General features: G+C 44.4%; 44 protein-coding genes (2 of these 44 cut by a window edge). 12 read left to right on the top strand and 32 right to left on the bottom strand.

From position 1 onward, the window contains the following. The 19 genes from G6053_RS08230 to G6053_RS08140 form a co-directional block, all read right to left on the bottom strand. Positions 1-22, bottom strand: the beginning of a protein-coding gene (locus tag G6053_RS08230) for a redoxin domain-containing protein (RefSeq protein WP_165306136.1). It extends 1,181 nt beyond the left edge of the window; 22 of the gene's 1,203 nt are visible here — the first part of the coding sequence; the start codon lies at positions 20-22; the stop codon falls past the left edge of the window. A gap of 95 nt (positions 23-117) precedes the next feature. Beyond that, on the bottom strand, positions 118-1,614 hold the full coding sequence (locus G6053_RS08225) for a RagB/SusD family nutrient uptake outer membrane protein (protein WP_121126816.1): 1,497 nt from the start codon (positions 1,612-1,614) through the stop codon (positions 118-120). A gap of 7 nt (positions 1,615-1,621) precedes the next feature. Beyond that, positions 1,622-5,077, bottom strand: coding sequence for a SusC/RagA family TonB-linked outer membrane protein (locus G6053_RS08220; protein WP_165306135.1), 3,456 nt, complete (start codon positions 5,075-5,077; stop codon positions 1,622-1,624). Between the two features lie 230 nt (positions 5,078-5,307). Next, complete coding sequence (locus G6053_RS08215) at positions 5,308-6,477, bottom strand: FecR family protein (RefSeq protein WP_165306134.1); 1,170 nt, start codon at positions 6,475-6,477, stop codon at positions 5,308-5,310. A 94-nt stretch (positions 6,478-6,571) separates the two neighbouring features. Further along, on the bottom strand, positions 6,572-7,177 hold the full coding sequence (locus G6053_RS08210) for a sigma-70 family RNA polymerase sigma factor (protein WP_165306133.1): 606 nt from the start codon (positions 7,175-7,177) through the stop codon (positions 6,572-6,574). 175 nt (positions 7,178-7,352) lie between these two features. Continuing rightward, positions 7,353-9,827: a DUF4982 domain-containing protein gene (locus tag G6053_RS08205; protein ID WP_165306132.1), complete on the bottom strand. Its 2,475-nt coding sequence runs from the start codon at positions 9,825-9,827 to the stop codon at positions 7,353-7,355. A gap of 63 nt (positions 9,828-9,890) precedes the next feature. Further along, positions 9,891-10,919, bottom strand: coding sequence for a glycosyl hydrolase 53 family protein (locus tag G6053_RS08200; RefSeq protein WP_165306131.1), 1,029 nt, complete (start codon positions 10,917-10,919; stop codon positions 9,891-9,893). A 37-nt stretch (positions 10,920-10,956) separates the two neighbouring features. After that, a complete protein-coding gene (locus tag G6053_RS08195) occupies positions 10,957-12,009 on the bottom strand; it encodes a DUF5111 domain-containing protein (protein ID WP_165306130.1) in 1,053 nt (350 codons plus the stop codon). Between the two features lie 79 nt (positions 12,010-12,088). Beyond that, on the bottom strand, positions 12,089-13,654 hold the full coding sequence (locus G6053_RS08190; protein ID WP_165306129.1) for a RagB/SusD family nutrient uptake outer membrane protein: 1,566 nt from the start codon (positions 13,652-13,654) through the stop codon (positions 12,089-12,091). Positions 13,655-13,700: 46 nt separating this feature from the next. Then, on the bottom strand, positions 13,701-16,685 hold the full coding sequence (locus G6053_RS08185; protein ID WP_165306128.1) for a SusC/RagA family TonB-linked outer membrane protein: 2,985 nt from the start codon (positions 16,683-16,685) through the stop codon (positions 13,701-13,703). Positions 16,686-16,839: 154 nt separating this feature from the next. Next, a complete protein-coding gene (locus G6053_RS08180) occupies positions 16,840-19,413 on the bottom strand; it encodes a hypothetical protein (RefSeq protein WP_206531893.1) in 2,574 nt (857 codons plus the stop codon). Positions 19,414-19,572: 159 nt separating this feature from the next. Further along, positions 19,573-23,496, bottom strand: coding sequence for an ATP-binding protein (locus G6053_RS08175; RefSeq protein WP_165306127.1), 3,924 nt, complete (start codon positions 23,494-23,496; stop codon positions 19,573-19,575). A gap of 98 nt (positions 23,497-23,594) precedes the next feature. Next, positions 23,595-25,067 carry a tetratricopeptide repeat protein gene (locus G6053_RS08170; protein ID WP_165306126.1) on the bottom strand — a complete coding sequence of 491 codons (1,473 nt, stop codon included), beginning with the start codon at positions 25,065-25,067 and terminating at the stop codon, positions 23,595-23,597. A 571-nt stretch (positions 25,068-25,638) separates the two neighbouring features. Further along, positions 25,639-26,670 carry an ACR3 family arsenite efflux transporter gene (gene arsB, locus G6053_RS08165; protein WP_165306125.1) on the bottom strand — a complete coding sequence of 344 codons (1,032 nt, stop codon included), beginning with the start codon at positions 26,668-26,670 and terminating at the stop codon, positions 25,639-25,641. 3 nt (positions 26,671-26,673) lie between these two features. Beyond that, positions 26,674-27,285: a protein-tyrosine-phosphatase gene (locus G6053_RS08160; protein ID WP_108632554.1), complete on the bottom strand. Its 612-nt coding sequence runs from the start codon at positions 27,283-27,285 to the stop codon at positions 26,674-26,676. A gap of 38 nt (positions 27,286-27,323) precedes the next feature. Continuing rightward, a complete protein-coding gene (locus G6053_RS08155) occupies positions 27,324-27,797 on the bottom strand; it encodes a DUF6428 family protein (RefSeq protein WP_165306124.1) in 474 nt (157 codons plus the stop codon). Between the two features lie 57 nt (positions 27,798-27,854). Continuing rightward, the gene (locus G6053_RS08150; RefSeq protein WP_121126860.1) at positions 27,855-28,184 is read right to left on the bottom strand and encodes a metalloregulator ArsR/SmtB family transcription factor; all 330 of its coding nucleotides are present in this window, start codon (positions 28,182-28,184) and stop codon (positions 27,855-27,857) included. A 284-nt stretch (positions 28,185-28,468) separates the two neighbouring features. Beyond that, positions 28,469-30,475: a BCCT family transporter gene (locus G6053_RS08145; protein ID WP_165306123.1), complete on the bottom strand. Its 2,007-nt coding sequence runs from the start codon at positions 30,473-30,475 to the stop codon at positions 28,469-28,471. A gap of 46 nt (positions 30,476-30,521) precedes the next feature. Then, positions 30,522-30,686, bottom strand: a complete 165-nt coding sequence (locus tag G6053_RS08140; protein WP_181390454.1) for a hypothetical protein — start codon at positions 30,684-30,686, stop codon at positions 30,522-30,524. Between the two features lie 454 nt (positions 30,687-31,140). On the opposite strand from G6053_RS08140, the gene G6053_RS08135 reads away from it, so the two are divergent. The 6 genes from G6053_RS08135 (at position 31,141) to G6053_RS08110 (ending at position 43,470) form a co-directional block, all read left to right on the top strand. Beyond that, positions 31,141-35,247: a two-component regulator propeller domain-containing protein gene (locus G6053_RS08135; protein WP_165306122.1), complete on the top strand. Its 4,107-nt coding sequence runs from the start codon at positions 31,141-31,143 to the stop codon at positions 35,245-35,247. 214 nt (positions 35,248-35,461) lie between these two features. Continuing rightward, positions 35,462-38,608, top strand: coding sequence for a TonB-dependent receptor (locus G6053_RS08130; RefSeq protein ID WP_165306121.1), 3,147 nt, complete (start codon positions 35,462-35,464; stop codon positions 38,606-38,608). An 18-nt stretch (positions 38,609-38,626) separates the two neighbouring features. Further along, on the top strand, positions 38,627-40,204 hold the full coding sequence (locus G6053_RS08125; RefSeq protein WP_165306120.1) for a RagB/SusD family nutrient uptake outer membrane protein: 1,578 nt from the start codon (positions 38,627-38,629) through the stop codon (positions 40,202-40,204). Between the two features lie 7 nt (positions 40,205-40,211). Next, on the top strand, positions 40,212-41,279 hold the full coding sequence (locus G6053_RS08120; RefSeq protein WP_165306119.1) for a cell shape determination protein CcmA: 1,068 nt from the start codon (positions 40,212-40,214) through the stop codon (positions 41,277-41,279). A gap of 94 nt (positions 41,280-41,373) precedes the next feature. Continuing rightward, a complete protein-coding gene (locus tag G6053_RS08115; RefSeq protein ID WP_241254949.1) occupies positions 41,374-42,354 on the top strand; it encodes a glycoside hydrolase family 5 protein in 981 nt (326 codons plus the stop codon). 3 nt (positions 42,355-42,357) lie between these two features. Beyond that, entirely contained in the window at positions 42,358-43,470 is a 1,113-nt protein-coding gene (locus G6053_RS08110) for a glycosyl hydrolase (protein WP_165306118.1), read from the top strand. A 102-nt stretch (positions 43,471-43,572) separates the two neighbouring features. Here G6053_RS08110 and G6053_RS08105 read toward each other — a convergent pair whose 3' ends face one another. From G6053_RS08105 to G6053_RS08095, 3 genes are all read right to left on the bottom strand, one after another. After that, a complete protein-coding gene (locus tag G6053_RS08105; RefSeq protein ID WP_165306117.1) occupies positions 43,573-43,719 on the bottom strand; it encodes a hypothetical protein in 147 nt (48 codons plus the stop codon). A gap of 105 nt (positions 43,720-43,824) precedes the next feature. Beyond that, positions 43,825-43,986 (bottom strand): hypothetical protein, encoded by a 162-nt coding sequence (locus G6053_RS08100; RefSeq protein ID WP_165306116.1) that lies wholly within the window; start codon positions 43,984-43,986, stop codon positions 43,825-43,827. A gap of 52 nt (positions 43,987-44,038) precedes the next feature. Beyond that, complete coding sequence (locus tag G6053_RS08095; protein ID WP_165306115.1) at positions 44,039-45,595, bottom strand: fimbrillin family protein; 1,557 nt, start codon at positions 45,593-45,595, stop codon at positions 44,039-44,041. A gap of 266 nt (positions 45,596-45,861) precedes the next feature. Here G6053_RS08095 and G6053_RS08090 point away from each other — a divergent pair, with 266 nt between their 5' ends. Then, positions 45,862-46,494, top strand: a complete 633-nt coding sequence (locus G6053_RS08090; RefSeq protein ID WP_165306114.1) for a response regulator transcription factor — start codon at positions 45,862-45,864, stop codon at positions 46,492-46,494. On the opposite strand, the gene G6053_RS08085 is transcribed toward G6053_RS08090, so the two are convergent. Then, positions 46,463-48,484 (bottom strand): tetratricopeptide repeat-containing sensor histidine kinase, encoded by a 2,022-nt coding sequence (locus G6053_RS08085; protein ID WP_165306113.1) that lies wholly within the window; start codon positions 48,482-48,484, stop codon positions 46,463-46,465. The two genes, G6053_RS08090 and G6053_RS08085, sit on opposite strands and share 32 nt — an antisense overlap. A 467-nt stretch (positions 48,485-48,951) precedes the next feature. Between G6053_RS08085 and G6053_RS08075 the strand changes: the two genes are divergently transcribed. Next, on the top strand, positions 48,952-49,296 hold the full coding sequence (locus tag G6053_RS08075; protein ID WP_165306111.1) for an immunity protein YezG family protein: 345 nt from the start codon (positions 48,952-48,954) through the stop codon (positions 49,294-49,296). Between the two features lie 76 nt (positions 49,297-49,372). Here the strand turns inward: G6053_RS08075 and G6053_RS08070 are convergent, their stop codons facing one another. From G6053_RS08070 to G6053_RS08035, 8 genes are all read right to left on the bottom strand, one after another. Further along, on the bottom strand, positions 49,373-49,831 hold the full coding sequence (locus tag G6053_RS08070; protein ID WP_165306110.1) for a hypothetical protein: 459 nt from the start codon (positions 49,829-49,831) through the stop codon (positions 49,373-49,375). A gap of 13 nt (positions 49,832-49,844) precedes the next feature. Continuing rightward, the gene (locus G6053_RS08065; RefSeq protein ID WP_165306109.1) at positions 49,845-50,435 is read right to left on the bottom strand and encodes a CHAP domain-containing protein; all 591 of its coding nucleotides are present in this window, start codon (positions 50,433-50,435) and stop codon (positions 49,845-49,847) included. Then, complete coding sequence (locus G6053_RS08060; protein WP_165306108.1) at positions 50,354-50,740, bottom strand: hypothetical protein; 387 nt, start codon at positions 50,738-50,740, stop codon at positions 50,354-50,356. The genes G6053_RS08065 and G6053_RS08060 overlap by 82 nt, the downstream gene beginning before the upstream one ends. Before the next feature lie 42 nt (positions 50,741-50,782). Then, the gene (locus G6053_RS08055; RefSeq protein ID WP_108632571.1) at positions 50,783-51,343 is read right to left on the bottom strand and encodes a DUF6266 family protein; all 561 of its coding nucleotides are present in this window, start codon (positions 51,341-51,343) and stop codon (positions 50,783-50,785) included. Positions 51,344-51,438: 95 nt separating this feature from the next. Beyond that, entirely contained in the window at positions 51,439-52,083 is a 645-nt protein-coding gene (locus tag G6053_RS08050; protein ID WP_108632572.1) for a DUF6266 family protein, read from the bottom strand. 494 nt (positions 52,084-52,577) lie between these two features. Further along, positions 52,578-53,036, bottom strand: a complete 459-nt coding sequence (locus G6053_RS08045; protein WP_108632573.1) for a hypothetical protein — start codon at positions 53,034-53,036, stop codon at positions 52,578-52,580. Further along, positions 53,029-54,081 carry a hypothetical protein gene (locus G6053_RS08040; protein WP_165306107.1) on the bottom strand — a complete coding sequence of 351 codons (1,053 nt, stop codon included), beginning with the start codon at positions 54,079-54,081 and terminating at the stop codon, positions 53,029-53,031. The genes G6053_RS08045 and G6053_RS08040 overlap by 8 nt, the downstream gene beginning before the upstream one ends. A gap of 165 nt (positions 54,082-54,246) precedes the next feature. Beyond that, the gene (locus G6053_RS08035) at positions 54,247-55,248 is read right to left on the bottom strand and encodes a hypothetical protein (RefSeq protein ID WP_165306106.1); all 1,002 of its coding nucleotides are present in this window, start codon (positions 55,246-55,248) and stop codon (positions 54,247-54,249) included. A 238-nt stretch (positions 55,249-55,486) separates the two neighbouring features. Between G6053_RS08035 and G6053_RS08030 the strand changes: the two genes are divergently transcribed. The 4 genes from G6053_RS08030 (at position 55,487) to G6053_RS08015 (ending at position 57,125) form a co-directional block, all read left to right on the top strand. Further along, a complete protein-coding gene (locus G6053_RS08030; RefSeq protein ID WP_165306105.1) occupies positions 55,487-56,101 on the top strand; it encodes a hypothetical protein in 615 nt (204 codons plus the stop codon). Between the two features lie 214 nt (positions 56,102-56,315). Continuing rightward, positions 56,316-56,453 carry a hypothetical protein gene (locus G6053_RS08025; protein ID WP_165306104.1) on the top strand — a complete coding sequence of 46 codons (138 nt, stop codon included), beginning with the start codon at positions 56,316-56,318 and terminating at the stop codon, positions 56,451-56,453. Positions 56,454-56,591: 138 nt separating this feature from the next. Next, positions 56,592-56,816 (top strand): hypothetical protein, encoded by a 225-nt coding sequence (locus G6053_RS08020; protein ID WP_147430542.1) that lies wholly within the window; start codon positions 56,592-56,594, stop codon positions 56,814-56,816. Positions 56,817-56,900: 84 nt separating this feature from the next. After that, positions 56,901-57,125 (top strand): hypothetical protein, encoded by a 225-nt coding sequence (locus tag G6053_RS08015; RefSeq protein WP_165306103.1) that lies wholly within the window; start codon positions 56,901-56,903, stop codon positions 57,123-57,125. Between the two features lie 39 nt (positions 57,126-57,164). Here G6053_RS08015 and G6053_RS08010 read toward each other — a convergent pair whose 3' ends face one another. Beyond that, positions 57,165-57,671: the end of a TlpA disulfide reductase family protein gene (locus tag G6053_RS08010; protein WP_165306102.1), read on the bottom strand. It continues 747 nt past the right edge of the window; 507 of the gene's 1,254 nt are visible here — the last part of the coding sequence; the start codon falls outside the window, past its right edge — the gene reads right to left on this strand; it ends in the stop codon at positions 57,165-57,167.

Genomic DNA, 57,671 nt, shown 5'->3' with positions numbered 1-57,671 from the left:
TAAATTTATTGCTAGTATTCATGTTTTATCTCTTTAATTTTTAGTTTTTGTTTATTCCTGTCAATACTTTTTAAGCCAGGCATATCTTATCTGCTATTCTGTTGGTGTCAATTATAGTTATGGGTTCTGCACGAGGTTTGGATTGCTCGCAATTTCTTCATCAGGGATCTTCATCAGTATTTTTCCTTCGGTAGGTTGTACCGTCATAGACGAAGATTTGCCCGATGCATAATCGCGTACCATTGAAAGACCGTTTCTAAATTCATCATAACTCGCATGGCCTTCAAAGGCAAGTTCGATTTTACGCTGTTTTAAAATCTCTTTGAACAGTGCCTCACCCGCTAAGTTCTCAAGTGCAGTCAATCCGGCACGTTTCCTGATGATATTTACATCAGCAAGAGCCGCAGCATTTTTTCCCAATTTGACCGATGCTTCGGCTCTATTTAAATACATCTCTGCTAATCTTAGGTAACGGTAGGGAGAACGGCTGTATAAAGAAGCATAGCCAATATTGTATTTATTGCATGCCAAGTGATCCTCTGGAAAGCCCGGTGTTATATTTTCGACATAGAATGCTTTTCTAAGGTCCTTTTCATCAAACAGGGATAGAAGATAAGGTGAAGGTCGATAGAGCCCACCTGTATAATTTATTTGAGAAGGCATCTTAAAGAGGTTGGCAATCAAACCATTCATAAATTCACCATTAATAGCAAATATGTCTTCTTTGTTGTTCAGGTTGTCCGTATCGTAATATTTTTTAAAGGCATCTCCTTGTATAAGTTCATAGCCCCCTTGACGAATGACCTTATCAGCGTATTCAAAGGCTTTTTGATTCGCTTCGTTATTTGGTGACGAAAAAGTACCGCCCCTGTAGAGTTCTACCCGGGACAATAGTGCTTCTGCCGCCGAACTACTCGCGTAACTATTGGATTTCTGCTGTTTAAATAATGGGACCGAAGTCTTCAGATCGGATACGACCTGCTCATATATTTCAGCGACGGTTGCCCGTTTGGGTGCGAGGCCCGGTGCAAATTCATCATTGACCACCAACATCACGCCGAGCGAATTTCCATTACCTTGGTAGAATGGCATTCCATACAAACGGACCAGATTAAAGTAAATATAACCACGAAGAAATAATGCTTCCGCCTTTGCCTGCAGAATTACTGGATTAGTTTCGTCGTCTTTCACGTTGGCAAGCACTTTATTAATGTGCAACATAACGTTGTAGCTATTACGCCAAAAAGCATATGTATAGGAGAGATCTCTATTTGAAGAATTAATATAGTCAAATAGGTCAGTATTCCGGTTTACTTGCGCATCAAGGGCACGTATGGTATTTCCCCTGGCTTCTGAAAGAAAAATTTGCAAGTCCGTAAAGCCAACCCCTATTGCGCTTTCTGACCCAACAGCAATTAGGTTATAAATACCCGACACTGCTTTTGAATAGCCAGACGGCGTATCAAATTGTCTTTCTTCAAAAATGACATTATGCGGCCTGAGCTCATCAAGTTGTTTGTTACAGGATGTAAGACCTAACCAAGTCAGTGCGATTAGAACAACATATCGTAATGTATATAATTGTCTATTGTTATATTGAATATTTTTCATCATTTACAAATTAAAATGTCAGCTGCATCCCGAGTAAAAACCTTCTTGGATTGGCAAAACCGGTACCCGCCCCACCATAGCTTGTGTTTACCCCTCCTAAGACGGCTCCTTCCGGATCTACGCCTACAAAATCCTTATGCTTGATCACATATAAATTATCGCCGCTAACAAAAACATCTGCGCGAGCTAGCTTCAAGGCTTTTAACACGCCGTTAGGCAAGCTATAGGTGAACCTGACATTGCGCAAACGGGCATGACTTGCATTCCCCCACATTTTGGATGAACGATAGGTGAGTGCAGTCCATGCATTCGGATCGGTGCTGAATACATCAGGATAATTCGCTTGCATATCCCCGGGCCCCTGCCAGACATGCTGATTATCGGCAAAAACAACATTATTACGGCCGAGCCTAGGCGCAGTTGGAGCCTGGAAATTATTCACTAAAGACATTTGGGTATAGTTGCCCACCTGAAACCACCACTCGACATTTAAGCTGTAATTTTTGTATTGAAAGCTGTTGGTAAATCCACCGAAAAAGCGTGGCGTAGCCTGCCCTACCCGTTTCCAGTTGGCCAAGTTGCTCACTTGCCCAATACCTTCCACAATTATTTGATTACCCTTTTCATCAAAATTATAGTGCTGCATATTACCGTTCTCAGGATTGATGCCTGCAAATTGGATCGCTTTGATCACATTGATATCTTCGCCAATTTTTCGATAATATGATCTGGAGTAAGAATCCAAAAGCGAATCCTGATACAGTCTGGTAAGCTTATTTTTATTGTAACTAAAATTAAAACTGGTATGCCAGTTGAAATGAGCAGACTTTACATTATGCGTGCTCAACGATACTTCGATACCCCGGTTAACGATCTGTCCAACATTCTGATATTGTGTTAATGCACCCTGTGCAGAAGGCAAACTGACCTGTTGTAAAAGACCATCACTACGTTTGTGGTAGATATCCGCAGACAAATTTATCCTATTATTTAAAACAGCGATATCGAGACCAACATTGCTGTTGTGAAGTGTCTCCCAAGATATCATCGGATTAGCCAATTGCGTGATCACCGCGCCGATATTATCGACCTGCTCATATCGACCTGTTTCCGAATAAAATGTCGTATTTAGGTATCCGTCGCCCAGGTCTCTACCCGATGTACCATAAGAAGCGCGAAGGCGCAAATTATCAATCGCCTTAATATTTTTAAAAAAGTTTTCTTTGGATATATTCCATCCGCCACTAAACGAATAAAAAGTGCCATATCGTTTGTCGCGTCCAAAATTGGTCGTCGCATCCGTACGCACGGAAAATGAAGCCATATAGCGGCCTGCATAGCTGTAGTCAGCCTGTCCGAATACCGAAAAGGTGGCACGTTCCTGATAATTTCCCGTCGGTCTATAAGGAAATCCATATGCCACATTGATCGCACTGCCGAAATTTTGTGCGCCCCCCATATTCCGCTCATTGGGCAATAGATTATACATATCTATGTCCATGATTTCTGTCGTTCTTTTGCCCCATTCTTGCCCTACCAATGCACTGATAACGTGATTACCGCCGACTGTCTTGTTGAAATTCAATGTATTGGACGTGAGATAGTCAACGAATTTAGTATCGTCAATTTCCAGGGTGCCATTGGGTAAAACCGTACTTGCCGAAGAGAATAAATAAGGGTATCCACCATACTTTCCGGAAAATGAACGTGGGTCTAAATAAGAATTGACATTGGTGCCTACAAAATTGAGCGAGTTGGAAGTCTGAACGCTTAAAAAAGGAAGTATATTATACCGCAGACTTATGCTGGCTAAATGATTTTGTACCTTTGTCAGCCTCGTATTATCATATCCCGTTTCCGCAAGAAAATTCTGCGTCCATGTTGTGTAAGCAGGTCCATAATTACTCGACTGTCGCACAGGCAGACTGTCCAACAGATTGCCGGCATTATCATACGGATACATAAATGGCTGAATCATATATAATTCAGGCACCCCGTTGCGTCTGGTGATCCGGTCGATAATAGAGCTTACATTGATACGCGCAAGTAATTTACTTGAAATAGCATGATCAATATTAAATCTTATATTTTTTCGGTCAAACCCATTATCATATAATGCTCCATTTTCCTTAAACCAACCGACTCCCATATAAAATTTAGTTTTATCGGTACCATGACGTACCCCTAATTCCGTATTGGTAAAATTTCCATTGCTATAAATTTTATCTTCCCAATTGAAATTGCGCGTACGATCTTCATCCGTATAGACGCGGCGTTCGCGAATAAAATCAGCGACGTTCGGAAATGTCGTCCGTATGGAAGGAGTTTGCTCCCAATAGCGTTTCATCTGCGTATCCATAAAATCAATAAGTTCGGTCGTGTTCATAAACCGGATGTCCCTTACTGGCTGTATTACCCCAGCCTGCACGCGCGCTTCCACTGTGCTTTTACCAGCCTGTCCACGTTTTGTAGTCACGACAATGACCCCTTGGGCAGCCCGGGATCCATAAATAGCTGTAGATGCAGCATCTTTTAGCACGCTGATATCTTCAATATCAGCCGGATTGACAGCATCCTGTAAGGACTGATAATTGGTGATCACACCATCGACAACAATCAGTGGACCGAGATAATTGTTTGTAGGGGTGGTCATTGACGATTGTCCCCTAGCAATCACCTGCCCTTTTGCTCCCGACTCTCCGGTACTCTCCGTAATATATAGACCTGTAGTTTTCCCTTTAAGCATCGATAGCACATTGGGGGTACTGACGCTGTTACGAAGTTCTTCACCCTTGACAGATTGTACCGCGCCGGTCACTTCAGAAGCCCGTTTGGTCATGTATCCCACCACGACAAGCTCTTCGAGGCTTTCAGCAAGAACATCCATCCTGATGGTACCTATATTTTCAGTCGCAGCCAGATTAAGGCGCCGATAGCCAAGCAGCGATATTTCCAAAAAACTTTGTTTTGGTACGCTTTCGATATTGATTTCCCCATGGCTATCTGATTTAGACTCCTTTATAACACGTTTATTTGCCGAAATGACCCTGATGGTCACACCAATTAGGGGCCTACCCAGCGAATCAACCACCCGCCCCCTAACTGTTATTGTCTCTTGTTGTCCATTATCGTCTATTTGCGCAAGATTAGCTACTGTTGAGGTCTTCTCTCTTTCTCTGATGGTGATGAGCTTGCCCTGTATCTTATAGCTTAGCTGTAAACCATGAATAATCTGTCTGATGGCTTGGTCCAACTCCATGTTTTTAATATCAATGGCAATTCGGGTATTGCTATTGACCCGTTTTGCAGACCACAGATAATGGTAACCAGATTGTTTATTGACTTCGCGGAAAGCCTCTTTGAGTGTGATGCTCTTATTTTTCAGTGTCACCTTTTGCGCGAGAGCCGTAGCACTTATCTGTAGACAGACCAAAAAGCAGCTGATGGTTGTCAGTGAAATTTTCATAATGTAGGGTTTCGTTCGACTAAAAAGCCGATGCACATCTTTTTTAATTATTTTATACATTTGTTTGGTTAGTTAGGTATTAAATGAGTTTTCAAGATGGTTTGATAACGGCTAACTTCATGATCGGGAGCGCTCCAACGCTCCTGATTATTTTTACTGTCCATACGTTATCTTTTTTGTCGCTTTTTTTACTTCATAGGCTATCAGGTATTTTAGCTGGTTTATAAAATCTATTTTCTTTTCACGTATACGGTATTCGAATGAACAGTAAATTGGACTTCACCGGTACTCGCTAAGGCTTCCAATACAAAACTTAAATTCTGGTTACGGGGTAATACCCCTTCAAATTTCAGTTTTCGTAGGCTTTCATCCTCATATTCAACCTTTACATTATACCAGCGGCCTATTTGATTCAAAATATGATTTAGGTCTTCATCAGAAAAGGTAAATGTGCCATCTTTCCACGACACATAATTTGCTGGGTCAACCGGAATAAAAGAAATGCTGTTATTCTGGACAATTGCTTGCTGATTGGGTTGCAGTTGATGTAATTTTTTATTTCCTTTTATATTAATAGCCACTTTGCCTTCGACCAAAGTAGTCCGCGTAGCCTCGCCGGGATAGGCCGAAATATTAAATGCTGTACCCAATACCTGCACCGTCTGGGCGGGTGTCTTAACAAGAAAAGGTACTTTGATCCGCTTGTTATTCTGAAGCATGTATCGTGTAGCCACCTCAAAAAATGCCTCACCTTCCATTTCTAATTCTCTAGGTTGGCCTTTACTTCTGATTTTATATGTTAATCTGGAGTCCGAATTTAACCAGATCTTAGATCCATCTGCCAATATGATGTGGTAAGTACCACCTTTCGGCACCGTGATTACCATGTCCTGATGTATCGGTTCATGACTTTCCAAACCTTCGATGGAAGCTCCGTCTGCGTACATGAGTTCATCGCCAAAAACGATACTTTCGTGTTTATTACTGAGCGCAATTTCTCTTCCGTCGGCAAGCCGTAATGAGGCAATACTTGTACCCGGCTTTATCGTATTTCGTTCATCGTTATCCAAACGCGACAGCATCCACAGAGACGCTCCGATACTGACGACCAGGAGTGCCGCCGCGGCTACCGTTTTCTTCCAATTCCAGTTTAAATAGCGCGTTTTAGATCGAGTGCTTCTTATATTTGCCAACACATTAGTTTCCAATTCTGCAAACCAATTCAGTTTAACATGTGGATACTCTTCCACATTGGCAGTTATTTCATTATCGATCAACGAACGTAAACCTTGCTCCTGATCATCCGATGCCAACAAAAGTTGAAGTTCTAACATTTCATCCTTGGTTAGTGTATCGTTCAGATATTTATTGAACAGCTCTTCAAATCTAGGGTTTTGCATACGTTCTTTTCTTACATATACGTTTGGAAATGAAAAACCAATGAAGTGAATTCAAAAAAAATAAAGAAAATATAAAATTAGGCTTAAGAAATTGTTAATTGTGCAACATTTTGGCTGAAAGCAATGCCAGCACTATAAGGAAAGACAGATCAGGCCGCTGCTGAAAATAATTTCTAAGTGTCGTATTCGCGTTTGTAATATGGGTATTTACTGTTGCCACCGAAATTGACAATAAGCGGCTTACTTCTTCATAGCTTCGGCCTTCAATCTTACAGAGTATAAAAACACGCCGGCGCTGCTCTGGCAACTGTTCAATTGCCTGATTTAAAATATCTTTGGTTTCCTGATTAAAAACCCCCTCCTCGATATGGGAATAAACTTCAGTAAGGTGAGTAAAATAGTCTGCAACAAGACGTTTTTCATGCGCTAATTTACGCAATCGATCGTATACCAAATTACCGGCGATCCGATATATAAAAGCATGAAAAGACAGCTCAGTATTGATATCCTGCCTACGTGTCCAAATACGGATAAATAGCTCCTGCAGCAGATCCTCTACCTCTTCCTGCGACTTAAGGATACGCATCATCGACTGCGCTAACGTGCTTTTATATGTCGTGATCAATTCCTTCATGGCTAATTCATCTCCATCCTTGAGGCGATTAATTATTGAAGTATCTACGAGACCATTGCTTTTCAAATCGATGCTTTTTATTAGGTCTCTAAAGGTAGTTAATCACATGTAAAACTCCAAATTTACAGCTTATCAAGTTTCTACCCCCCATCTCCGGATACACACGATACCAGGCCAACAGCAATTGCCATTGTCCGCCACCTTTAGCCTAATAATCCTAAGCAAGTATAAAGTCCAGCCTTTAAGGCGCAGAAACGGCATTAACAAACAATACATCTTTTTTTAGGCCTCTGCTTTGCGCCTGTACCTGAATCTTGCCGGCATCTTCGGCGGCCTGCACGATCAGAGTAAGCTGCCCGTTAAACAAGTGCATCTGTGGCTTATGAAAAGCCTCGAGGTTGGTCGGATCGCCATTGGCCAAGGCCTTGAATGTACCGGCTCCTTTTACCTCAAACTGTACCAGCCCGTCTGCATGGGGGCACAAATTCCCATCTTTATCTACCGCTTTGACGCGAATATAAGCCAATGCGCGTCCATCTGCAGCAAGAGTACCGTGCACAGTCTCCATTTTTATCTGATACGGTTTTCCAGCTGTCCGTACAATCTTCTCATCTGCGGCTTTTCCATTTTCATCGTAGGCCACCACTTTGATTTCTCCGGGCTCGTAAACCGTATTCATCCACATCAAGCGGTAACGTTCTTCGCGTGATGCTTTGCTTTTGCGTTGTACCCCCTGGCTCTTACCGTTGATAAATAGTTCGGCACTTGGATAATCCGTATAAACGAATACCGGAGTTTGTTGCCCCACACGATCAGGCCATGTCCAATGTGGCAGTATGTGCAAGGTATGTTCATTTTTATTCCAAAGGCTCCGGTAGAGGTAGTAGCGGTCCTTGGGTATGCTCGCCAGATCAATAATACCAAACATTGAGCTGTGGTTGGGCCAGGCATCCGTATCGTAAGGCGATGGTTCGCCGAGGTAATCAAAACCGGTCCAGACAAATTGCCCCATGGTCCAATGATGGTCTTCGGCCAATGCAAAATCCTCATCCGGCAAGTTTGACCAGGAACAATGTTCCATATCATAGGAAGAAGACTGATGATCGGGATACAGCATGTCTCCCTTTTTCACGACCGGAAATTTATATACACCACGGGAACTCACCGTTGAGGCCGTTTCCGAACCCAGCACAAGGTTTTGTGGCAATTTGGCATAAGCTTCTTCATAACGATGGGTACGGTAGTTGAGGCCCGGGACGTCCAGCAGACTGGCAAAACCATTTTCCAGTACACAGGTCACTTGGTCCATCCCGCAGGTAACAGGCCGCGTAGGATCTTCACGATGGCAGATATCCTGCAAAAATGAAGCAACCTTATACCCTTCGGCACTACACTGCGTCGGCACTTCATTTCCGATGCTCCACATCACCACCGAAGGATTGTTTCTAAAATGATGGATCATATTGACCATGTCGCGTTCTGCCCATTCCCCAAAAAAGCGATGGTAACCATTCTTGCATTTGGCAATATCCCACTCGTCAAAAGGCTCGATCATCATCATCAGGCCCAATTCATCGCAGAGCGCCACTAACTCCGGAGCGGGCATATTGTGCGCCGTACGAATGGCATCACAGCCCATATCTTTGAGCAACTCCAACTGGTAGCGCAAGGCCGAGACATTGATTGCAGCTCCCAAGGGACCAAGGTCATGATGATTGCATACCCCCTGAAATTTTCGAATTTTACCGTTTAGCATAAATCCCTTATCCGCAATGATACGGACTTCCCGAATACCAAAGCGGGTTTCAAAATTATCCGTCAATTTGCCATCGACATATACTTGCGTTGATGCCTGATACAGATTGGGATGTTCTGGGCTCCATAGCGCAGGGTTCGTCACCTCAAAATTTTGTACGAAAGGCTTGCCATAGTTTATTTTCTGTTGATTTTCCTTCTGCGCCACCACACGCCCCTTCGCGTCGGTGATGGCAGTCACCATCCGCACCAATTTGCCATCGGCATTTTTCAGATTAGTTTCGAGTTTCACCGAAGCCATGCTATCCGACACAAAGGGCGTCGTTATATAAGTGCCCCAGACCGGCACATGCACCTTTTCGGTAACGATCACATGGACGTTGCGGTAGAGGCCCGCTCCCGGATACCAGCGCGAGGACTGCGCTTTATTTTCCAAGCGCACAGCAAGCTTGTTGTTCATTCCATCGGCATGCAACAGCTCCGTCACATCACAATGAAAAGCATTATAGCCGTACGGCCAGAAGCAGGCTTCTTTTCCATTGACATAAACCCGAGCCTCACTCATGGCGCCATCAAATTTCAGGACCACACGTTTTCTGTTGGCGTCAAATTGAGGAATATCGAACTGATTGCGATACCAGCCCACACCGACATACGGCAAACCACCTGTTCGGCCCGTCTTTACGGAAGCCTTCTTCTCCCCATTCTGTGTTACGGCCACATCCTGCAAATCATGTGCACGGTCAAAAGGCCCATAAATAGCCCAGTCATGCGGCACGGTAACAGATTGCCAGGCCGCATCATTCAGTGCAGTGGACTCGCCCCGATCGACCTCACCCTGAAAAAAACGCCAGTTTTTCTCCAGTAAAAAAGAGTTTCGGGTCAGCTGTCCTTGTGATGTTGTCGGAATAAAGAAGAACAAAAGGAACAGAAAGTAAGTAGCATGCAGTAATTTCATCATTCAGGTGTTTGTCGTCTGTCGTTTAAGCTAATCATTCGCTATTTTAAGCGTATAAATATACTATTATTTAAATGCATTCAATGCCTTTGTCGGTCGTCCATTGTTATCCAAGGCGCCCAAGGTATAACCATTCCAGCCATTGTGTGCCAGGGGCTCCCAGTAAAATATGCCCAGCACGTTTTGCTCGGGAATTGCCTCCACCGCACTGAAAAGATCGTTGAGCCAGCTTTCGGCCGTATCCGCCTCATCCCAGCTCATGCCCACCTCGCAGATCATTACCTGCGTGTTGTACCGTGCGATCATATCCTTGATATTGCCGACACAGGCAGTATTACGTTCTTTCCAATTATCTTTTGTTGGATACAGTGACATCCCGATCACATCCCATTTTCCCTCGTTATTTTTCAGCCCATCAAACATCCAGCGGAACAGCGCATTGTCATAGCCATTATGGAGGTGTATGATGACTTTAGCCGCTGGAAAAACAGCTTTCACCGCATCGTAGCCCGCATTGTTCAAAGCAGCATAGTTAGCCATGCTGACCGAAGCTCTACCCTCCTCCCACAGCATCCCATCTCCGGTTTCATTACCCACCTGTACCCATTCCGGCTCGATACCATTGTCCTTCAGCAATTGCAATACCGCAGTGGTATGGTCACTTACGGCTTTCTTTAAGCCATCAAATGCTAAGCCTTTCCAGGCAGCAGGTTTTGTTTGCTGCCCCGGATCCGCCCAGGTATCGCTGTAATGGAAATCTACCATTACACGCATCCCCAAATGATGCGCCCGACGTGCTTTGACCAATACATCATGTTGATTACACCAGCCCCGTTCGGGATCTACCCATACCCGCAGGCGTACCGCATCCATTCCAAATCCATGCAGTAGCTTGAGCCCGTCCACCGCAGCACCCCCGGCGTTAAAAAACTGCACTCCGGCAGCCTCCATTTCCGTCATCCAGCTGACATCCGCTCCTTTGGCCAAATGCGTTGTATTTTCGGCTGGCACAAGATTATCCTTGTCGCTGCAACTTGACAGGCCAAAATACAAACCTATTAAGCCTAATGCCATCCCTATTTTTAGTACTTTCATTAAATCTTTTTTTATAGTGTGTTATAGCCTAAAATGACTACTCCACATGATATTTGAATTGCTTTGGATCAGTCAGATCAAGGATCAGGGTATGCGTACCCACCTTATCGTAGGCAAATCCACTTCCATCGGCCGTGTATAATGCACAGTTACCCTCACCTTCCGCTGCACCAAAAAACCAGGTCCAGCTGCCGTTGATCAATACTTTAATGCCCCATTGTTCGGCTGCCGTGGTTGTAATTGTTGCTTTCCATACCTTTGCCGCCTGATCATAAGCCATCGGAGTGGCCGTGGCGCTCCAACCATTAAAATCACCGGTCACAGCCAGCGACTCCACGGAGGTTTCCTTCCAGCTCATCTTATTGATGTCAGCCGTTAGGTACAGGTAGCCGCCCAGGCTCGTCCAGCAGTTCCAACGGTCTGCCCCACTATATAGGATATATTGGCTACCGTCTAGTGGATAGGACCCATAGATCAGCGAAGCATTTGCACTTTCTTCGTTTGTGAAATAAAAATTATACCATTGGTCGAGCCGTACAAATCCATCGTAAACCCCATCTTCTTTGCGCGAACACAATTTCCAAGAAAATTGGTTTAGCTCCTTATTCGCCAGATAGAGATAAGCAGCATCCTGGATGGGTGCATAGGCGGTAACCGCAATGGAGACCACGTTGCTATAAAGCCAATCCGTATTGGCTCCCAGTCGCGAGGCAATGCGGACATAAAGCGCTTTTTTCTCGCCGGGTACAAATCCCATACCTGATACAAGACTGTTTAGCTGCTCATGGGTATAACTGATTGCACTAGCCTCCTGTTCAATGCTTTTCGCGAGGGTTGAAAAAGAAGCATCAGCAGCAATCTCAATCTTATTTTTCAGTGCCGATTGCGCCATTGCCGCATCACTCTGCAAGATCGCCTCATCCCATACAAGTTGCAGTGCGACGGCTTTTCGGTCCGTGGCCTTTAAGGTAAGCTCCTGCGTGCTGCTGTGCAATACAGCTGGCCTGATGCCAGTGATGGCAGGCATTCCGCCTTCCTTTTTACAGGCCACAAAGAGCAATGCCAAGATATAGAGTGTCAATTGTTTCATGTGTCAATATTTATCGTTAAAAGGCCATATGGAATATCCCATGTTAGCCTATTCCTGTGTCGTTAACCAAATTCAACCATTAATAGCCCGGATTTTGTACCAGATTGGGGTTTGCGCTCATATCAGTCGTCGGAATTGGATACAGGTTAAATTTAGCATCCACACTGCGGCCATTTATTTCACCGCCTTTCCATTGCCAGAGGTACGCGTTGCCGGTAAATCGTCCAAACCGAATCAGGTCTGTACGGCGCGTGCACTCCCAGAACAATTCCCGGCCCCGTTCCGCCAGGATAAAATCCAGTGTCAGCTGCGCCTGATCAATTGATCCAGTACCATTTCCGTAGGCCCGTTCACGAAGACGGTTGACCAGCGTAATGGCTTCCTGTACACTGCCACCACCGCCACGCAATACCGCCTCGGCATACATCAGATAGACATCAGCCAGGCGGATCATCGGGAAATCAGTGCTCACCAATCCTTCATCCGTTTTATAGCTGCCATCATCGTTCAAATTTGTAAACTTAACTATGCCATAGCCCTGGCTTGACGCCCCCGGGTCTTCGACATCCAGTGACTGCCCATTTTTCCAAAAATCCCCCCTTTTATCTTGCGCCTGAAATAAGGCGACAAATTCACGTAAGGTGCGGAAACTGTTCCAGCCCGACAGCACACCATAATCTGATGCTTTCATGTTGCCTACAATCGGGCCATTGACCAGATAAGTGGTGGCACCCCAGGTCGTCGTATGCGCCACATCAGCCTGAATCGGAAAAATGATCTCATTTGTACGTTTATCATTGTCTGCATTAAACAGCTGCTTGTAATTGGAATGTAGCGCGTATCCGCCATCGATTACTTTCTTGGCATAATTTAGGCAGTCCGCATAGCGCGCAGTGCCCGTGTAGACTTGCGCATTCAAATAATTCTTAGCCAATAAAGACCATGCCGCAGCACGGCTCACACGTCCGTATTCATTCTGGCGAGCTTCAGGTAGCAGCGTAGCTACTTCGGTCAATTCTTTTTCAATAAATGCGAAGAGCTCGCCCCTTGTCATCCTGGGCGGAAAAAATGCCGCTACCGGATCCTTTTCTGTTACAAAAGGAACATTTCCATACAGATCCATGGCATGACTATAAGCCAATGCACGCAGAAAACGCGCTTCGGCGGCAAAGGCAGCGATTTGAGCCTGTTCGGTCGAGCTGAAGGCTGCTAATTTTTCCGCTGTTGCATTCCGTAAAAACTCGTTGCAGATCGCTACCGTATAGTAAATCCGGTAATACATCGCATTAACCCATGTATCCGAAGCACCCCAGGTCATATACTGGATATCGGTCATGTTGTCTCCACCAGCCCAGGTATAGATCACCTCATCCGTGGGTACCTCCTGTAGGTTAAAGTACACCCGAAGGTAGCCCCAGGATGCGGTGCTACTCGCCATATCCGGATCGGCATCCCCACGGCCATTGCCCGCAACGGCAAACGAGCCGTATAATTTGGCAAGCACAGCCCGGTAACCATCCACCGAGGTGTATACCGACTCCGAGGTCGTCTCCACCGTAGGGTATTGGTTCAAGTCTTTTGTGCAGGACTGCAGCAGCAAAATCATGCTCAGCAATCCAAAACAATATGTTCTTATCTTTTTCATCCTTTTCATTTGTTTTTCAACTATTTATCTATGTTTCAGGTATCGCTTAAAAATCCAAATTGAGGCTTAACGAAAACGTCCGCGAGCGTGGATAGAATGAACTGTCAAATCCACTCGGAACCTCAGGGTCCATTCCACTGTAGTTGCTCACAATAAAGACATTCTGTGCCACCGCACCCACGCGTAGGCTCGAGATCTTGCCGACCTTGCCAAAATTGTAGTTCACCGAAAGGTTTTCCATGCGGAGGAAGGATGCGTTTTCGACATAGTAATCCGAATAATATTGCCTCGTTTGAAAACCAGTATTGAAATAGTCACGATGTAAGTTATTAATCGCCGGGTCCACATATTGCAACGTCTCCCAGGCACTCAGGTTCATTTTTGTATTGTTAAACACATAGTTTCCGACATTTGCCCGCAGGGTCGTTGCTGCAGTCCATTTTTTATAGGTCAATTGCGTATTGAAGCCAAACAGCCATTTTGCAGCCGGAGACTGATAGCGGTACAGATCTTTTTCATTGATGGCTCCATCCCCATTCAGGTCAGCATAAACACCTTCCAGGGGTTTGCCCGCTTCATTATATAACTGTTTATAGACATAGAACATATTAGGCTGATAGCCAGTCGTCAGGATTTGAATTCCCCGGCCACTGACATTCGGACCTACATAGGTCCCCACAGCATTCGCATCCTGAACCAATGCAATATTGGTCACTTTTGTATGCTGGTTGGTCGCATTGAAATTAACTTCCCAACGCAGATTATCCTTTTCTACCGGGACTGTATTCAATTGGAATTCAAATCCGCGGCTTTCCACATTGCCCACATTAATGGTAGCATTCTGGTCAAAGTTTGTTCCTGCAGCCACTGGGACATTGGCCAGCAAGTCATGTGTTTTTCTCGTGTAGTACTCAACCGAGCCCGAAATCCTATTCTTCCACAGGGCAAAATCCAAACCATAGTTAAAAGCCTTGGTCGTTTCCCAGCGTAGATCCCGGTTATACACCGACGGGCGGTACACCAGATGGTACTGATCGCCAAAGCGGTATTGCGCATAAGCCGTTCCCAAATTATAGACCGGCAGATATTCGTAATTCCCTATGCCCTCCTGCTGTCCGGTCACTCCATAGCTGGCCCGAAGTTTTAGATCGTCCAGGAAGGAGATTCCTTTCATGAACGACTCCTGTGAAAGGCGCCAGGCCAAAGCGACCGAGGGAAATGTCCCCCAGCGGTTTTCGGGACTGAAGCGCGAGGTTCCATCCTTTCGAATGGTGGCCGTCAGCAAATAACGGCTGTCGTAGTTATAGTTGATCCGACCATACCAGGAGATCAAGGTATGGCGCTCGTCCGATGCAATTGCCGTAGAGCGTATATTATCGCCAGCCTCATTATAGTACACGATCGGCGGCCGCTTAGCGCTCCAATATTGATAATCATGGCCCGCGGTCACATCGATTGTACTCTTGATGTCCGAAAAGAATTTATTGTAATTTAAATAGCCGGTAAACAACCTATTTTTGAGCGTCTGCTCATAGCGGTCAAAAGCACCACCGATTGTGAAATTATTGGCCGCACTTGCCGGGATCAGGTTGGACCCATTTCCTTTGGCATAGTCATATCCCAAAGTTACGTGAGCTTTTAATTCCGGCAGCATATGTAATTTATAGTCCAGGTCAAGGTTACCTACAGCTCGATTGACCGTACTGCGGTGTTTCTCCTGCTTGAGTAGCCCCAGCGGATTGAGGTTGGCCCCTGTCGCCGGCAGTCCAGCATTATCCAGGCTCTCATAATAGCCCCCATAAGCATCCACTCCCGAGTAGATCGGTTGTGTGGGATTAAAAGCCACAGCAGACCATATGGCGTCGGTATTGGCAAAACTGTTGTTGTTCCGTGCAGCTTTAACATTCAGGTTTACGGTCAAGTATTTATTGAAAAATGTAGGGTTAACAACCAATGCGCCGGTCATCCGTTCCGTTTTGTCCGTCCGCAAGGTACCCTGCTGGTTATAATACCCCACCGAGGCACGAAAAGGCAGGACCTTCCCCATCTTTCCCTGTAAACTCAGGTTATTATCCGTACCCATGGCCTGCTGAAATACCTCAGACAACCAATCGGTCGAACTATTGCCCAGTAAAGCCTTCTGTGCCGCTGTTCCCTTGCTATTGATCAGCTCGGCAAACTCATCGCGCGACATCATATCCGCTACGCCCTGGGCCTGCTGCATGGATACAATAGACGAAAAAGACAGCCGGAGTGCATCGCCCTTTCCTTTTTTTGTCGTGATCAACAAAACACCGTTTGAGGCACGCGATCCATAGATCGCTGTAGAAGATGCATCTTTGAGCACCGTCATGCTTTCGATATCATTGGGGTTGATCAAACTCAGAAAATTGCCGCTGTTGCCACTAATTCCACCCGTCTCCAAGGGGACCCCGTCCAACACGATCAATGGATCATTGCTAGCGCTTAATGAAGCACCACCGCGGATCCGTATGGTACTGCCAGAAGAAGGCGAACCACTGTTGGACATCACCTGCACGCCAGCCGTTTTACCATTGATCAGCTGCTCGGGAGAGCCCACCAGTCCGCCATTAAAATCCTTACTCCCGACGGTATTGACCGCACCAGTCAGGTCCTTTTTAGTTGTACTGCCGTAGCCCACCACCACCAGTTCTTCCAAAACATTTCCGGCCGGCAGCATGTTAACGTTCAGCGTCGTACCCGCCACTGTCAAGGTCTGGCTGCTATAGCCCACCATGGAAAATAGCAGCTGCGATTTCCCTTTAGGTAAAGCAATGCGGTACGAACCGTCACTTGCCGTGGAGGTACCCACCGTAGTTCCAGCTACCAAAACCGTCACGCCCGCCATCCCTTGTCCTTGCTCATTACGTACCACACCGCGGATATCCTGTTGTTGCATCAACCCTATCCACCTGCTCTCTGCACCCGTTGCTGCTTGTAGCTGCGTTTCCCCAAGACAGGATAGCAATGACAAGCCCAATAAACTTGATTTAAATGCAAAACCCTTCATTTTATTTAGATTTATATTCGTTTATAATTGTTTCTATTTCACGTTATTCCCCTTATAATGGCGCTGCCTGCGGCTACAAATATTCCAGCCGGCTACTACAACCAGATCGTTGATGGCCCGCCAGGTCGTACGACCGCTGCAGTTTATTGTCCGGCTACTCCAGCCATACAGCCCCAATGGATAAAGATTGCCCCTCCATCTGCTGTCCCGATACGATCAGCTTTTCGATATCCATGCTGTCAAACTCCGCGGGAACTGCCGGTTTAAAAAACCGTTCAAGAAAGACGGGATAAGGTGCAGGCAACAAGGCCGTAGGCACGAGCTGTAGATCCGCCAGCTGGATACGAACCGTTGTTTCTGACGAACCAAGCCTAATATCTTTCACATAGGTATAACCATTTTTTGTCACAAAACCTGCTTTGAGTACAGCCCCTTGTCCCGTATACTTTAATAGAAGACAAAGCTGTCTGGCAGCACCTAGTCCCGCAGGCCTTCCCTGCGCCACTGCTTTAATATCCTTTACCCAAAAATATTGAGCTCCGGCATCCTTCGCCCGGAACGTATACGTCCAAACAGGGATCTGTCCCAGCTCCTGCTGTTGCCGCACCGAAGTCATATGAGCCGTTTCGGGGATCGCAAAACTCTCGAAAGAAGATGCCTTGCCAAGCGATTCGAACAATGGAATCCGGGCATGCTGTTCGTACAATCCAACCGTCCAATACCGTTTGACGCTATAATCCCAATCGAGCGGAGCACCGGCACGATTGTCCGGGTAGGTCACTTGTTTCCCACCGACGAATACCGTAGCGGTATATTTCAATTCATTTCCTGATAACCAGGATGCCGGTATTTCTGCTTCATAGGTATCCTGGTCTTTGGCGACCAGTTTGATGTAGGGATTATTATCTTTCCAAAACGAGACCTGATCCGTCTGTAATATGATCGAGTCAGGCTGTTGCTCATATACCAGGCGGAACTGCAATTTTGCCGAGCGGACTTTTTCCAATACTTCCGGTTGCTGATGGATCAAGATCGGCTGCTTCAGCGGTTCGGTCTTCGGTGCATAATAGTCGTCCAGGCGCCCATTTTTCCATATTGAGGATGCAGTCCAGCTCGTATGCAGCTGTAGATCCTTACGTTTTAAGAGATAAACGCCAGGCTGGGCGACAAAGGTCGTTGCATCTACAACAATGGCCTTTGTGGCGTCATGCTGGCCCAAAAGTGGCTGCACCGTAAAGCGCTCGCCCAAATCAGGGATCCGGATAGCGATCTCTTGCGGCCGGTATAAGATATGCACGACCTCACGGTTGAGCGAGGGCTTGGCAAAGGGATCCGCAATTTTTTCGGCATCCGGCATCACTTCCAAACGCCATAGTCCATCTTCCAGACGGTCCAAAAAATAAGCCCCCGAGCCCGCGTAGTTTACAACAGGAGAAGAACCCCGGCCAGCAATATGCTGTAGCTTTTGCGGATGTACCGGCTTGACCTTAGTATCATTGCTATAAAAAAACTTGTCGGGCGCATTCATCAGCGAGAGATCCTGTTCATAACTGACCAGGAAATTGCCAAACGCCGTATTTTGGGGATAGGGCGGAAATTTTTGGTTTCTTGGTATATGATAAGCCACTTCGGCAGCAATCATCGTACTGATCGCTTTTGCAGGAGTGTAGGCCAAATTGAGATAATGTGTCTGATATTCGGTATTATAAGCTGCGATGTCCATTGGATCGTAAGCAAACTGGGTGATCCATTGAAATCCAGCCGAACGGAAGGTACGGCTCATCGCGGGATGCATATAGCTGTAGAGGTTATCCGCAGGATCATACTCATAGACCGCCTTGGCTTTACTGGCAAATCCTTTCAGGTTTGAAAATGGAATGGCATATTGATCGATATAGGGCAGAAAATTGCCTTGGCGTTGCCGCCCGGCCACCAGCCCGACAGGATACCATTGGTAGGTGGTGCCCTGGATATCGGCATTGAAGTAAGCCGAAACATGTTCCATGTTATGGCTTACATTGTAAAAGATCGGCTTTTTATTTCCACTTTTCTTCATCGCCGCAACCATGCGCGCAATGTAGGCCGAGGTGGTCTGCACAGCCCCCATGTGACAAGGTTCATTATTGATCTCGAAGCCAATGACGTACGGATCCTCCAAATAGGACTGACCAGTATAAGGATTGACATGGCGCAGCAATTGTCCGATATACCGCTCCTGAGCAGCTATAGCATCAGGGTGGGCATGCACCTGGCATTTGTCATAGTGGTAGGTGAATGCATCCGTATTTTCATTCCGTTCCGGATAACCGTTACCAAAATTGGTCATGCCCGTAATCAGGATACGGATCCCTTTTTGCTGGAGCTTAAAAAATAAATAGTCCAGCAGGTCCAGGTGCTCATTACTGATCAGGTTTCCATTTTTATCCGAGATTTCAACATCCCAGATATGGATGCGATAAGCATTATATCCCAAACGCGCAAAATGGTAAACATCACGGTCAATGGCCTGCTTATGGTCAATCCCCTTTTCGCGCAGCGCACGGTAAGCATGGGCAAAAGGGACGGTATAGTTGACACCATAAAAGGATGCCTCCGCTTTGGTATCAGACCAACGCATCACACCCTGAGGGTCGACAAATACCGTTGGCACCTTTTTGTTGACCTTAATCTGTGCATAGGATTTAATATACCCCAAAAGAGCAAAGCAGCATAAAATAATTACACGCATGGATTGTATCGATTTATAATTTTCTGGTTATTACTATTGCAAACCTACCAATCCATACGATCTTTTAAAGCTACAAATCGGACAAAGAACAACACAAATTAGACATTTTTCGCTTGTCCAATTTGGATCAAAACCCAAAACAAACTAAATATCAACAACTTACTTAAAACTATCCATATAAGACTTTGGCGGCATACCAAATTCCGACTGAAAGCATTTTGAGAAATACGAAGCATTGGAGAAACCGACCATATACATGACTTCAGCCACGGTAAACTTTTTTTGCTGCAGCAACAGGGCTGCTTTTTTGATGCGGATGCTACGGATATATTCTACCGGTGTATAGCCTGTCAGCTGTTTGATCTTGCGGTAAAGCTGTTTGGCGGCCACATCCGTCAGGTCGCTGAGGCGCTGAACCGAAAACTCAGAATCATCGATATGCTCTTCGATGCGCTGTGTCACCTGTGTCAGGAACTTTTCATCTGGCGATTGCACAGCGAGAGGCTCCGCTGGTTTGCTGATTTCGTCGATACGCAATTGCGTTACGAGTTTTTCTTTTCTGTCCAATAGCTGGAGCAATTGCATCTGGAGGATTTCCAAATCAAAGGGTTTGGTCATATAAGCATCTACTCCGGCCGTCACCCATTCGCGCTGGATCAGGTCATCATGCTGTGCCGTCAGCAGGATGATCGGTATTGTTGCTGTAGCCGTATTTTGGCGAAGCTTTCTGACCATTTCAATTCCACCCATATTGGGCATCATGGCATCCGTGATGACAATATCGGGCATAAAAGTATGTCCATCGATCAAGTGCAGCGCCTGACGGCCGTCCCCTACAATGCTGCAATCATACGTCGTTTGTAAAGCGTTTACCAAGAAATCAGCAAGTTCGGCATTATCTTCGACGATCAGCAGTTTAGGTTTGTCGCCCCGATCACGATTTCCCGCATCTACCTTAGGGTTATCCTCCTTGTACGTATCGTCTATGCGAGCTAGTTTCAAGTGAAGTGTCACTTTGGTTCCCTCCTGATTACTTGCTATCCCGATGTTCCAGCCCAACTGATCACAATAGCTTTTGACCAAGAATAAGCCGACCCCGGTCCCCTGCACCCCACTCACCTCTTTTAAGGAAGAGCGGTAGAATTTGCTAAAAACATAAGGCAGGTCATCCAAAGCGATTCCAATTCCGGTATCCTCCACGACCAATTGCACGTCGGTATCCCTTGCCCGCAGGGAAACATCCACCCTTCCATCCGGCCGATTGTATTTGCAGGCATTCGCAAGCAGGTTATTGACGATCGATCCCAGTTTGGCCACATCCGTTTGTACAAAAAAACTTTCCAAATCACTATCAAATCGAATGGCGACGGTTGTATACTCAGGGAGCTGCTGCCAGTCTTCGGTGATCTGCCTGAGATAAGGCACAAGGTCAATCTGTGATGTAAGCAGTCCCTGCAGCGGTGTTTCCTGCTGCTCCACCCGATCAAAGGTCATGAGTTCCTGAATCAGGTGACTGATTTTTAAGGCATTTCGGTGTACGCCATCCAGCTGTTTCTTTTTATCGCTGTTTTTTGTCTGCCGCATCAGTTGGCTCACGGGCGCCAGGATTAAGCTCAATGGTGTTTTCAGCTCATGTGATATGGCTGCCAGAAAGTCCATTTTCATCTTTGTTAATTCGAGCACCTTCCGTCGCTCCCGCCGCTCCCATTTCAAGGTATTGCGCACCCGGAAAAAATTGACGATCCAAAACAACAGGCAGACTGCGATAAGCATATAAACGCCCTTAGCCCAATATGAGGCATACCAAGGATAGCGAATCCGGATATGATAGGTATAAATTTCAGAAACAACATGGCCAGCAATATCCACTTTCGCCAACTGTAAATCATAGCTACCCGAATTTAAATTGGATAGCAGCACCTTATTATCGCCACGTTCCATGGGGATCCAGGTTTCGTTTTGACCTTTAAAGGCATAGGCCAGGCGATAGCCGGGATGATTTCCGTAGTCCAAGTCCGAAAATTCAAGCCTAAGGTTGTTCTGATCGTGATCCAACGTAATTTCATTGCGGTAACGTAAGCCATAGCCATAATTACCGAAAAGTTCATTGTTGATATACATTGCAGTAAGTACGATCTTTTTTGATCGCCCGATACCTTCAGGCTCCTTTTGGGCAGGCAGCAACACCACTTCATCAATTCCACCGAGCACCACCTCAGCCCTTTCGGCATCGTAATACATGGACGAAATCCGTTGTCCATAGCGCAGCAGTTCGGCTTTGAGGCTTTTCTTATTGATCTGCCAGACCCCAGCATTTGTGGCCACCCAAATAGCGTCATCCACTTCGACCATGGCTGTGACCTCGCCCCTACCAACAGGGTCAAAGCGAATCCGTTTACTTTTCCCTTCTGCGCCGATCTGTCTTAGCTCGCCGTGCTCACCTATCCATAGCGTGTGCTGCTTATCTTTCAGCATAAAGGTCGCCCGCGTAAAGGACTGTCCGGCATTATCTTTCAATTCACTTATCTTGCCGGTGCCCCTATCAATGCTACTGATACCCTTATTATAAAATAAGGCCAGCATCTTGCCCCGGCCATTGTCGACGATCTGGTTGGCAAAATCTTCCAAAAGCCCGTCCGCTTTACTAAAATTCTTGCTTGCCGTGATTGGCCCCTTTGTTTCCAATAGCGTATTGCGGTTGACGACAAATATCCCCCCCATGTAGGAGGCAATCCACAGATTATCCGCCTCATCTTCCAGAATATCGTACGCCCACTTTGCATTTCTTCGCCCACTGGCGTCTAAGATCGTAAAGTTTCTGAATTGCTGGCTATGGGCATCAAAAACATTTACTCCGCCATCAGAAGCAATCCACACCAAACCGCTACGATCCTCATAAATATCCCGAATACGATTATGGGTCAGACGATAGTCCTTGGCATCCATGCGATACCAAAAGCTTTCCGAAGCGCGGCCGCCCAATCCATGGCTACGGATCAAGCCATTATCCCCGCCCAGCCAGTACCATCCCTTGCGGTCCTTTGAAATTTTGTAAAAACGGTTGCCGTCACTGCTTGACGTCAATTGGTAGATGGGTAATATTTTTTCCACCTTACGGTTTGACCATAAGGAAAAGCCGAGATCGGTGCCCAGCCAGATATTTTCCGATCGGTCTTTAAAGATACTCCATACTATATTGTTGGCCAGTGAGTTTCTATTGCGCGAATCATGTTTAATCCGCGTGACCAACTGCCGATCCAGCTGATAGCTAAACAGACCATCATCCGTCCCCACGAGTAAAGTGCTTTTGTCCTTGGAGGCCATTGCCTTGATCGGATGATTCTGAAGCACCGGGGTCTTTCGGAGCGTAGAGGAGCTATTTTCATACAGATACAGGCCGTATTCGGTCCCGATAAAAGTTTTGGTAGACCCCTTGATGGTAAATATCGAATTCACAAATTGATTGCTTCCCGGTCTATAATCAGGGAGTACCAACGGCAATGCCTCTTTTTTGGCAGGGTTCAATTCAAAGAGCCCATTATACGTACCGATTAAGAGCCTATCCCCGACCTGATCGAGGGCATAAACAGCAGTTTTGATCTTATTTTTAGCGACAGATTTGCCATAATCCACAAGCTGCCGCGTCGCGATATCATAGCAGTATAAACCAGCGATCGAACCTATCCACAATTTATCACCCGCGCGTAGTAAAGCCCTGACATCCGAAGGCCCACCTGCCGGAAAAGATTCAAAGCGATCTTGCTGATAATTGTAAAGCAGCACACCTTGTCCGGTACCCAGCGCAAAGCGCTTGTCGTCTATCAGCGCAATACAGTAGACAAAGGTCTGAAAAGGAGATTTGGCCCCGGTGAGCGCCTGTAAAGAATAGCCATCGTAATTAAAAAGACCATTATTACTGCCCAGCCAGAGCATTCCCAAACTATCCTGCGCAAAGGAATGCACCGTATTTGCATTCGTTCCCAACGAAATATTCCGAAAAGAAGGCTGATCCAGTGATTGCCCAAGGAGGGAGCTACTGATCAACGAACTGACAAATAAACAATAGAAATAAAAAGAATGCATGATATACGCGCTATACTACAAACTTAATTAATTCCCCATCGTTTTCAATTATTTCCTACATTTCCGCTACAATAAGATTCCTCAGGCTGTTATCAAACTCAACATTCTCCCTTCTCTGCCAACCCACGCATCCAGGTATTGAAATCTGCATCCGAAGGAATTTCAAGCTTCTTGCGCAACCTGTTCTTGCGAACCTGTACAGCCCGGATCGTGACAAAGGTATATTCCGCGATGTTCTTTGTCGAAAAATTAAGAAAAGCCATGGCACAAAACTCCAGTTCCGTCGTTCTGATATTGGGGTCAAGGGTTTTCAGGGCCTGGATAAACTGCGGGTAGAGTTCAGCAAATAATGTCAGGAATTCCGGATTATTACTTTTGGCCAGGTCGATCAGATTATTGAACTTGTTTTCGCCGATCTGCTCTGTAAGCTCCTTGTTGAGGGTTTCTGTTTCCTGTAGCGCCTCTTCCTTTTGTCCCAACAGCTTACGGTTGTGCCTTACGCGCCATACAAAAAATGTAACGGCAATAATAAGCACTATCAGGATGATTATTGAAATCCTAAGAGATTTCGATACCTTGGTATCAGATTCCTCGTCTTTTAATTTCAAAATCTGATTGAGCACCTGATCAACGACCTGTCTATTTTCCCTTTCCAAAGAATCGTTGAGCCGGCTAAAGGCCATTTCGTATTCATCGGCTTTAGTTTTGTCTAAGTTGCCCTCTCGATAACAATCAGCTAACTGCCTATAGGAATTTTTAATTCCATTTCTGATACCGATCTTTCTTTTATTTTCTAGACTCTTTTCATAAAAAACCGCTGCTTGTTTATAATTTCCTTTCGCTAGTTCCAAATTCCCAGAAAGTTGCATTGTATTAAACAATACGGGAATTTTATATTTTTCCACGAGCGCTATGGCTTTATCCAGGTATCGTTGCGCGTTCGAGAAATCACGTTTGTTAAGATATAACTGTCCCAAATTATCATAAACGATCAAATAACGCATTGGTTCTTTTTTTTCATCAAAATCTCGCAAGTTTTCCAATTGAAGAAGGCTATATTTTTCCACGGAGTCGAGTTGTTTCAAATGATCGAAAACAACACTTAAATTTTCATAGGTAAACTGATAGGATAGTTTTTGTTTCAGGCCCGTTAGATTCTTGATTAAGCCCAACTGTAAACGAAATTCCCGTACGGCTTGCTGATACAACATTAGCCCGCCGTAAGCTCTTCCCAACACCCGATGTACTTCGGATTGCATAAGTATTTTCTCCTTATAATGGTTCGTACTCTTAATAAGTTCAAGATGCTTGAGTCCCTCTTTGAAAAGTCCCAGATTTACAAGCCCTTCTGCTATATAAAAGCGCGACTTTGCCTTTCCGTCATCATAGTTAGCTGCGTTAGATAAATTAAGCGCTTCTATTGCAGTTTCCAGATGCGGTAACAATTGGCCTGCATCAATTAATTCTTTTGTTTTTTTCAAAAGTGAATCAACCTCTTGCTTTTTACTATCGTTAGCAAATGTTTTAAGCGTCAACAGGCATAAAATAAATAATAAAAATTGTCTTTTCATCGTATTATTAGGTCATCATTTAATTTAAAGGTAGATATCGCTAAATTCCAGGGCTAAATTAGCGTTTTTTTTCAGACAATACTTTCGTTTTTCAATAAAAAAAACGTGCTTTTCCGGCCATTTTTATTTTTCATTGTGTGTTGTTTGTCTCAACAACTACAAAATTGTGGTTTAATCATATAGAAATCAGCAATACACATATTTATCACAAATATATCTCTTATTTTCCAACAGATAGTAAACAATATCACTTTCTGGCCGGAGATCACTTCGGACTAGATTTGAGAACTAAAAAACGAGTTCGAATCCATCTTCGATGTTAGTATTACAAAAAGAGCTAGATCAAAGCGTCGGTTAAAACCATACCTTTACTGATCCCTGATTTAAGTTCCTGATAATAACCTTCAGCCTGTAGACTACTGGATAGCTCGTGATTTACTACTCGGTAGACGGATACGCGCACAATAGTTTAACCTATTCTGCAAGTACTGATAGTCGTCGGAATATGGCAGCTGCCGAGCTGTTCGACACCGTTGTTCTGCTTACAACAATTTTTGCTCCGGTTACAGGATCAACTATAATACCTATTCTTTAACCATAAACTTGCCCTTACCAATAATATCAGGACAGGCACTTCCACCAGCGGACCGATAACCCCTACAAAAGCCTGCGGAGAGTGTATTCCGAATACAGCTATAGCAACTGCAATGGCCAGTTCAAAATTATTTCCCGTTGCAGTAAAGGCAATAGAAGCATTCTTTTCATAAGGAACATTCATCGATCGATTGATAAAAAAGCTGAGAAAAAACATGGATACAAAATAGATCACCAAGGGGATAGCCACTTTAACAACGTCCATAGGTAGTTCCAATATTTTACCACCTTTGAGACTGAACATCAACACGATGGTAAAGAGTAATGCATATAACGTGACAGGTGAAACCTTGGGTATAAACTTCCTGTTGAACCATTCTTTTCCATGTATACTGATCAGTATATATCGGCTTACAAATCCAGCCAAAAAGGGAATTCCAAGATAGATCAGAACACTTTGCGTCACATCCTTTATCGATACACTTACGTCGAAATCAGCCAACCCCAACTTACTGGGCAGGATATTGATAAACAACCAGACCATAAAGCTGTAGGTGAAAACCTGAAAGATACTGTTCAGCGCTATTAGCAGGGCCGCATATTCCCTGTTCCCCTTTGCCAGGTCATTCCAGACAATCACCATAGCGATGCACCTTGCCAGTCCGATAAGGATCAATCCGACCATATAGTCAGGCTCATTCCGTAAAAAAATAACCGCCAGTGCAAACATAAGGACTGGGCCGATGACCCAGTTAAGTAAAAGTGAAATGCCAATAGCCTTTTTATCCTTCACCGCTAAAGGGAGAATCGAGTAGTCCACCTTTGCAAGTGGCGGGTACATCATCAGGATCAATCCGATTGCCAGCGGAATATTGGTTGTCCCAACGGAAAGGGAGTTCGTAACATGAGCTATTCCGGGGAAATAATGACCTATCCCAACGCCGATTGCCATAGCAAGAAATATCCATAGGGTAAGATAGCGGTCAAGAAATTTTAGTTTTGGCTGCATAGGTTACTTTTTGATCTGTGAAAAGACGTAGAACATCTCGCGGGCAATCTCCAGGCTCCGTTGCCGGTAAACTGCTGTCTGTTCGGGCGTACCATCCGAAATCTTTGGATCTTCATATTTTATAGAAAATCTTGCCTCGGCACCCATCACCAGGGGGCACCCTTCATCGGCATTACTGCATGTCATGATAGCTCCAAATCCGCTCGCCGGATTGAACCTGTTGTCGTAAACTTTTGAAAAGCACATGATCGGCGGTTCATTTAAGGCATACTTAACAGCATAGACAGGATTGCTGCCCTCTGCCAATTGGAGGATCTCAAAACCCTGGCTGGCGAGTGTTTCTGCGACCTTCGGGAACATCGCCGTGGCTTCCGTTCCGCCAGAATAGCAGAACAGATCTTTCAATCCAAAATGGTAGGCCATGGTTTGTGCCCATACCTGCGAGAGGTGGCTCCTGCGGCTATTGTGGGTACAGATGAAATTTAAACGGATACGTTCCCCATTGTCCACTTTCTCATTTAAATAGGCTATTAAGGGTTGTAGGCATATCTTCCTTTCCGCTGGCACATTTTCAGCCGAAAATCCTCCTATTGTTTTTAGTATGTTATCGTTCATGTTTTCTCGACTTAATTTTTTCTTTTGTACCGCGATTTTTAGCAACAGCCACTTCCGGGGGTACATGAAGAACCGGGATTGACACCGAGCTGTACGAGGTTTATCTTTTGTTTTTCAGCAGGGATCCCACAGGCATCCTGCGCCAGGCATGTCGTGGTCTTATTTTTCAGCACAAATGTCTTTCCGTCAAAGCCGAGGTCATATTTGCCGATCGTACCACTTTGGTATTCTACCTCGATGTCACCGTCTTCAAGCCCCAGCTTTTCTTCCGAAAGTTTGATGATATTTAATAGTTTTCCGGGTTTTAGACGATGTTCATAATCGTCCGCATTCCATAGCTGAAAATTGACAGACTTTTCTTTACGGATCACTCCGCCACAGTCAATGAAGTTTTTGGTGATCTGACCAACTTCGGTTACGTGGAAGTACTCCGGTACAAATGTACCATCTTCCAGCTTAAACGCTACATTTTCTAATCCCTGTAGGATTTCCTTGATTTCTGATAGTTTCATGATCCTATAATTAAATGTTATATTGCTATTTTACGATGATATTATAAAAAAAAATGGCTAACAGCATTTCCTGGCGCAGACATCCTGGTCAAAGAACAAATTGAACTGCTTTTGAAATTCTTTCCAGATTTTTTCGTCAATGCAATAACAGACGGACTTTCCTTCAATCGTTCCCTGAATGACGCCAATATTTTTAAGTTCTTTTAAGTGCTGGGAGATCGTTGCCTGGGCAAGCCCCAACTCCTCAACCAAGTCATTACAGATACAGGTTTTCTGATCGATAATATACTGGAGGATGGCAATTCTTGCAGGATGACCAAGTATTTTAAGCATCGAGCCCAGCTTGTTGTGTTCTGCACTGTATATTTCTGTCCTTGTTATTCCCATTACAATTTTATCATATCGCAATATTACGATATATATTTCTAATGTGCAAATATTTATTACAAAAATCTTCATCCTTTTTCCCCAAGAAAAAATGATCCTCAACCTTGTCTTCAAGTAATAGAACTAACCTATGATCTGATGTAATCATTTTAATTTCTATTCCATGGAAAAAGCAAGCGATTTGCGACCTCTTGTCCTTGCGAACATTAAAAACGAAATTTTGGCTTGCCTTATTGGCGCCATGACCATGATCCCTTATCCTTTACCAGTGCGCTTTTGGACCTTCATCTTAAATTTTTATTTGCATTGCTGCTGATAAACATTTCATTCTTCTCTTCGGAAATAATTTCCAAAAAGCGTTCATAGTGTTTGAGCACATCACTGATCAGCTCATTCTTGGTAAAATACTGCACATCATATCCCTCACGGGCATCTCCAAAATAAGATTTTGGGAAATAAGTTTTCTTGTCTTCGAGATCGGGTAGATTATCCTCTTCCATGACATAATCCGAAACTACTTTTACCTGGTTCTTTACACCATATATAAAGTTATTGACCACATCGTAGCGGATTTCAATTTCAATAGTGCCCGGACTATCTACTTTTTTGATCTTCGCTTCGATCCCATTCTGTTTAAATTCTGACTGAAGTTCTTCGAATGCTAGCTTTACCGTCGTATCGATAAATTGATCAACAGATGCACTGCTTTTGAACGAAATGATCTGTTTTAAGCGGTCCTTCCAAAATTCTCCCGACCAAGGGACAGTGCTTACCGAAAAATCCCGATCATAATAGCTGCGGTCTATAACAAGAGCTTTGACCAAGCTGACACAGAAAAGTAGCATAATCATAGAAAATGGTAAAGCTGTAATAAGCGTCATGGTCTGCAAGGCCTGCAAGCCCCCGGTATTTAGTAGCATCAGGGCCAGGATAGCCAGTAGCGCTCCCCAAAAAACCATCTGCCATTTGGGCGATCTGGCTGCATTCTTGGTCGCGATACTGTTCATCACGAGTATTCCTGAATCTGCAGAGGTTACAAAAAATATGACGATGATCAGAATGACCAGGTAACTAACCAGCTCAGAGAGTGGCAGAAAATCCAAAAACTTGAACATCAATGCATCGGGATTATCTGCCAAAGCACTCAAAGCACCCTTTGCAATGTTGATGTCAAACCAGATTGCACTATTGCCAAAAACAGACATCCATATGAAATTAAATAAAGTCGGGATAATCAGCACGGCAGCGACAAATTCGCGAATGGTACGCCCTTTTGAAATTTTAGCAATAAACAGGCCCACATAGGGTGACCAGGATATCCACCAGGCCCAATAGAGAATCGTCCAATTGTAAAACCAGGGTAAGGTGGCCTCGTCATAAACATGTGTATCGAAAGTCAGACCGAAAAAATTGTTGATATAATTTCCGATCCCCTCTGTAAAACTTCCGATAAGATAAACAGTCGGCCCGAGAAAGAGCACAAACAACAAAAGCACGACCACTGCGATGACATTGACGCTACTCAATAGCTTTACGCCTTTATCCACCCCTGAAGTTGCGGATATAATTGAGAGCAGGGTCAAGATCCCCACAATAATGATCTGGTAGGTAAAACTGCTCTCGGCCACAATTCCCAAGGTCTGTAAGCCTGCATTCACCTGTACCACGCCAAATCCTAAGGTCGTGGTAATACCAAAGAAAGTACTGCACAGCGCAAATACATCAATGGCATTGCCCATTTTTCCATTGATCTTGTTCTTTAAGAGCGGATAAAAACAGCTGCGAAGTGAAAGCGGCAGTCGATAGCGGTAGGCAAAGTATGATAAAGCCAATCCTACCACGCCATAAATAGCCCAGGCATGGATACCCCAGTGAAAGAACGTATACAGCTGTGCATTTTTAGCGCGATTAATATAGTGATTTGCTGCAAAGACATCGGTCGAATAATGCTGCATGGGCTCGGCTACACTAAAATACATTAATCCGATACCCATACCCGCTGCGAATAGCATTGAAATCCAGGAGAAGAACGAGTATTCCGGTTTACTATCGTTGCTACCCAGCTTCGTCTTTCCAAATTTGCTAAACATCAGATAGACCAGAAAGATAACAAACAGCGTCACAGCCCAGACGTAGACCCAATTGAGGTTAACAAAAATAAATTCCTTGACCGTATCTAACAGACGTACAGTCAACGTAGGAAGAAACACAGATAACAGGCATACCCCTATGATAAAGATCAAGCTAGGGATAACAATACCTTTATTAAAAGTCGATTTGGAAAAGATCACTCGATTTTATTTTATATAAATGAGAAAGCGTAGATCCAAGGTTGATCTACGCTGTTAAATTACTTCTATGAATTACTCCGGACCATGAACCTACCAAATAAATAAGTAAAGCAGAAAGTACGGCAGTAATAATACGAGGAGCCCAAGCAATGGCTGAGGAGATAAATCTATCCCAATGTTGTTGGACTTCGTTTAATTCTAAGTTGTTCATAAGCACGAATTTTATTAAAAATGTAAGGCAAAGGAATTAATATCGTTAAATTTTAATTTTATTTCAAATAAAAAGTACTTTATTTACATTTTTAACAATTGGAAAACCCGATTGTTCACAAAAAAATGAAATTCATGATGGTATTATCCGCTCTTATGCTGACTCAGAATTCTTATAATATTGTTGTGCGACATTTGTAGACAGATACCTTAGCGAATAAACAAAGCCGGTCTTTGTTTAACAGAAGTTCAGCCTTTGGACAATAATGCTTAATCAATCCCCTACCGGTACGCCGCGTGATCGCCTCTTGCAGATCCTCCTCACGGTAGTCATGTTTGCTTCCCGAATAAATGGGCTTGAGATAAAATTAACTTAAAGTTTTTTCGGCACAAAATAAATAGTAATTTCAGCCCTACAACCGATTATTCGAAATTGCGTGGATAAAATCAATATAATGCAGCGATGTTTATGTTTTCTGATAGCTTGTCTGATCACCATACAACTAACTGCACAAACCATACCCATTGCTCGTTTCAGCCATTTGACCACAGCAGAGGGCCTATCACAAAGCACCGTCACCTGCATCCTAAAAGATAAATATGGCTTTATGTGGTTTGGTACCATGGATGGCCTCAATAAATATGACGGTTACCAGTTTAAAATCTATAGAACCAAACAAAACAATAAGAAAAGTCTTCCTAACAACCAGATAAAATCACTGTACGAAGACCCACATGGCGAACTTTGGATCGGGACAATGGGTGGCGGCTTGGCCCGTTATGATCGGGACAATGATTCTTTTGAGCATGTCGTAAAACCCCAAATCGGAAATAACAGCATTGATGTGAGCGTCAATGCCATTCTGGAAGATAGCAAAGGAAACTTTTGGGTAGGGACTTATGCCGATCTCTATTCAATGGATAAAAAGACAGGCCATCTGACCCGCTACCAGTTCAGAGATACCAAGGGGCGTGCTATCACAGCTGTTGTTACTTCCATATTTGAAGATGACAGGCGAAATCTATGGGTAGGAACGGAAAACGGCCTTATCCTGTTGAACAAAGAAACCCAGCGCAGCACTTATTTCACTTCTACAGGCGCCCGGGGCGCACTGAGCAATAACAAGATCAATGTAATAACACAGGATGGAGACGGGTATTTATGGGTAGGGACGTATGGTGGCTTGAACCGGTTTGATTACCGTACCAATACATTTACCACTTACAGAAAAGAACAAGGCAACAGCAAAGCAATAAGCAATAATGTTGTGCTTTCAATCGTTCCCGGCGGTGAGCATAAACTCTGGGTAGGCACCGAAGAAGCATTAGAATTATTCGATTGCCAAACCGGACATTTCACACATTATCAGAACAATTTCGCCGACGAGGAAAGCCTGAACCATAATTCGATATACGCGCTTTTATTGGACAAGGAAGGGATCCTATGGATAGGAACATTTGCCGGAGGGATCAATAAATATGACCTGAATCATACTTATTTCCAGGTTTTTAAAAATTTTCACGTCACATCAGGTCAGAGTACAAGCACCATTACTTCATTTGCCGAACAAGCTGACGGAGATATATGGGTGGGTTCGGATGGCGGATCACTCAATCTTTGGAAACGGGCAACAAATGAATTTATCCACTGGGATCCCAATGATAAAATGGGATTAAATTCATTCTCGGTACTCTCTTTACTGACGACAAGAGATAGAAAAAGTCTATGGATCGGAACCTATGAACGCGGGCTTAAAAGACTGGACCTGAGCACAGGTACATTTAGCCATTTCTATAGTGGTAAGGGACCGCTCCAGTTGAGCAACAATACGATTTATGCGCTGACAGAAGATCGACAGGGTAATATTTGGCTTGGAACCAATGGCGGCGGAGTCAACATTATACAGAAAAATACACCGGAGATCAGGAAACATCGAGCCGATGGACAGGCCCATGCACTAAACAACAACTATATTCGGGCATTTTATGAAGATGACAATGGCGATATGTGGATCGCAACCTATGGCGGTGGCATCAATATCTATCATCCGGCGGACAACCGTTTCACCTGTTACAACAGAGCAAACAGTAATCTCCAGAGTGATATCATCAATACCATTTATGGCGATTCTGACCGCAACATCTGGATCGGTACGATTGACGGGGGCTTACACCGTTTTGATAGACAGCGCAAGACATTTGTCAATTATCGTGAAGAACAGGGCCTGCCCAGCAATGTGATCAACAGTATTGTTGAAGACAATAATAGACAGTTATGGATCAGCACGAACAATGGGGTAAGCCAGTACAGTCTGGATCAGCATACTTTTTCAAACTATAACCGCTATAATGGATTACAAGGAAAAGAATTCCTCGCAGGCGCAGATCTCAAAACGAGCAAAGGGGAAATTCTGTTTGGTGGCAACAACGGATTTAATGTTCTTCATATGGCTAATATCCGGCGAAATGTACATGCTCCTCCGGTCATATTTACCGATTTCCAGCTATTTAACAGACCTGTTGTGATAGGAGCCGAAAACTCTCCACTGACGCGCAATATCAACGAGACCGACGAACTGGCGCTGGACTATGATCAAACTGTATTCACCATTGAATTTGCGGCGCTCGGGTACACCATTCCCGAACAGAATCAATATGCTTATCTACTGGAAGGGTTTGACAAAGAGTGGAACTATGTAGGCAATAACCGAAGAGCTACGTACACCAATCTGGATGCAGGCACATACACGTTTAAAGTAAGGGCCGCCAACAGCGACGGGATATGGAACTCCAAGGAGGCGATATTGAAAATTGTCGTTGCTCCCCCTTTTTGGCGGACCGCCTGGGCATATTGCCTATATGGGCTGATCACCGCTGTTATACTCTACCTGCTTTTTCTGGAAATAAAATCAAGGGAAAAGCTCAAAAATGATGTGCTTTTAGAGCGATTAGCCGCGAAGAAGAATGAAGAGATCAATGCGATAAAGGTCAATTTCTTTACCAATATCTCACATGAATTACGCACTCCCCTTTCATTGATCCTGGATCCGCTTCGAAAAATCATCCATCAGGACATCAGCATGGATCAGGTGAAGACCTACAGCAGGCTCGTGTACAAAAATGCAGACCGCTTGCTCAACCTGGTCAATCAGCTCCTGGATTTTAGACGGCTGGAAAATGGGGCTGCGTCATTCAAAGCGCATACCGTAAACGTGGTCGAATTGATCAACGAAATATGCGAAGCTTTTAAAGAACGTGCCCAGGTACGGGAGATAGACTTTTCTATCCGCTATGCCAGCCCTGTCATACGGCTTTCCATTGATGAAGATAAGTTTGAAAAAATTCTTTCCAATCTGCTCTCCAATGCATTTAAGTTTACACCAAACGGAGGAAAGATCGACGTAGTGGTAGAACGAAGTGAAACTGTCGTCGAAATCCACGTCATCGATAATGGCATTGGAATTCCGGAATCGGACAGGGAACGTATTTTTGAAATATTCTACAAAGTAGATGGGGTACATCCTTATGAAAACAAATCATCCGGCATCGGTCTGGCTTTGACCAAGGAGCTTGTCGAATTGCATGGCGGAAAAATAACGGTTCAGAGTGAAGTCGGCCGGGGTTCGGACTTTACCGTCCATCTAGCTACCCAAGGCACGATATTGCAGGATAAGGACGATGCTTTTGTCGCGCGGTATGAAGAATTGCTGTCGCCCCTGTTCGGTCAGGAAACAGAACAGATACAGGCTATCGAAACAGATACTCATCTGAAAGAAGACCGGCCGATCGTGCTGTTGATTGAGGATAATCCCGACCTACAGGCCTATATCCGGCATGAGCTGTCGGCATATTTTGAAATTCTGAGCGCCACCAATGGACTTGACGGTCTGGAACTCGCCAGACAGTCTGTTCCTGACCTGGTAGTCAGCGATATTATGATGCCCAAAATGAATGGTCTGCAGGTCTGTCAGGAACTCAAAGCAGATGAACGCACCAGCCACATTCCAATTGTTTTACTGACGGCCAAGCAAACCGACGACAATAAGATCGAAGGTTATACACATGGTGCGGATGCCTATATTCCAAAACCCTTCGCAATGGATCTATTAATTGCACGCATCACTAACCTGCTCCTCTCAAGAAGAAAATTACGGGAGCTATTTGACAATGCAAACAAGCACGATACATCCGGCAAATTACCGGAGCTGAACAGCCTTGGCGCGATCGACCGTGACTTTTTGCAGAAAGTAGAACATCTGGTGGAAGAAAACCTGAACAATAAAGAATTTAATATTGAGCTGTTAGCTGAGCTGCTGCATATGAGCAGACGTCAGCTATACCGCAAGATAAAAGCCCTGACAAATCAGGGCGTACAGGAATACATAGTGAGCATCAGTCTCAAACATGCGCGCAATATGCTCCTCACAGGCAACTATACCATTGCCGAAATCGCTTATTTGGTCGGTTTCTCAGAACCCTCAAATTTTAGCAGGTCATTTTCCAAATATTTTGGGATGAGTCCCAAAAACTACCTTGAATGGGCTGAAAAGCAAAATAATTAGCTTTTTGGCATTCGCTGATATGCTTTTGGCACGCAGTGATAATTACATTTTTCACATTTAAGTCTAATATTGCCTATTGACAGTCTGGCGTCCGGTCGGGCAGCTTAAGGCATAACTAATTATAGTGTGAATGGGAAAAAAACGTAAACAGTATTGTACATGATCAGATCTGTACGCCAATTATTTTATCAAAAATTTAAATAACCAATTTTATATGATCTCAAAGTTATTATCTAAGCCGATCGGTCTGGTCTGGCTTGTGAGTGCGCCTGCCTTGTTAACGGCGCAGGTTGCAAATAAAAAAGTGGATGGCATCGTCAAGAATGAGGCAGGTTTGGTATTGTCCGGCGTGTCGGTCAAAGTAAAAGACGGGACGGCCACCGCTGTGACCGATCGCTTCGGTCATTATCAGATCAATGCTGCTCCCACAGACGTACTGATATTCTCCTATATCGGTATGCAGACATCGCAAGTACCTGTCGGAAATCAGGCATTGGTCAATGTCACCCTGACTGCTGCTGCTACGCAGCTAGAAGATGTCGTCGTCGTGGGCTACGGTACCATGAGGCGTGCCGACGTCACCTCTTCGATCTCATCCGTAAGTGCAGAAGCCATAAAGGACCTGCCAGTTGCTGGCGCCGATCAAATGCTGCAGGGGAAAGTCGCCGGGGTAAGTGTGTCGGCTAATGGTGGCCAGCCCGGCGGAGGAATATCCGTACGCGTAAGGGGACTGACTTCCATCAATGGAAACGAACCGCTCTATGTGATAGACGGTATTATTGTCCCTACCGGAAAGAGCTCCATTGCACAGGATAAACTTGGCGGAATGGCCGGATCTACCTCCCAAAGCGGAATTGCAGGGATTAACCCCAATGATATTGAAAAAATAGATATCCTCAAGGATGCTTCCGCGCAGGCCATCTATGGTTCACGTGGCGCCAATGGCGTAGTACTGATTACCACAAAACGCGGAAAAGCCGGTGAAGGAAAAGTAAGCTATGATATGTATTATGGCGAATCAAAAGTCCCTACCCGCCTTGATCTGATGAACTTAAGCCAGTTTGCACAGTATAACAATCAGGTATTGCAGGAAATCAGTACCGTTACCGGAAATCCCTATGTACCTATCGGAGAATATCAGCGTCCGGAAGTCCTGGGCGAAGGAACCAACTGGCAAGATGCCATCTTTCAGAAAGGCAAGATGCAGAATCATCAATTAAGTTTTTCGGGAGGAAGTGAAAAGACGACCTATTATTTGGGTTTAAATTACTTTAAACAGGACGGTACGATCATCAACTCCGGATTTGACAGGTTGTCCCTGCGGTTTAACCTTGACCACCAGATCAAAAGCTGGCTGAAGGTCGGTATCAGCAGCAGTACCGCCCGCACCAATCAAAAAACCACATTGACCAACGGATCTGATGCCATCGTCAACGTTGCCGCTTTCAATAGTCCAGCCGCCCCGGTCTTTGGACTGAACGGCGATTTTGCACCACCGGTATCCATAGGAGGCTATGCTTTTGGCAACCCCGTCAATCCTGTGGCATTGGCGCAGCTGCGTCAAAATACAGGCGATCAGTTCAAAGCCTTTGGAAGTGTCTACGGAGAGTTGATTTTCACCAAGTTTTTAACCATGCGAAATGAGATCAACTATGACGTTACAAATGATAATAACATGTCCTTCCAGCCCTCCCTTTCCTCGGGCGGAACGACAATACTCGCGCCAAGTAAAATCGTCGAACAACGCAATCCCAGCTACTACTGGGCATTAAGGAATTACCTGAATTACAACCAGTCATTTGGTCAACATAACATCAATGCACAGATCGGACATGAAGCCCAGGCCTCCTATTATGACAATATATTGGCTTCACGGCAAAATCTGGCCCTGAATATACCGTCTATTGCAGCAGGCGAACAGGAAAACCAGGTCATCGAAGGAGGCAAAGGAGACTGGGCCATGGAGTCCTATTTCGTGCGGGCCGGTTACGCCTATGACAACCGCTACTCTGTTAACCTCTCACTGAGACGTGACGGCTCCTCCAACTTTGGACCGGACCGTAAGCTAGGCTACTTCCCTGCGGCCTCCGTGGGATGGACGGTTACAAATGAAAAGTTTGCCAAAAATCTCAAGGTATTGAATTACCTGAAAGTACGTGCCGGAGTCGGAGCTGTGGGCAGTTCAAATGTCGGCGGGGCAAGCTATGCAACCAATATCCGTCTATTCGCCACCGGCCCCTTTGGCGCGGGCGGCGTACCCGACAATGTCGGCAATCCGGCACTCGGCTGGGAATCTGTCACCACCTACAACGGTGGATTTGATGCCGGTTTCCTCAATGGACGTCTGGATGTCACCTTCGATATCTATAAAAAGATCACCTCTGACATGCTTATGGCAACTCGACTGCCCAAATATACAGGCATAGGGACGGAATGGAATGACATCAAATCGCCCAATGTCAATGCAGGCCGGATGACAAATACCGGATTTGACATCGGTATATCTTCTACCAATATCAATAAAAATGGCTTCACATGGAAAACAAACCTTGTGCTATCCCATTATAAAAATCGTCTGGACAAACTAAACAGCGACCAGGCCGACCTGATGCGTTATACGGAATATAGCAATGCCGTTATCCTGACCCGTACCGTTCCGGGAGGACCTATTGGCCGCTTTTATGGGTTTATTTCGGACGGTTTGTTTACTTCTGAAGATGATCTTCACAACCATGCGAATCAAGGCCAAGCTATTGGTTCAAAAGGCTTATGGCTGGGCGATGTCAAATATCGCGATCTCGACGGGAATAATGTCATCAATGATGGAGACATGACCTATATAGGAGATCCTAATCCAAACTTTACATTCGGATTAACCAACTCGTTCAAATATAAAGGATTTGACTTATCTGTATTCCTGCAAGGATCTCAAGGTAATGATATCCTAAATTATACCAAGAGATCATTGGAAACACCGGTCAATGTATACTGGAATCAATTGCAGACCTCATTGACAGATCGCTATTCCGAATTGTTCAATACCAATGGTACTGTACCCCGATACAATCAGTGGCATCAAGATAATAAACGTGTGTCAAGCCGTTTTGTCGAAGATGGCTCATACCTACGGATACAAAATATTACCCTCGGCTATAATTTGCCCGCAGCCTGGATCAACAGAATCAAAATGCAGGCCGCACGGATTTATATCTCAGGACAGAATATCTACACCTTTACAAAATACAGTGGATACGATCCAGAATTAGGTTCCTACAACAATGACGCGCTGATGCAGAATATTGACCTGGGCAATTATCCCAATCCGAGAACCTTTACGATCGGTGCTAATATAACTTTTTAAACCATTGAACAAGACATTATGAAGACAAAACTGATATACACAATAGTTGGCGGCCTATTGTTTTTGGGATCCTGTAAAAAAAGTTTTCTGGACAGGCCTTCACAGAATAATCCAACGTTGGATACCTATTATAATTCCGATGCCGAAGTAAGGGGCGCAACCGGCTATCTGTACAATACCGTATGGTATGATTACCAGGATAAAGCCTTCCATGCCATCGGCGAGGTGCTGTCGGGCAATATGTACACCGGTGATCCCGTTTACAACACCTTCTTGAATTTTACGGTATCCGGAACCGACGAACAGGTGAGCCGTTCCTGGTATTCATTTTATAAAGTAGCAGGAAACGCTACTGTGCTGATCAACACCTTTGAAGAAAAAATGAGCAAAGGCGGTGATCCCTCCTATCTAACGCAGGGAATTGCGGAGGCAAAGTTTATCCGGGCGGTCGCATATTTTTATCTAGCCCGGGTCTTTAAGGATGTTCCCATCGTCACCGACCCGGTCGCAATGGCCACGACGGGCAACTTTAATACACCACGGTATCTGCAAGCCGATGTCATTAAGTTTGCATTGGATGATATGGCTTTTGCAGAGGCCAACCTGAAAGATAACGATACTCCTGGACGAGTGACCAAGCTATCGGCTACGGGCATGATGGCCAAAATGTATCTCTACTTAAAAGACTACGAAAATGCGCGAAAGAAGGCGGAAACGGTCATCAACGCTAAAAAATACAGCCTATATCCCGATTATGGGAAGATGTTTACCGATCAGAGTGCCAATAATAATTCCGAGAGCCTCTTTGCCCTACAATGGGTAGCATCAGGGGGATACGGTGTAGGCAATCCTATCCAGGCCTATGTAGGTCCCGAGCCATTATTGAAAGAAACCACCGGAGCCGGATGGTCCGCTATTATCCCGTCAATCGACCTATTGGACAGCTATGAAGTGGGCGATAAGCGCAAAGGCTGGTCCATTATGGAGCAGGGATTTCATCGGGATGACTGGAAAAATTCGGCCTTTCCGAACGGCTTTACCTATGATACCACATGGACAAGCTCCAATGACAATGCACGGAAGATAAAAACAGGTACCCGTTCCAATGCGCTGAAATACGTGGTCGGTCCGGGCGGCGGCGGTCAGGATGTTAATGGTACCTCTACGAGCATCTGTACCTACATCTTGCGCTACGCCGATGTATTACTGATCTATGCAGAGGCCGTATTGGCTGATCAGGCGCAGAGTACGGATGCAAAAGCACTGGCCGCTGTCAATGACGTAAGACACCGCGCCGGACTGGGTACCTCACGCGACCTGACCGTATTGACCCCAGCGAATATATTACATGAGCGACGGGTAGAATTTGCATTTGAGGGAGATTATTGGTTTGACATTCAACGCCAAGGATTTACGAAGGCCAAACAGCTGGTGGAAGCGCAGGAAAGAGGCACCTATAGTGCCTTGGGCAAGCCATTGGTGGATCACCTCAGCGTGACGCTCAGCAGTGAAAGCAAGTTATATCTTCCGATCCCGACAACCGAGGTGGTCAACAATCCAGAGCTGGCCAAACCCGCTGTTCCTTATAAACCTTAATATTATAATGAAAAAAATTATGAAGACCTTATATCACTACGTCTGCATCCTCGCAATAGCCTGCTTTGCATTTGTTTCCTGTAAAAAAGACTATAAGCTGTCACCATCAGGAAATCCCCAGGCTGATCCATTGGAAGTAACATCCGGTGCTCCGGGTACGGTAATCGTACTGACCGGCCAGGGGCTTGCGGGTATGAAATCCATTATTTTTGAAACGGGAAATGTTCCTGCCGGCTTCAATCCAGCTTTTAACAATGACCATGCGTTGGTATTCCGTGTACCGGATACAGCGGCAGCAGGACAGCAGGACATCATCCTGACCAATATGTTGGACAAGCAATTACGGGTTCCCTTCAATGTCACCCCGCTACCTTCCGTTGCCACAGTTTCAGACTACAACTTTACCCCCGCGGTCACCCAGCTTAGCCTGAGCGGCAACTATTTAAATGATGTAACGGAGGTGACCCTGACCGGTACGGATGCAAAGGCCACCATCGTGAGCAAAAGTCAACGTCAGCTGGTGGTGACCCTACCGCAGACAGAAGTCAGCAGAACAAAACTCGATATCAGAAGCCAAGCCGGAGAAATTACGACAACGCAGGAGTTTGTCAACGTTGATCAGGCTTTCAGACTCTTTACTGATTCCTATCAAAATGGTTTTGAAGGCTGGGGCTGGGGAGCAGTAACAATTAGCACGGCAACCTTTAAGTCGGGAAATGCATCCTCAAAAATGGTTTACGGCAAAGGAAGCTGGTCTGCCAATGGCATGGCCAACTGGGGGGACGGCATGGCCAAGAATGCCGACCTAAAATTCCTTTCATTCTGGATCAAAGGCGGTTCGCAGGACTATACCCTTTTTCTTACCAGCGATGGACGCGCTGCGGGCTTTGGAAATGCCGATCGATCCACCCCCATCCGTGTGCCGGCAGGCGTATGGACCTATGTCCGCCTGGATCTCGCGGATATAGGTCTCTGGAGCAAAGGCAATGCCTTCAAACAGCTCGGTCTATGGATCGAGGGACCAGATGCACAGGATGAAACGTTCTATTTAGACGACGTAATTTTCTTTAAATAGCAGGTCAAAATCATTATTGCAGCGGCATTTGGTCCCGATCAAATGCCGCTCAGTAAAAATCGTCGATTATTCGGCGACCTAGCACCCATTACAAATGATGAAGCATATAAAAATTTTTACGGTAGCGGTGATCCTATGCCTGCTCCATAAAAGCGGAATTTCCCAGACCGCAGTACAAAGGCATGGAAGCCTCAGTATAAAACAAGGAAAAATAGTGGACCAACACGACAAGATCGTCCAATTGCGAGGCATCAGTTTCTCCTGGAGTATATGGGGCGGCAAAAAGTACTATACCCCAGCAGTCGTTGACCGGCTGGTCGACGATTTTAAAGTCAACCTGATCCGTGTTGCGCTAGCCGTGGAACCGGACGGTGGCTATCTGCAATCTCCTGAAGAGCAATTCACACTGATCAAGAACGTTGTAGACCGGGCATTGCAGCGTGGCATCTATGTCCTGATAGACTGGCACGACCACCATGCCGACCGCAACATCAATCAGGCGAAAGCTTTCTTTACCCGGATGGCACAGCAGTATCCGGATCATCCACAACTTATCTATGAGATCTGGAATGAACCCGAAAGAACGACCTGGCAAGTGGTCAAGTCCTATGCTGAGGAGCTGATCCATACGATCCGGAAGGATGCCAAAAACAATATCATTGTCGTCGGATCTCCGCATTGGGATCAAGATGTGGATAGTGTGGCCAATGATCGGATTCAGGGCTTTAATAACATTGCGTATTCTTTTCATTTCTATGCGAGCGATCCGAATCATCAGGAGCAGCTGAGAGACCGTGCTCAGAAAGCAATCGATCAACAATTGCCGCTGTTCATTACCGAATGGGGTGTAGGAGAAGCCGACGGCAATGGCCAGTTTGATCTGAAAAAGACGAAGATCTGGCTCGACTGGATGGAAAACAATCAACTCAGCTGGGCAAACTGGAATCTGACGGATAAGGACGAAACAACCGCTTTGCTTAAACCGATGGCTCCCCTGCATGGCCATTGGAAGAAACAGCATCTTACCCCGGCGGGGCAATATATCAAGGCGCAATTGAGAACACTTAACCCCTAAAGCATGAGAATCCTCTTATTTGTTAATTTACTCATGCTGGGGCTGCAGAGCTGGGGGCAGCAGCAATTGATTGATAAAGATGCAACGGTACAAACACAGGCGCTGTATAAAAACCTCAAAAGATGGGCTGGCAGTCATGTATTGTTCGGCCAGCAGGATGCTACAGCCTACGGACATGGATGGCAGGGCGATAAAGACCGATCGGATGTACAATCGGTCACCGGTTCGCATCCGGCTGTCATCGGCTTCGACTTTATGGGTTTTTCAGGTCAATCTCCCAAAGCCATTTCCGAAAATCAGCAGCTGCTCCTGCAACAGGTCAGCGATACATACAACCGTGGTGGCATTACGACCATTTGCTGGCATTTTAACAATCCGGTTTCCAATGATGGTTTTTACTGGAACGACTCCACATCCATAGCGGCGATGGCCGCCATTAAACCGGGCGGCACACATCACCGGCACTATAAAAAACTGCTAAAATCCATAGCGGCATTTGCACAACGTGCTAAGGGACAGGACGGAGCAGCAATACCTATTATTTTTCGTCCTTTCCACGAATTTGACGGAGACTGGTTCTGGTGGGGAAAAAAATATACCTCGCGCGAAGATTTTATAGCCGTCTGGCGATTTACGGTAAGTTATCTCCGGGATCAATTGAAGGTACATAACTTTATTTATGCCTTTTCGCCCGACTGTCAATTTAATTCCGAGCAGGATTTTTTGGAACGCTACCCGGGCAGTGACTGGGTAGATATCGTTGGAATGGATAATTACGCAGATTTTGGCCGCGATGGCCATTATGATCTACCGGCAGCGGTCCATAAACTCAAAATCTTAAGTTCTTTTGCGGAAAAGAACGGTAAAATTGCCGCATTAACCGAAACAGGTCTGGAATCCATTCCCAATCCACAATGGTGGAACGATGTATTGCTGAAAGTGCTAAAAACAGCGGGCGTTAACATGGCCTATGTATTGGTATGGCGCAATGATAAGGAAAGTCCGACACACTATTATGCCCCTTTTCCCGGGCAGGCCAGTGCGGCAGACTTCCTAAAATTTTACCAGGATCCATTTACCTTATTCGAAAAAGATCTAAAACAACCCTATCAATAAGCCCAATAAACAAAGAGGGCTATTTGCGCATAAAATCAGATAAGATTTTTTTGCTTAACCTAAAAAAATGCTAGCCCCCGGATGTCAAGGGCTAGCATTTTTTTAAAACTTCAACACATAACTTTTCCCCACTTGTGTACGGATTGTTTTCACTTGATCCTTATACTTGAGTTTGCAGGTTCCTCCTTTCCGGGCAAGCAGTTTTACCTCTTTTAACTGCCCCTTGTCCCAAGTAAAAAGGTCGGACATAACGACTATTGCTTACAATACGATGAGCATTGAATGTGGTTTAAAAAAAAGACTGGCCCCGCAAAATAACGGGCCAGTCTTCAGAACCATAGCGCTACACCAACATTACCAGTTGATCAGTCGATTGTCGTCATCGGCTTTATCCCAGGATTCCTGCGGATCGTTGGTCGTGTTTGCCGCCGAACCTGCGGCGATGCCCTGCTCCAATATTACTTCCATTGTTTCAATGCGTGGACTTATATAAATTTTTCGTTCTATATTTTTCATGATATGATCAATTTTTCATTGTTTTTACTAACGGACTTAATTCTATCGGGAGTTATGGACAAGCAATCTTTTTTCTACCGCTTCCGGCGCCGACCATTTTCGTCGCTCCCTGTACTATCTGCGTAATTTTTACCGTATTGGATGTAGAGTTCCATGGCACGGTGTTGAAAGAGCCCAGTGTCAGCTCCAACGGATATAATGCTCCGCCATTGCTTTTGCTGCCATACATGGATACCTCACCGGTGCGGCTTATGACCACGCGGATAACCGGATTGGCTGCAGTACCGGTCAAGCTGTAGACCTGGGGCACTGTGCCTCCTTCCGTATTGGTTCCACCATAAAGACTTCCGTCCGCAAAACGTACATTACGCGGTGCAATGGCAATGCCTGCCTCAAACTGAATCTCCTGTGTCGCCAATTTTTGGCCATTTACTTCCATATTAAAGGAATTATCCAGTTGCTGAATATCAAACACAAATCCATAATCAGCACCGGGCGCAGTTAACTCTTTGGTCACTACATATCCGGCTGGCCGCGTCACTCCATCGACAATGGCACCTGATCCCGAAGCCGGATAGGTCCAGTTTAGATCAGCTCCGCCAGTCACTGGTTGTGTACAGGTTTTGAAGTTCAGGTTGAGGTTATACCGCTGGCCCGGTACAATGTTTAAACCTCCCACAGATACATTGTTTTTCGTTTCGCCATCAATGGTAATCGATCCAAACTTAAAGACTCCGTTGGTTGCCCCCGGATGGATCAACAGTGTCGGTGTACTGGAGACAGTACGTAGGCCGGCACCCAATGTGGGGAATACAACATTAGCCGTCGTGGTAGATCCATTGTAGGTAATTGTACCGTCAGCCAATTTTAGATTTGCGCCTGGATGTGTGGGGTCAATCGTCGTCGTTCCCAGAGCGGTAATGGCCCCCGTCATTTCAGTCGCCATGCTCAGGTTGGTCGTGACTTCACTGTACTTATGTTTGAGGATCACATCGAGGTTGTTATCACCTGAGTGGACCGTTAGATCTTTCCTGAAATACATCAGATCGGCACTGACGTTGTCCAAGCTTGCATTGGCAAGATCTGCCTGTGCTGTTACCGCAGGAACTGTCGCGGTACTATTGACCGAATAGGCCACAAAAGTATAGGTCTGTTCTGCATCCAACGCGATCGCAGCCGTATTGTCGACTGAATTGGTATAGGTCTTTTCGGTCACATAATCTCCTGCGGCGTTGTACACCACGACTTTATACTTGATGTTATCTGCCAATGGTGTCCGCTCTTCAGTCGCCGCAGCACGGCTACCGGACGATGCCCGCAACAGGCTGCCATTTGTCACGGACGGCTCGCTGGTCAATGTGGCTTCAAAAGAACTTGAATTTGTCAAGGGGATCACCACCGTCTGGGCGGACGCAGCGCTGCCACCCTTACCTGCTTTTTTGGTGGTGACGACAGGGTTTTCTACGCCGAGTAACTGAATACTCACGCTGGCTTTGCCGCTTGCCGCTACACTGTCCTTGCTTTCTTTACAGGAATAAATGGTTGTACAGGCTAAGGCTGCAAAGGACAACATTCCCACGCTGCCAATACTTCTAAATTTCGATTTCATGTTAATTAACATTGATTTGAGACTATTTACTTTTCTACTTATTCTATGCTTCAACCGTACGTAAAGAGATGTCCGGGAATTTGCCGCAAATCAACTACAAACAAATGCGATTATCAATTAACAGGGGGTCGGATAGCAAATTTTTGCTATGCTTTTAGAACCATATAACAAATTTTTGCTACGAAAACAACACGATAAATCAGCAGTAAATAAAAAGAAATGTCAATTAAATAGGTAACTTTGGATTCCTGAACTCAAAATGCGCTATGTTGACAAATGATTCACAACTTGCTGTTATCTTAGATGATCATGGTCTATTTGCCACATCTTTTTCCTTACTTTTAGAAAAGTACGGCCTCTTTCATTTTGTAAAATCATTTGACCGTAAGGATGACTTCCTGCGGTTTTTAGCATCATCAGGTACCCAAAAAATCTATATTTTTTTAGATTACTACCTATCAGAAGAAACTGGGCTTTCCCTCTTGCCTGAAATAGACCGGTTGAATAAAAATGCGAAGACGATTTTTTTGACCAGCGCGCTCTCGCCACTGCTTATTCAAACATTGAAAAATTATAATCCCGATGGAATTTTAAGTAAGTCCTGCAATCTTGACACCTTAAAATCATGCCTTGCTTCGGTCCGCTTAGATCAGCATTTTATTGATCCGTTTTTTGAAAAGCTGCTTGAAAACCATCAGTCCACCACGGTCAGATTTACGCCGCGCGAAATTGAACTTTTAAAATATTTCGCCCGTGGAGATAGCATTGCCAAAACAGCCGAAAAATTATTTTTGAGTTCCCACACCGTCGTGGCCCACAGAAGGAAAATGATGGCCAAGATAAACTGCCAGTCCATCACACAATTAATTACATTTGCCCGGGAACACGAAGTGATCTAATATCTTGTATATGTCGTCCATCGGTAGAGCGGTCCAGTTCAAATCGGAAAATGGATCCCTGCCCTTGTCGGCTCTCGATTAAAAGTTCACTGTGACTTAGTCCCAGATAATAACGGCAGAGCTGCAGTCCGATACCATACCCTTTTTCATTTTTTGTTCCCCGGTGGCTGACAGGTTCAGTGACAGTGGATAAATTTTCCTGCACCTGTCGGGACATCCCCACCCCCGTATCAATGACACTAAACGTAATACGATTGTTCTGATCGTTTACCGCCGCCCTTAACGTGATCTGATTATCCGGTTTACAGAATTTGATCGCATTGTCAACCAGATTGCGAAGAATAATCATGACGACCTCGGCATCAGCCAACGCCTTCAGGCCCTCGTCACATTCCATCAGCAGTTTAATTTTCTTTTCCTCCAGACGTTTTATGTATATACCATGAATCTGCCGGAAAATATCCATGACATCAAATTCACTTATGACCAGATCCGATGCGTGGAGATGTTGATTGACCCAGAGCAGCAAGTTCTCAATTAGATTGATCGTGGAATCAAATTCCTCACTATTGTAGGAAAGTAATTTTTTAATTTCCTCCGGCGGCACAAGTCCATCCCTGATCAGCATGAGGATACGGTTTAAATTATTGATCGGGGCGCGCACATCATGCGTCACCAACGCTAAAAGAGACTTTTTGAAATTATCCGATTCTTCCAATAAGGCATGCTGCTCTTCAATAAATTCATTTGTATTGCGGAGCGCCTCGTTGGCTTTCCTTTTGTCTTTCACATTTTTCACCAACAGAACCGCAATGACCAACAACGAAACAATCAGCACGGTGGCCACCAGCAAAATGTAATTCCGTCGCAAAACTTTGGCACGATACAGGGATTCTAGCTCATTTTGTTGCTTTTTAAACTTAAATTCCTCTTCATTCCGTACCAGCTGTTCTTTGTTATCGGCACTATAGAGCGAGTCCGATGCGGATTTATATTCTTTATAAAAGAAAATTGCCCTGGATAGTTCCTGGTTTTTTTCCAGCATCGTACCAAGCCGGTTCGCAGCGCTTTGTATATAATACAACTGTTTATTCTGCTTGGCCAACTCATAACATAATTCTGAATAACGGATGGCCGCATCCACATGGTCCATACGCAGATAGCATGTGGCAAGATTGTCCAGCAATCTCAAATATTCGGTCTGCTCGCCCGTGGATTCAAGGGTGGCTTTGGCCTTCAGGTAGTAAGACAACGCATGATCCCAATCTTTCTTTTCCATATATAAAGACCCCAATGACTGGAGCGCGTTTCCGATGGCTTTGTAATTCTTATTTTTTTCAGCCAGGTTTAAAGATTGATCATACAGCTCTTTGGCATGTTGCAGATCATTTTTATGTAAATAGAGATGGCCGATATTTCCGAGAATAAAGGTTGACCGGGAGGAGTCGCCCAATGACTCGTACAGCCTGAGACTCTCCCTATAATATAAAATAGCGTTATCATCCTTGTGCTGGTAATGGTAGACCATTCCCATATTATGAATAGCGTGCGCCTTTATCAAGGGCAAATGGTAGCTATCGGCCAGTTCGATAGCCAGGTTTAACTGTTTGAGTGCCTCGGTATGGACACCCAGGGCAATATAAGGCATTGCCAGATTACTTAATATTTTGGCTTTCCGGCCATGGTCGTCCTCCTCCGTGGCAATCGATATGGCCTGATTATAATACGCAATGGCTTCACTGTACATCCCCTTCTCATAGGCCCCGATCCCAAGATTTCGGAATGCATCTATTTTTCCGGTCCTGTATCTTATGCTGTCACTCAGCGCAAGCGCTCTCCTGCCCAGTATCATGGTCGAATCCGGAAAACTGGACCAATGCGCATAAGCCTTCAAGTTGAGCCTATTCACTAATGCGGTATCCTGTAATCCAGCATCGGCATCACTTTTATGATCAGGAGAGAAACATGAAAAATTTAATACGATTAACATCAAGAGCGTTATTCTCCTGAATACATGACACTGTTTACCTTCCATTATAAATAGTAATATGAATGCTGTAATGCGTTTTGGCTGACTTATTCCGCTCAAATTTAAATCATTATTCCAACTTCATGAAATTATATTATCCTAAAGTTGACCGGCTTTGACATAAAAAGATATATACCAATACAAATTTTTCTAGATCTCATGTGAATACTACACGCACTTGTGCGAGCTCTATCCTATTTCAAGCCTTATAGCGACGACAAACGGACTACTTTAGGTAATTATGAGATCAAGCAATATTTTTCTGCCTCCAAGGCATTGATAGTCTGTTTGCTGGCACCGACCAAGTCCGCCAATTGCGCTTGCGAATAATTTTTCATTAACCGATGTATCCTGATAGGTTTAAGTAATACAGCGAATAATCACTACATTTATATGAGATCAAAACATTGCCCCAAATTATTAAAGAGATGAAAACAATCGACGAAATATACTATGCTATTGCCGATAATATAAAAGCTGTCATCGGAGAAGAATGGGTCTCTGCGGAGCTGAAAATAGAAACCATTGGGACTATGGTCAGTTTTACTGGCGAGTATGCGGATCTAACTATGAATAAAAAACAAATCAACGTGGATGAATTCGATTTCCAGCTGACATTTGACATTCTTGAACTTCACTGTATTACCACAGCAAATGAAAGCAACAAATGGAACAAGGCTACCGTCCATTTGACATCGGCAGGAAAGTTTAGTATGGAGTTTTTGTGGGATCAACGCTACTATGACGAAATAGATCGTTTATCAAAGCAATAAAATAGGCTAGGGAATTACGACCTAGCCTATAAAAAATACAATAAATCTAATGCCTAAGGTAATTGGACAACCATTTTCAGGGCAAGAAGGTTTTGAAAAATTTTCTAAATCTCCAGCCGAGCAGAAGAACGGTCGCTCCTATAAAAGTGATTAACCAAAGATTTGGGATCGTCAATGTGCTGCGTTTATCTCTGCTTGACCTTAACTCGGTTTGCAAGCTCCTTTCACTAGCTTGGGAGGAAAGTCCATTTTTGAGGCGTGTAGTCACTTTCGATTCCAGCATAACAAGTTGTCCCTGTTGTCCGATGAATCCACTATCCGGATGAAAACGATAACTGCTATCCGTCCAAAAATACCACAAGCGGGAAAGCGTATCCTGCCGGAAAGTATACAGCCGTTGACGCCGTTCGGTATGCTGCCAGTCTATTTCAACTTCTTCTCGTTTATTGCGCTTTTTATGATCATATAGCTTGCAGGAAATCAGGATAAGCAGCCCAATAGAGACACATAAAATTTTGATTCGCTTTATTTCCATAATCACCATCCTTTCAATCCAGCCAATTTGAAAACGCGTAAATAGCCAATACAGCGCGTCGCTTGGATACGACCCGATTCGCCACGTTTCCCTCCACGGTCAGTATCCAGTTTCGCTCGATCTTTCGAACGATGCCCACATGGTCAATGCGTGCGAGCTGCCTATTGTAGATCCCAAAGAGGTCAGCTGGCCGGATAGCATCCCCCTGTATCTGCCGCTGACTATAACGTCGGGCCTTCGGAAATAGGGCCGGACTCCAAGCATTGCTTGGTACCGATCGGCCTGCTTTGCCGTAACACCACGAGACAAATGCCGCACACCAAGCATAGCCTTTTCCGAGGCCGGTATAAGTCAGATATTCTTCGACACGTTTGCCATCATTATTTCCGGTGGCTTCACGCATGCCGATCTCCTGCACAGCGATATTCACAATGTTTTCGCGAAAATTTTCTGTTCGATCCGCATGCCCAGGTCTGGCCCCCATAGCCATAGATCTGAGTTGATCTTCTGCCACTTCTCGCTTTATAGCAGAATTGTTAATACCGCCAAAAAAGAGAACAGCGACAGAAAGAACACCGAAAAATAGATAATGCATTGTTGCCATGATGTCAATTGATTAAAGTGATAACTAAAATTTTCCCGAAAGAATTTGAATGGTTGCCAAAGGATTTCCTGTAGCCAGTAGCAGCAGTAGATCGCCAGCAATCCGGCCAAAATTCCGAATAGCAGTACGGACAATATGCCAATATCCAATACACCCGCAGTCGGATCTATTGCCTGGAGCAAAAGACCTGCTGAAATAAAAAATACAAGCAGACCAGCCAGCACAATGCCGAGCAGCTGTCTATTTGTTAGCGGCCAATAGATATCCTCGATATCGGAGGCCAGTTGTTTTTGTATTATTTTCATTGATTATTTAAATAAGTTCATCTATAATTCTATGGCTAGCAGCTATTCAAATAGCCCTAAGTATTGACTATTGGAAAAATTGGTTTTGTCTCTATCATGTACAATCAGGTACAGATGTACCGGCAGTTCTTCCATTCCTTCCGGTAGTTCCATTTGTAGTTTCCCCTGATGCCGAAGCACTGGTTCTTCATTGATCGCCGCCAGTTCATGCATTATAGCATAAGCACATAGAATAATACTGTCATCCCATTCATCGCATCTGACCTTGTCCGTTACCGGATCCCAAGCGAGCAGAATAGCTGCTCCCAGACGCTCAACGGAATAGACCCTCAGAGGAGTCTTCACGCCAGCACTCAGTTTCGCTTTTGCAGGGTCAACTTCAATATTGGGGTACGTACCGACCATGGCCCCCTGTAATATTGCGGACATCGCCCTGCCGATAGGCGTCTTTCTATTTTTATTCTTTCGCGATGTATAACCCATCTGTAGGATATAATTCACTGGGTTGAGAAATTTTCTTGCTTTGGTGAATTTCATGCGAACGGTTTCTGTTCCATTCGCAACAAAAGCCCTTCTTTCCTTTTGTTTCGTTAGTATTTTCATTTTATATATTATTAGTCCCTTTTTATACAAGCTTAAATCATCACAATGTACTATAGTATGACCGGTACCTGGTACCGGCCATAACCTATCGTTTTTTAAACCAGGTCTAACTCACCCAAATAGTTTGTCCGACTGATTCGCTTGTTCTTTCGATCCGCAAAGAAGAGCCACAGCTGTCCTTTACCGCCTAAAAAGTGTTCTGGCAGTTCGATATCTACCGTTCCCAAGCCCCGCGTTGGAGGCTCGGGAGCCGTCAGGAATTCGTCCAGCTCCGGATGGTAGAGTAAGATGTAAACATTATCGTCCAATTGCCCCTTTTGAATAGCAATCGCCTTATTTGTCCAGCTGATCATCAACATTCCAGCAGCGACCTCCGCTTTCACCTTACCGCCGGGCTGCAGACTTCCCTGCGAAATTTGTACCTTAGCATAATCAAGCATAAAGTTGGGGTACGTACCCACCACAGCAGTCTTGATATTGGCCTGCAACGCTGCATTTGTCGGCGTCATCGTATCCGCATTGATCTGCGAAAAACCTACCTGCACAAAAGGTGCGATAGGCATAATAAATTTGGCAATGGTATAGAAGCGCGCCTGCTGTATCAGTTGCTCTTCTGTTGCGGGCTTGTTGCTCTTTTTTGAAAGCCCACGGATATAATCAATACTTTTCCAGCTAGCTCCTATTACGGATCCAGCCTTACCGCTAAATCCACCATTTGCACCTTTTCTAATTGTTCCCATGTTATTATTTTTTAAAGTTTAACACATGTAAAAACTTGATTTATACCGGTATATCATGCTTTACAGCAACAAACATAAAATCGATAATTGGCAAATTCAAGGTAGGAAATCGGATAGTCCGATCGCTGTCCTGGCCCTATTTTCCAAGGGATTCACAGCGCGTACAATTGTCCGTTTACTGTCCGGGGCAAAAAGATCTTTGTAACCTTGTCCATCAGGCATCATCCCGATGTTGCTTCAATCCCGCTTCGGGATTGGCCCGTATCAGGTTTGGCATTTCTATCCGGCCTGTCTACTTATTCCCTACTGTTTTCCTACTCTTTTAGTAGGGAATTAGTGGAGGATATGTAGCGGAATATCGCAGTGATTGCGAATATGGTATGAAGCAGAAGCGAAGAAGCTTTGAATGAGTGCCGAAAATTGAAAGAAGAAAGCTGTTCAAAAAATCGAAACAAAACGAAAGAAGAAAATAGAAAGTTCGGATTCTAGGGAAATCAATCCGGGAGGTGGTGATATTTCTTTTTAAAGTCCACCATATCTGCATGCAAAAAATATTTGCCGGTATGGTCTTTTTTGAATGGGAGTATTAAGCCCTGTTTTTCACAGCGGTATAGTGTTTTTGAAACAATGCCCACATAGCGGCATACTTCTTTGCTATGCACCAGCACCAGCGGTGGATCGGGCAGTTTTCGGAGAATCAACGTTTTAATCTGCTCGGATGAATCCGTGATCCTGTCAACAAGATACCTGAATGCGTCGTGTAAGCAGGGCTGCCGACATTCTTTTGGCTTCGCAGAAATGTCAAAACAGCCTTCACAATGTATAAATTTATTCATAGATTGGGATTTAGGATCAATCGCCCTCCCCTTCCATTGTTGGAAAACCAATTGATCGGGTTTATAATAATTGAAGATTTTCATACCGGCACAAGGTACATTATCACGTTTATTCATGAATTTTAAGGATTTTATTTCGGTATTGCATAGCCTGTTCAGAAAGTAAATTGAGAAATGTGCTTTTGAGCCTATTTGAGCTTTTGACTATCAGATTAGACCGCCTTAAAATTGCGTGAAATGCCAGCTTCAGAAAGGACAGGATTTCCGTATGGGTGGTGCTGACATTTTGCAGCATAAATAAGGTAAAAAATGCTTTTGTAGGCTTATTCCCCACTCCTATCAGTGTAATCCCCTCGCGCATGACCGATTCATAATCATAGAGTTCGATCCATGCTCCTTTTATTTTTTTACCTTCCAGAATGATGGGATTGAGGTATTTCACGAGCTCATCGACCTCCGCCAACAATCCTTCAACAGTCTTTTGCTGCTCAAACTTACCATATACATTGCACTCATGAATGAGCCGCAGCAGTTTTTCAAAAGTATGCCTATCCCAGATTTCTTCACTGTCAATGGCAGCATAGCTTTCAAATATGGTTCGAAAGCGTGATGATAAGTCAAAGCGCTTTATTTTTCTCAGAAACTCTTCAAAGGTGAGTTTTTCGTCCACAATATGATGATAGTACATAAAGATCTTAAAAAAGGCCAGTTGTTCAAAGCCCACCAGATGAAATAGCGGCACTTCGGAGCATACCATTTTTATCCAGGGACTATCCTTGCTGGCCAAGATCTCCATTTCCTCGCACAGCGCGTCGATATATTGTTGAAGGTCCGTGAATTCGAGGCGCAATAAGGGCATATAATTGGAGTCGATTGACAATACAGTTTGTGGTGCCCGGCCCGGTGATTTTTCAAGTCTGCCTTCTGCTGCGGCTTGCTGTTGCAGCTGTAGTTCGATATCGTACAAACGGATATCGAAATGGCGGGCAAGCCGGTAAAATTCGGGACCAGTCAAATATGTAGTCCCCCTTTGCCGATTGCGCAGCGAACGTTTTTCGACGCAAAGCAATTCCATCATTTCCGCTGTCGTTCGTTCAGGATCTTTTATTTTTTCTTCGATAATCTGAAACAGGGCAAGTTGTATATCAATATCGGGCTGCATAAATTGGATAACGCTAAAGTTAATTATTTAAAATAATAAACTTTAAATATATTACAAACCTTAATTAATTAAAAATAAAACTCGACATGAAACAGTTATTTTACCAAACGGTTTATCTAACGGTAAAATTTTTACCGATAAGCAACTAAAAAGGTTAATCTTTTGCTAATCCATTTTGAATGTACTTTTTATTTTGTCTACCAGCGTAGGTTCTATCTGGTAATAGCTTGCAGGCTTATGCTGACAGCGGTAAGAATAAAGTTTACTTTGAACACTTTTTCTGTTGATCTTTTCAAACAGCTCTTCGAGGGCAGGAGATATAATAATATAGTGCTTTTCCAGATCAAATAACATAATATGGTCAGCACGAATATACAGCGTGCTGTTGATCTGTATAAAAATTCCTTCAAAAATAGTATCAATTGGTTCATCGTCATCAGCTGCAAAAGGGATCGCATAACCTTCGTTAATGATAACATAATCAAAACCTTCCCCATATATAAACGCGAAAAAGTCCACATCTAAAACCTCGCTATCTGGATCAGTAGATTTAATTTTGTCTGTATCAGCAAATGTATTGGCAAGCTTTTGTGCTTCGTCTAATAACCTTTTTTCTTCAACATCTTTTGACCTAGTTTTTTTAGTTGGATTTTTAGACTCAGCACTCAAAATTGCAAGCATTCGTTTTTGATATCCTTTGAAGAAGATCAATACCAAATAGCCAATTATTACTGCGGATAAGTAATATTTTAAATCGGCCTGTTGATAAAAGGCCAGGATTTCTGATTCGTCCCTCGACATAGGCACTACATCTAAAGCTTCGTCCAGTGCGCTGCTATTCCGTCTTGCATTAAAGATGGCATATCCGAAAAGTAAGTTGGTTAACGTGAGAGGTAAGACCGACCATAATACCAGATTATGGGGAGGTCTATATTTAAAATCTGATTGCACTACGAGCATAACAACAGAAAACCAAAACACATAAAAAGTTGCCGACGATAGAGACCAGTTAATCCGATCTACAATCATTTTATCATAAAGCTGCTCGGGTAAAGACCGGAGCGCAGGGATATAGGCCGCAAAATTACAGATAGCCACCACAAAAATACCGGTGACAATGCAAATAACATAATCATACCACCTAGGTTTACCTTTCGTTTCAATCATAATCAGTCAAATAATTGGCTGTAAATATATTATTTTAAACAGGCCCAACATAGGTAATATATTTACCTAAACGCAGACTGTCAAGTAAAACAATTACCTTTTGAATGAACCTCTTAGGACCTAAATTTACTTTATTCGAAATTCATTTCTAGTTGAATGCCGAAAACATATATAAATCTTATGAGCAATGGCGTACTATTGAATATGCTATGCCATATTAAAATAACGATTTAACCAAATGGGAACATACTATTCAGGAAACGAGTCGCTTGTGACATTTTACAGCTATTGGGAAAAATTACATCCCGACCTTGAAGATTTCCATAAGCGCTGGCTATTGGAAAATGGAGAGATTATACCGATGAAAAGAGGTCAGATCCTATCGGAAATGCCGCATATGCAATCCGCGCTCTACATTGTATTAGTAGGCATATTGGCAAAAGAGCGTTATTGCCCTGATCGGGACCAGCGACTGATTATGACCGTTGCCCTACCCCATGTGGGATTTTTTACGACGATGCATTTTTTTAGCAGAAGTCCAGCTTTGGGTGATATAGTTTGTTTAAAATCGGGGTTAGTCTTAAAGATTCCCTACAAAGCAATAGCGCCCTATCGTAACCAAGAAAAGGCGATTGATACGCTAATTGATTTAATAGTCAATAAGAAAAAATACCAGCTTGACCATCTCCGGGTAATGGATTCATTGCTTATATCCACAGATCGTTATTTCTATTTTGCGGATCATTTGCCGCAACTCTGCCATGCACTTACACAAACCCAGCAGGCCCGGTTATTACATATGTCCGTGCGAACTATCCGGCGGGCAAAACGACTATATGTACGACGAAAGTGATTTTTAGGCCACTTGGTGTCCTCGTTTCGGCCAAAACCTCTGTAATATCTTTGAATTAACGAAAGAAGAAAAAATACAGAGCATTAAATTACAGTAATGAAGCAACAACAGTCAAACGGCAAAGGACAGACCAACAGGCATATCTCGGAGATGAGCCCGATCTGCTCGACGGTGAGCAATCCGAAGCAGGGCCATCCAGCATTGCTGCAGGAGAATGTCAGGGTCATGGCAGGGGATCATCGAATCCCGCTGGGAAATTGTTGTTGTGCCGGGCCGGTCAGAGATCGACACGGCCGTAGATATACGACTTTCCCGCATAGGCGGTAGAGGAAGGATTGGTCTGGCAGAATAAGGAGTCCCAGCGCCAGACCAAAGAATTCGCTATGTGCGGACTCGGGGCCAATGTGCTGTCCAACTTTTTTGACCGATATGAACAGCGACATTGTGATCAATTCATAAATCTAAGTTAGGCAATTTAAATCATACAATTATGGCATGGTTTCAATTACTTGCTAATGGAGATGCAACAGATCCAAACGACTACAATCAAGTGACTTCACCCGGCTGTAGTGGTGCGAATCATATCTGTGCAATTCAGACAAGTCCAGATGTAAACAACAAGCCTGTATTCACTACTTCCCTAAGGAACGAGATGATTACAGCGTTGAATACAAACTCCAGTAGCACAAACGTTCAGTTAAGAACAAATCCGTAAATAAGGTATTGCACCTTATTTCAAAGGGCGCTCATAAGGCGCCCTTTCTGAAAATCAAATGTTTCACTTTTAAATCTAAAAATTATGCCTTGGTTTCAATTAGTAACTGGTGGTGATCCTGCAGATCCCAACGACTGGATTATAACGGGTAAACCGTCCTGTACGGGTGTTGGATACATCTGCGCAATTCAGACAAGTGCAAATGCAAACAATAAGCCTGTATTCACCACTCCACTGAGGAATGAAATGACTCATGCACTCAATACGCAAATGAATACGGCAAATGTTCACTTACGGTCGATTCCTTAATTATTCCGAAAATCAATCAAGGGTAGGAATTATCCTTGATTAATGCCCTCTTTCCTTAATGATCATAACCTCGATCACCTTCTTTTCACGGACTGCTTCCAAGCCGTAATAAAGTATCTGTTCATTTAGTTTTTCCAAGGAGCTATAATCTGGGATCTCTATAATTTCTTTAAAGCCCGATTCATCAAATGCTGGTGGATAGAGTTCGCTTACATCGAGTAAAAAAGCAAGATTATCTGCACCTTCCACTCGCCGACCATCCGTTGGCTTAACAGCATTTTCCTGTGATTTATCGGTCTTTCTAATAATGATTACGTCTTTTTCTTTCTTTTCAATAGATGCACTTACCCCCAGAAATGAAACAAGGTCGTTCATCACCAATTTTGCCATCTCCTTTTTAGACAAAGTATCCTGACTAAAACGTTGATAGCAGATCGCATATTTCGTATCCCATATCCTTGGTCCGATCGTGTTAGACTGATACTCATACATGGATGGATCCTTCACGTTCCATTCTACTCTACCCGGAATCCAGAGAAAATTTGG

The sequence above is a fragment of the Sphingobacterium sp. DR205 genome, from assembly GCF_011064245.1.
Taxonomy (GTDB): Bacteria; Bacteroidota; Bacteroidia; order Sphingobacteriales; family Sphingobacteriaceae; genus Sphingobacterium; species Sphingobacterium athyrii.
Note: the sequence above shows the minus strand (reverse complement) of the source record. Positions and strands in the feature narration are given on the sequence as shown.

Bases quoted from the DNA above. Each gene is read 5' to 3' on its own strand.
- G6053_RS08225 (WP_121126816.1), bottom strand. From the start codon at position 1,614: ATGATGAAAAATATTCAATATAACAATAGACAATTATATACATTACGA.
- G6053_RS08220 (WP_165306135.1), bottom strand. From the start codon at position 5,077: ATGAAAATTTCACTGACAACCATCAGCTGCTTTTTGGTCTGTCTACAG.
- G6053_RS08215 (WP_165306134.1), bottom strand. From the start codon at position 6,477: ATGCAAAACCCTAGATTTGAAGAGCTGTTCAATAAATATCTGAACGAT.
- G6053_RS08205 (WP_165306132.1), bottom strand. From the start codon at position 9,827: ATGATGAAATTACTGCATGCTACTTACTTTCTGTTCCTTTTGTTCTTC.
- G6053_RS08200 (WP_165306131.1), bottom strand. From the start codon at position 10,919: ATGAAAGTACTAAAAATAGGGATGGCATTAGGCTTAATAGGTTTGTAT.
- G6053_RS08195 (WP_165306130.1), bottom strand. From the start codon at position 12,009: ATGAAACAATTGACACTCTATATCTTGGCATTGCTCTTTGTGGCCTGT.
- G6053_RS08190 (WP_165306129.1), bottom strand. From the start codon at position 13,654: ATGAAAAAGATAAGAACATATTGTTTTGGATTGCTGAGCATGATTTTG.
- G6053_RS08185 (WP_165306128.1), bottom strand. From the start codon at position 16,685: ATGAAGGGTTTTGCATTTAAATCAAGTTTATTGGGCTTGTCATTGCTA.
- G6053_RS08180 (WP_206531893.1), bottom strand. From the start codon at position 19,413: ATGCGTGTAATTATTTTATGCTGCTTTGCTCTTTTGGGGTATATTAAA.
- G6053_RS08175 (WP_165306127.1), bottom strand. From the start codon at position 23,496: ATGCATTCTTTTTATTTCTATTGTTTATTTGTCAGTTCGTTGATCAGT.
- G6053_RS08170 (WP_165306126.1), bottom strand. From the start codon at position 25,067: ATGAAAAGACAATTTTTATTATTTATTTTATGCCTGTTGACGCTTAAA.
- arsB (WP_165306125.1), bottom strand. From the start codon at position 26,670: ATGCAGCCAAAACTAAAATTTCTTGACCGCTATCTTACCCTATGGATA.
- G6053_RS08160 (WP_108632554.1), bottom strand. From the start codon at position 27,285: ATGAACGATAACATACTAAAAACAATAGGAGGATTTTCGGCTGAAAAT.
- G6053_RS08155 (WP_165306124.1), bottom strand. From the start codon at position 27,797: ATGAAACTATCAGAAATCAAGGAAATCCTACAGGGATTAGAAAATGTA.
- G6053_RS08150 (WP_121126860.1), bottom strand. From the start codon at position 28,184: ATGGGAATAACAAGGACAGAAATATACAGTGCAGAACACAACAAGCTG.
- G6053_RS08140 (WP_181390454.1), bottom strand. From the start codon at position 30,686: ATGAACAACTTAGAATTAAACGAAGTCCAACAACATTGGGATAGATTT.
- G6053_RS08135 (WP_165306122.1), top strand. From the start codon at position 31,141: ATGCAGCGATGTTTATGTTTTCTGATAGCTTGTCTGATCACCATACAA.
- G6053_RS08130 (WP_165306121.1), top strand. From the start codon at position 35,462: ATGATCTCAAAGTTATTATCTAAGCCGATCGGTCTGGTCTGGCTTGTG.
- G6053_RS08125 (WP_165306120.1), top strand. From the start codon at position 38,627: ATGAAGACAAAACTGATATACACAATAGTTGGCGGCCTATTGTTTTTG.
- G6053_RS08120 (WP_165306119.1), top strand. From the start codon at position 40,212: ATGAAAAAAATTATGAAGACCTTATATCACTACGTCTGCATCCTCGCA.
- G6053_RS08115 (WP_241254949.1), top strand. From the start codon at position 41,374: ATGATGAAGCATATAAAAATTTTTACGGTAGCGGTGATCCTATGCCTG.
- G6053_RS08110 (WP_165306118.1), top strand. From the start codon at position 42,358: ATGAGAATCCTCTTATTTGTTAATTTACTCATGCTGGGGCTGCAGAGC.
- G6053_RS08105 (WP_165306117.1), bottom strand. From the start codon at position 43,719: ATGTCCGACCTTTTTACTTGGGACAAGGGGCAGTTAAAAGAGGTAAAA.
- G6053_RS08100 (WP_165306116.1), bottom strand. From the start codon at position 43,986: ATGAAAAATATAGAACGAAAAATTTATATAAGTCCACGCATTGAAACA.
- G6053_RS08095 (WP_165306115.1), bottom strand. From the start codon at position 45,595: ATGAAATCGAAATTTAGAAGTATTGGCAGCGTGGGAATGTTGTCCTTT.
- G6053_RS08090 (WP_165306114.1), top strand. From the start codon at position 45,862: ATGTTGACAAATGATTCACAACTTGCTGTTATCTTAGATGATCATGGT.
- G6053_RS08085 (WP_165306113.1), bottom strand. From the start codon at position 48,484: ATGTTAATCGTATTAAATTTTTCATGTTTCTCTCCTGATCATAAAAGT.
- G6053_RS08075 (WP_165306111.1), top strand. From the start codon at position 48,952: ATGAAAACAATCGACGAAATATACTATGCTATTGCCGATAATATAAAA.
- G6053_RS08070 (WP_165306110.1), bottom strand. From the start codon at position 49,831: ATGGAAATAAAGCGAATCAAAATTTTATGTGTCTCTATTGGGCTGCTT.
- G6053_RS08065 (WP_165306109.1), bottom strand. From the start codon at position 50,435: ATGGCAACAATGCATTATCTATTTTTCGGTGTTCTTTCTGTCGCTGTT.
- G6053_RS08060 (WP_165306108.1), bottom strand. From the start codon at position 50,740: ATGAAAATAATACAAAAACAACTGGCCTCCGATATCGAGGATATCTAT.
- G6053_RS08055 (WP_108632571.1), bottom strand. From the start codon at position 51,343: ATGAAAATACTAACGAAACAAAAGGAAAGAAGGGCTTTTGTTGCGAAT.
- G6053_RS08050 (WP_108632572.1), bottom strand. From the start codon at position 52,083: ATGGGAACAATTAGAAAAGGTGCAAATGGTGGATTTAGCGGTAAGGCT.
- G6053_RS08045 (WP_108632573.1), bottom strand. From the start codon at position 53,036: ATGAATAAACGTGATAATGTACCTTGTGCCGGTATGAAAATCTTCAAT.
- G6053_RS08040 (WP_165306107.1), bottom strand. From the start codon at position 54,081: ATGCAGCCCGATATTGATATACAACTTGCCCTGTTTCAGATTATCGAA.
- G6053_RS08035 (WP_165306106.1), bottom strand. From the start codon at position 55,248: ATGATTGAAACGAAAGGTAAACCTAGGTGGTATGATTATGTTATTTGC.
- G6053_RS08030 (WP_165306105.1), top strand. From the start codon at position 55,487: ATGGGAACATACTATTCAGGAAACGAGTCGCTTGTGACATTTTACAGC.
- G6053_RS08025 (WP_165306104.1), top strand. From the start codon at position 56,316: ATGTCAGGGTCATGGCAGGGGATCATCGAATCCCGCTGGGAAATTGTT.
- G6053_RS08020 (WP_147430542.1), top strand. From the start codon at position 56,592: ATGGCATGGTTTCAATTACTTGCTAATGGAGATGCAACAGATCCAAAC.
- G6053_RS08015 (WP_165306103.1), top strand. From the start codon at position 56,901: ATGCCTTGGTTTCAATTAGTAACTGGTGGTGATCCTGCAGATCCCAAC.